Below are 56802 nucleotides of genomic sequence, written 5' to 3'. Positions count from 1 at the left end.
CCCGATCGGGGCGGGCTGCAAGGTCTGCGAGCGCTCCTCCTGTCCGCAACGCGCCTTCCCGCAGATCGGCCGGCCCCTGGCGGTCACCGAAACCACCTCGATCGACCTCCCTTACCCGCGCGCGACGGGCTAGCCGACTAGAGCTGAGCCCACACCGATTTCGTCTGCAGGTAGGCGTCGACGCCCGAGTGACCGAACTCGTGGCCCCAGCCGGACTGCTTGTACCCGCCGAACGGCACGTCGTGATCGAAGACCAACTGGCAGTTGAGTGTTACCGTCCCTGCCTGCAGTCGCTTCGCGAGGCGATGCGCGCGGGCGAGGTTCGTGGTCCAGACCGTGGCGGCCAGCCCGTAGGTCGAGTCGTTGGCCATTGCCACGGCCTCGTCGTCGTCATCGAACGGCAGGATCGTCACCACCGGGCCGAAGATCTCCTGCTGGTAGAGCCGCATGGCCGGATCGACGTTGGTGAGCACGGTCGGGTGGACGAAATATCCGCGCCGGTCGAGCCGATGGCCACCGGTGACCACCTCGACGCCGTCCCGCTTACCCTCGTCGATGAAGCCCATCACGCGCGTGAGCTGCTTCTGGCTGATGAGCGGGCCGATATTGCTGCCCTCCTCCTGCGGGCCGCCCAGCTTCAGCGAATTCGCGATCGTCGCGATACCTTCCACGACCTGGTCGTAGACACCGCGCTGGACGAAGATCCGCGAGCCGCACACGCAGCCCTGGCCGGAGTGCACGAAGATGCCCATCGCCGCCATCATGATCGCCATGTTCAGATCGGCGTCGTCGTAGATCAGCACCGGCGACTTCCCGCCGAGTTCCAGCATGACCTTCTTCAGATTCCCGGACGCGGCCTGCACGATGTGCTTACCGACCTCGGTCGAGCCGGTGAAGGCGATCTTCTCCACATCAGGATGCGCGGTCAGCGCGGCCCCTGCGGTGTGGCCGTATCCGAGCAGGAGGTTCACCACACCGTCGGGCACGCCGGCCTCGGCGATGATCTTCTCGAGGAGCACGGCCGACAGCGGCGTTTCCTCGGCCGGTTTGACGACACTGCTGCATCCCGCGGCCAGGGCGGGCGCGATCTTGCCGCACGCGTTGAAGACCGGCCCGTTCCACGGGAAGATCAGCCCCACAACGCCGTATGGCTCCTTGAGGGTGTAGGCGTGCATCTCGGCGAACGTGCCCGACACCCCGCCCTGCATCTGCACCTCGTGCGCGGTGCCGTTGAGTTTGGTGCACCACCCGGCGTAGTAGCGGAAGAATTCGGCGCAGCTGGGGACGATCATCTTGGCCTGTGCCAGCGGCATCCCGGTATTCAGCGAATCGAGCTGGGCCAGCTCGTCGGTGTGCTCGTCCATCAGATCGGCGATGCGCCACATGATCTTCGCTCGCTCGCGCGCGGCCATGCCGTGCCAGGCTCCCGCCTCGAAGGACGACCGTGCGCGCGCCACGGCGTCGTCGACGGCCTGCTCCCCGCAATCGGTGAATTCGGTGATCTGCTCCTCCGTCACCGGATCGATGACCGGAATGACCTCGCCCTTGCCGGGGCGCTTGCGAATCTCGTCCAATACCGACTGCAGTGCCATCGTGGATGCCTTCCTCAACTCTGGGTACCACCGAGAGTAACTCGGTTACCTCCTCATGAGAATGGCATTTCCAGATATTGCATAGATCATTCACAACGCCGCTGCGTTACCTGGGCGAACCCGTCAGGGTTCGACCCGGCCGGTCCGGGTCGCACCGGCCGAGGCCGCGACCACACAGGCGATCCCCGCCCACTGCGGCAGATTCATCGCCTGGCTCAGCACGGTCAGCCCGGCGACGGCCGCGACGGCGGGTTCGAGGCTCATGAGCACCCCGAACACCCGGGGCGGGATCCGGCGCAGCGCCTCCAGCTCGACGGAGTACGGCACCACCGAGGACAGCATCGCGACGCCGAATCCGGCCGCCAGCACCCCCGGATGCAACAGGGCCGTGCCCGCACCCGCAATGCCGACCGGGGCCATGAGCACCCCGCCGAAGGCCATGCCCAGCGCCAGTCCGCCACCACCGCTGGTCTTCTCGCCGAGGCGCGCACCCAACAGGATGTACAAGGCCCAGCCCACCGCCGCACCGAGCGCGAACAGCACCCCCGTCCACGGCACATGCCCCGCGGACCTGGTCAGCAGTAAAACGCCACCACCGGCCAGCACCGCCCAGACCGGGTCGACCCACCGCCGCGAACCGGCCAGCGCGACCGCCAGCGGGCCGAGGAATTCGATCGTCACCGCCATACCGAGCGGGATCCGGTCGATCGCCTCGTAGAAGGACAGATTCATCAGCGACAGAACCGCCCCGTAGCCGAGCACCACCGGCAACGCCCGGCGCTCGATCCGCAGGGAGGACCGCCACAGCACCAGCAGCACACCGCCGGAGAAGAACAGCCGCAGGCTCACCGCCCCGGCGGGCCCGGTCGCCGCGAACAGCTCGGTAGCCAGCGCCGCGCCGATCTGCACGCTGACGATCCCCGCCAGCACCAGCAGCGTCGGCGGCATCCCGCCGACCCCCTGCCAGACCGGCACCCGCGCGAAAACCCACGGCAGCGACACCCTGCGCGCCCGTCCGAAATCAATCGCAACCACGGAACTCCCACGCTCCTTCACACTCACTGCCGTTCGCCCCCGCCGAATCGAGATCCCGAAGCAGGATCCCACCGACCACCGACAAGTTTCCAGTTCGACGCGTTGGATACGGTCGGCAAGACCGACCGGGTACGTAAGAAGCTCCGGAAGGTGTACGACCGGACCGGGCAGCTGGCACAGGTCGGCAAGGTCGCGGAAATGCGCGAACGGATCCGGCCAATGGTTGACGCAACGAGGTAGAGGAGTCGAAACCGTGCGAATCGGTGTGACCGGACACATGAACCTCACCGCGGATACGGCACCGCTGGTGTACGCGGAGATCACCCGGCAGATCACCGCGGCGGGTCAGGCCGACGACGTGGTCGGAGTGAGTTGCATTGCCCGGGGAGCTGATTCGGTGTTCGCTCAGGCCGTGCTCGATGCAGGCGGCCGGTTGGAAGTTGTGCTGCCCTCGCGGAACTACCGGGAGCGGAAGGTGAAGCCAGATCACGCGCCGGTGTTCGATGAGTTGCTGAAGCGGGCGGACACCGTGCGGGTGATGGACTTCGACGAGGCCGGCGTGGAAGCGTACGAGGCCGCGAATGAGGCTGTGGTCGGGTCCTGTGATCGGTTGATCGCCGTGTGGGACGGGCAGGCTGGCGAGCGTAGTGGCACCGGCAGCGTGGTTGCGTTGGCGCGGGAGCGCGGTTTGCCGGTGGAGATTGTGTGGCCGGAGGGCGCTCAGCGCGCGTGATGTGACCGCTAGGACTTGGCCAGGTACTCCAGACGCTCGCCGTCCACCGCCGCGTGCATCATCGTCGCCAGGCCCGGATGCTTCTTCAGCCCCGGGTCCGCCTCGACGACCTCCCGGGCCAGTTCCTGGGCCGCGGTGATCACCTCGAGGTCGTCCAGCAGCGACAGCAGGCGCAGGCTGCGGGCCGTGCCGGACTGGGCCGAGCCCAGCACATCGCCCTCGCGGCGCTGGCGCAGATCGAGCACCGACAGCTCGAAGCCGTCGAGGGTGCCCGCGACGGCTTCCAGCCGGGCCATCGCGCCGCCCATCGGGGAGGTCTCGGTGATCAGCAGGCACAGACCGGGATGCTTACCGCGCCCGACCCGCCCACGCAGCTGGTGCAATTGGCTGACGCCGAAGCGATCGGCGTCCACGATCACCATGACCGTCGCATTGGGCACATCCACGCCGACCTCGACGACCGTCGTGCAGATCAGCACGTCGATCTCGCCGGCGTTGAACGCGCGCATCACCGCGTCCTTCTCGTCACTGGGCAGGCGGCCGTGCAGCAGCCCTACCCGAAGCTCGGACAGCGCACCGGCACTCAGCGTCTCGAAGACGTCCTTGGCCGCGTGGGTGGTCGGTCCCTCCTTCTCCTCCTCCGATTTACCCTTGCGCCCCTTGCCTTTTCCGTTCTCCTCTTCCTCGCCGATGCGCGAGCACACCACATACGCCTGCCGCCCCGCGGCGACCTCCTCGCGGATCCGCTCCCAGGCCCGGTCCACCCAGCTCGGATGCATCTTGGCGGGCACGACCCTGGTGGCGATCGGTGAGCGACCACGGGGCAGTTCGGTCAGCGTCGAGGTTTCCAGATCGCCGAGCGTGGTCATGGCGATGGTGCGTGGAATCGGGGTCGCGGTCATCACCAGCAGATGCGGGCTCGCGCCGCCCTTGGCCTTGGCGCGCAACGCGTCTCGTTGCTCGACGCCGAAGCGGTGCTGTTCGTCGACGATCACCATGCCCAGGTCGAAGAACTCGACCGAGTCCTGGATCAGCGCGTGCGTGCCGATCACGATCCCGGCCTCGCCGGTCATCGCGTCCAGCAGCGCCGCCTTCTTCGCGCCCGCCGACATCGACCCGGTCACCAGCACTATTTTCGTGGCGTTGTCCGCGGCGCCCAGTTCCCCGGCGGCGCCCAGGTCGCCGAGCATGCCGGACAGCGAGCGATAGTGCTGGGCGGCAAGCACTTCGGTCGGTGCCAGCAACGCGCACTGCTGGCCGGCGTCGACTACCTGGAGCATCGCGTGCAGCGCGGCAATGGTCTTGCCCGAGCCGACCTCACCCTGCAACAGCCGGTGCATCGGATGCGGGCGTGAGAGGTCCCCGGAGATTTCGGCGATCACCTGCTTCTGCCCGGCAGTCAGCTCGAACGGCAGGCGCTCGTCGAAATCCGCGGCGATACCGTCGGTTCGGGGCTTGCACGCCCGCGCGATACGCCCCGCGGCGTCGTGCCTGCGCTCGGCGAGCACCAGCTGCAACGCCAGCGCCTCGTCGAAACGCAGGCGCTCCCTGGCCTGTTCGATATCGGACTTGTGCTCGGGCAGATGGATCAGGCGCAGTGCGTCGGACGCCGCGAGCAGTCCGCGATCCTGGCGAAGATCCTGCGGCAGTGGGTCATCGATCGGATCGAGCTGGTCGAGCACCTGCCGCACGCAGGCCAGCACATCCCAGCTCTGCACCTTGGCCGTGGCCGGATAGACCGGGATGTACTCCCGCTCGAAGAACGAGACATCCACGCCCTCCGCGCCTTTGGCGCTGTTCGCCAGACCGCGCAGATCGCCGCTGCCACGCACCGCGGTGAGGTTCTCCACCGTCTCACCTGCCTCGGGCAGGATCAGGTATGAGGGATGCGACAGATTCCAGCGGTCCGGCCGCCACCAGTGCACGGTGCCCGACATCATCGCGCGCACACCTTGTTTCACCAGATAGCTCACCTTGTCGCCGTTGAAGAAGGTGATCTCCACGGGCTTGGCCGAGCCGGTGTCGAAGTCCACCTTCAGCAGGCGGCCGCGGCGGTTCTTCATGGGCCGCAGCTCGGTTTTGGTGACCGTGCCCACTAGGGTGAGGTGCGCGCCCTCCTCGGGGGCCTCCTCGGTCAGCGGCTGGCCCTGCGTGGCGTAACGCAACGGATAGTGCCGCAGCAGATCCTCGACCGTGTGCATATCGAACGCGTCGACCAGCTGCTCGGCGGCCTTGACACCGAGCACGTGGTCCAGGCGGTCACGCAACGTCGCCATGGTTATTCGACCCCGATCTGTACCAGGTCCACGGGCTGGCCGCCGCCGTAGACGACGACCTCGACCCCGGGAAACTCCGCGGTGATGTGCGCGGTCAGTTCCGGGCCGATCCCGTCGGGCGCGTCGGCGCCCAGCAGCAGGGTTACCAGCTCGCCGCCCAGGCCGAGCATGCGGTCCAGCAGAATGCGGGCGGCCGCGCGCGGATCCGGGTCGATGACCACGACGTCGTTGCCGACCAGCCCGAGACCGTCACCGCGCGCGCAGGTGCCGACGATGGTCAGCGCGCGCTCGCGAGCGACCCGCAGTGCGCCCCAGCGCATCCCGGCGGCCGACTCGGACATGGCGAACGCGTCGTCGACGGCGATCCGGCCGCCGTCGTGCACGGCCAGCGCGGCCAGCCCCTGCACCATCGACCCGCTGGGCAGCATCAGCACATCGCGCGAGGCATTCGCGCCGATCCCGCCGCGCGCGGCCACACCGACCGCGACCAGTTCGTGCGCACCCAGCGCGCCGTTCGGCAGCACCAGGACCTCACGATTCGGCATGCGCCGGATCGCCGCGAGCAGGGTCTCGGCGGTGACGTCGAAAGCCGAGCCGTCCAGCACCGTGGCGCCGGCGTCTTCGAACAGCCGCACCGCCCCCTCCCCGGCGGCCACCACGAGAATCCCACGATCAGCACCGCCCGACGCCGACTGCACACGCACCGTCAGCCCCTCGATGCGAATCTCACTCAGCGTGCCCGCCGCCAGCCCGGCCTCCACCGCCGCACCCGCATCAGCGCAGTGCACGTGCGCCGACCAGACGCCCGCGCCGTCCCCGACGACGACCACCGAATCACCCAGGCGTGCAAGACGATCGCGCAGGTCGCCGGCACGGGCCGTGTCGGTTTCGGACAGCAGATACATCACCTCGTACTGCGGCATCCGCGGTGCGTCGGCTTCTCTCGCGAGCACAACCGGGTCGGCCGGTGCGCGCCCGTGATCGCAGGCGGCACTGAACGATGCGGAAGTATGACCAGCGATTTCGGAGACGGAATCCTCGTCACGCCGGACGGAGACATCACCGTATGCCGACTCCCCCTCGGTGCGCCCGGTCCTCGACGCCCCCGCGGCCCGGTACTCCTCACGAGCCGGCGTCTGCCCCGTAATCACGGCAACCAGCGCGTCCAGCAGCACCAACAGTCCGCGCGCCCCCGCGTCCACCACCCCGGCCGCGCGCAGCACGCCCAACTGCGAGGGGGTATCGCCCAGCGCCTTCACCGCGCCGTCGGCAGCCGCACGCGCCACCTCGGCCAACTCCGATTCCGGACAGTCCGCCGCTCGGTGGGCCGCCGCGTCCAGCACCGTGAGCATCGTGCCCTCGACCGGATCGCTCAGCGCCTCCCGCACCAGAGTCGCGGCCCGGCGCAGCGCCTCACGCAGCGACAGCGCGGTCAGCGGTCCCGCCTGCGCGGCATCGGCGACCCCACGCAACACCTGCGACAAGATGATCCCGGAATTCCCCCGCGCCCCTGCCGTCGCCGCCCGAGCCATCGCCCCCGCGATCACGCCCGCCGACACGGCATCGCGACCGTCGACCGTATCCCGATCGCCCCGCGGCGCGTCCTGCCGATCATCGCGGCCGACGTCCGGTCGCTCCGCTGTCCCGTCGCCGCTCGTCGACCGATCGACCGTGATCCGCGCCGCGACGACGGCGGCCCGCATGGTGGCGAGCAGGTTGGTTCCGGTGTCGGCGTCGGCGATCGGGAATACGTTCAGCGCATTGATCTCGTCACAATGCCGCTCGAGCCCAGCCAGACAGAGCTCCCCCCACAGCACCAGCCCAGCTCCATCGAGCACCTCCCGGACCCCGGGCACCGTCACCATCCTTCCGCCGCGATGTCGCGATCATCACATCGACCTGGGCGGCAAACCACCGCCAGATCCCGCACGCCAGCCTAATCAACCGCACCGACAGCAACCGCACCGACCGATGCTGTCCGCCACCAGCGAACGTGCCCCCCGCAGGCGATTGGACATCGATCATCGGCGACAGCTACTCTTGCGGGGTTGCCTCTCGCGGCCGGTTGTTCGGCTGCGTTCGCCAGCGGTCTCGTTGGCAGGCATTGACTACAGGTTTCCGGACAGGCCGACCCGTAAGGGCGGTGGTCCCCACATGACATGAAGGAGCTCGCGACTATGGCTGCCGTCTGCGACGTCTGCGCCAAGGGCCCCGGCTTCGGTAAGTCGGTTTCGCACTCGCACCGGCGCACCAACCGTCGCTGGAACCCGAACATCCAGACCGTTCGTGCGCAGGTCGCGCCCGGCAACACCCGCCGGATGAACGTCTGCACCTCCTGCCTGAAGGCGGGCAAGGTCGTTCGCGGCTGAGCTGCGTACACCCCCACAGCACTACCGGCAATGCCTCGGATCACCCGATAACAGGGTGCTCCGGGGCATTGTCGTCGTTACGGTGGACACCACTTACTCGAAGGGTCGATTACGTGGTGCAGAGAATGATCGAGGATCCCTGGCTGGTGGTCCCGCATACGCCGGAATACACCCGTAGCCTGGCCGCCTGCCATATAGCCTGCTGGCGTGAGGCCTATCGCGGCCTGGTCCCCGACCACCTGCTGGCCGCCTTCGACCTCGACCACCGCGCCGACCAATGGGACCGCATCCGGGAGAAGAATCCGGGCATGCCGACGCTGGCCGTCGCCGGGACCGAGGTCATCGGCTTCGCGGCCACCGCCGATTCCCGAGACGATTCACCGCCTGCACCGCGCGAGTTGAACGCGATGTACGTACGCGCCGCCTGGTACGGCACGGGCGCGGCGCATGCGCTGATGCGCGCGGTCCTCGACCCCACCGTCGATACGTCACTGTGGGTATTCGAGGAGAACCCCCGCGCTCAGGCGTTCTACCGAAAATATGAGTTCGAACTCGACGGCACCCGCCGAGCCGAACGCTTCTCTCCGACCGTCGAGGTCCGCATGATCCGCCGCGCGGACGCTCCTCGCTGACCGGACGAACCGGCCGGGGCTCCCCGACAGCGGCGGATCGGTGGTGTTCCGAACCATCACCGCGAGCCCAGGCCCGCATCCGGACCTACTTGTTGCCGCCGATGCACTGCACGTTCGCGCTGATGCTCTCCAGCGCGCACAGCCCGAGGGCATTCACATTGGACGACAGCGACGCAGAACCCGTCTGCGGATCCCACAGCGCCAGCACCGGCTTGGCATGTTCCGGATTCACCTGCTGCGCCGGGGCCGCGGGCTCCAACGGAATGGTCTTGGCTTGCGCCGCGACCGGTGCGCCCAGGATGGCCGCTCCGGCAACAGCGGTCACAAGGGCACCGCGCACGGATCTGATCTGCATGCAACTAACTCCTGATTCGCTCGAACTCCAACCCGGTCACGGCAGGCGCCAATCGACCGGGGCGGCACCCAATGTACCCAGCAACTCGTTGGTTCGGGAGAACGGCTGCGATCCGAAGAAACCTCTCGAGGCCGACAGCGGTGAGGGATGGGCCGATTCGATGTACGGCGCACCGCCCAGCATCGGCTTCAGCGTGGACGCGTCGCGCCCCCACAGGATCGCCACGAGCGGCTGATCGCGGGCGACGAGCGCGCGAATCGCCTGCTCGGTCACCACTTCCCAGCCCTTGCCGCGATGCGAGGCGGGCTGGCCGGGAGCGACGGTCAGTACTCGGTTCAGCATCAGCACACCCTGATCCGACCACGGGGACAGATCACCGCAGGACGGCGTCGGATATCCCAGATCCTTGGAGTATTCCGAGAATATATTCGCCAGGCTGCGCGGCACCGGCGAAACATCGGGCGCCACCGAGAAACTCAGGCCCATCGCGTGTCCGGGTGTCGGATAGGGGTCCTGACCGACGATCAGCACCCGCACCTTGTCCAGCGGACGCTGGAACGCGCGCAGCACGTTATCGCCCTTCGGCAGATAACCGCGGCCCGCCGCGTTCTCCGCCCGCAGGAATTCGCCCATCGCGGCGATGTTGTCGGCGACCGGCGTCAGCGCCTCGGCCCAGCCCGTGTCGATGATGTCCGGCAGTGGTTTTGCGCCCATGGCGAAGAAACATAGCGGGTGCGGATCCGCCGCGACAGCGCACCCAGCCTGAGCTCACCCACCCCGCCGGCTCCGCAAGCTCCGCCGGCTCACCATCCCCGTTACGAAAACGATTCCCAGCCGACCGGTCCGGACCACGCCACGCCGTCAACCGTGACACCCGACCCGCCGGCGACTCGCCCGACTCGTGTCCACCCATCCGGAATGTCCTGTCCCGCATTGAATGTCGCGGCGAAGGCGTGATCCTCACCACCGGTGAGAACCCAGTGCAGCGGATCCACGCCGAGCTCCCGCGCGATGGCGTCCAGCGACGCGTCACGCACCGCGGCAGAGTCGAGATCGACAGCCACGGCCGAAGATTCGGCGATATGCCCGACATCCGCGAGCAGCCCGTCGGAGACATCGGTCATCGCGGTGATTCGAACCTCGGGCGGCAGATCCAGCACGGCCCGATAGGGCGGCCGCGGAACCCGATGCGCGGCAACCGCATCCGGGTACCTCCCCGGATCGAGTCCGGCGCTCAGCACGGCCAGCCCGGCCGCCGAACGGCCCAGCCGCCCGGCCACCGCCACGACATCCCCCGGCGCCGCGCCCGACAGCAGCACCGGCGGGCGCAGCGGATCTCCGAACGCTGTCACCGAGATGATCACCAGGGGCGCGCGCACCACATCCCCGCCCGCGATCGATGCGCCCGCGCGCTCGCCCTCGGCCCACATCCCCTCGGCGAGGCCGTCGACGAAGGCAACCGGGGTGTCGGCGGGACAGCCGAACGACACCACGAACGCGCTCGGCGCGGCGCCCATCGCGACGACGTCGGCGGCGTTCTGCGCGATCGCCTTGGCGCCGATATCGCGCGGGCTCGACCAGTCCAGCCGGAAGTGCCGATCCTGTACCAGCATGTCGGTGCTCACCACATACCGACCATCCGGGGCCGCGATCACCGCACCGTCGTCACCGGGGCCGAGCAGCACGCCCGGCGTCTGGGTGCGCCCGGCGTTCATCCGCGCGATCAGCCCGAACTCGCCCAGCTCACGCACCGATCGCGCGTCCTGCTCGGCGATGGCCGTACGTTTGCGGGTGGTGATGAGCGTCTCCTTTCACGAGCCACTACTACGGGCCGCCGTAGGAGCGGACGCACGCGACGCTACCCTTGGCGGGTGAGCGGAGCGAAGCGTAGCGAACCATCGGGCCAGCGCGCCGTGCGCACGACGGGGCGGAGCGCCGGCGAGGTGGAGCTGTGAGCAGCGATACGGACCGTCCGGACGGCCCGGCGTCGTCACAGCCGCAAACCTCCCCGGCGACGCCCTCGAGCGACGCCGCGACAATCGAGGCCGGAACTGTGATGACCGACGCCGATGTCACGACGCCCGATGCCGCATCGGCCGAGAGTGCCGCATCCGCGCCCAAGTCGGAGTCGGAACCGGGGTCCGCCGCGACGACCGGTACAGACTCCTCCGACCGCTACAGCCTCGAACCCGAGGAACCCAAGCGCCACCCCGCGCTCATCGCCACCGCCGTGGCCCTCCCGGTGGCCTTGATCGTCGCCGTGCTGATCATCGCGGTGGTGTCCCGCCAGAACCCCGTACGCGAGCCGCTGGCACTGGGTGGCGTCCCACAGCCCGCCGCCACCGGCGGGGCGTGCACCGCCCTGCTCCCGGCTCTGCCGGCGAAGCTCGGCGACTACACCCGCGCCGCCTTGGCTCAGCCGGCTCCCCCGGGAACCGCCGCCTGGCAACTCCCCGACGGCGGCGATCCGATCGTCCTGCGTTGCGGCCTGGACCGCCCCGCCGAATTCACCAAGTCCGCCGCTCTCCAGGTCATCAACGGCGTCAACTGGTTCGAGGTCCGCGACCCCGCGAGCGGAAACACCTCCGGCACCTGGTACATCGTTGACCGCAGCACCTATATCGCCGTCACGATGCCCGACAAAGCAGGCCCCACCCCGCTCCAGGACATCTCGAACACGACCGCCAAAGCTCTGCCCGCCCAGCCGATCAATCCGGGCCCGATCCCGAACTAGGGCCGTCGCAGCACGGCCCGAATTCGAGTCGACGCCGACCCGGCCGGGCTACCGCCACTCGGGTTCTTCGGCGCATGAGGGCCGATCAGCGCCGCTTTCCGAGCGTCCGATCACCTTGCGCCACATCCGCGTACGCGATGATCACCAAGCCGGGCAGGGCGAGTAGCACCCGCCTGGGGGACCGGCGAAATTCAGCGCAGGCCGGTGCCCCGGGCCAGGGCCGTCTCGACGAGAGTGCTGACCAAATCTGCGTTATCGATGCCGGTGGCCTCCCACATGCGCGGGTACATCGAGATGGAGGTCATGCCGGGCATCGTGTTGATCTCGTTGATCACCGGCCCCTGCTCGGTGACGAAGAAGTCGACGCGGGCCAGGCCCTGGCAGTCCAAGGCGCGGAACGCCGTCACCGCCATGTCGCGAACCTGCTGGGTCATGTCGTCGTTCAGCTTGGCGGGGATGTCGAATTCGCAGACGTCGTCGAGGTATTTGGTGTCGAAGTCGTAGAAATCCGGCACCTCCGACTGGCTCTCCTCCGGCATCCGGATCTCGGCCAGCGCACTGGCCTGCACCCGGCCGTCCGGGAATTCGAGCACGCCGCATTCGATCTCGTGCCCGACGATGGCGGCCTCCACGATCACCTTCGGATCGTGCCCGCGGGCAACGGCGATGGCCTCGTCCAGGCGATCCCAGCTGTCCACCTTGGTGATGCCGATGGACGATCCCCCACGCGCGGGCTTGACGAACAGCGGCAGCCCCAGGCGCGCCCGGTCGGCCTCGCGCACGGTCGCCACGCCGGGCCGCAGCACCACGTGGTCACCGACCGGAATCCCCTCGACGGCAAGGAGTTTCTTCATGAACTCCTTGTCCATGCCGGTGGCGCTGGCCAGCACCCCGGGCCCGACGTACGGCAGCCCGGCCATCTCGAGCAGGCCCTGCACGGTGCCGTCCTCACCGAATGCGCCGTGCAGCACCGGGAACACCACATCGACCGCGCCCGGGCCCGCCGTGCCGTCCAGCGGCAGCAGGCTGCCCTCGCGCGTCGGATCGGCCGCCAGCATCAGCTCGGTCCCGGATCCGTCCACCGAGGGCAGTGCGCGGTCGGCGATCGCCAAGGCGCGGGCGTCCGATCCGCTCAGCACCCAGGTCCCCTCGCGGGTGATTCCGATCGGCACGGCCTCATACCGTTCGGGATCGAGGTTGCGTAGCACGAAGCCCGCGGACACACACGACACCGCGTGCTCGTTGCTTCGACCACCGAAGACCACCGCGACCCGAATCCGGTTGCTCATGTCCCGAACCGTACCCGCTGATCGGGCGAATTATTCATTCCGGCTTCATCCGTCGACCGAGCAGTCGACCGACCGCCTCGGCCACCGACAACCCCTCGTGACACACCTGGTGCACCGAGGTGGTCAGCGGCATCTCCACATCGTGCCGTTCGGCCAGCGCGCGAATCGAGGTGCACGACTTGACACCCTCGGCGACCTGGCCGTGGGTGGCCTGCTGCGCCGACTCCATCGACCCGCCGGCGCCGAGCGCATATCCGAAGGACCGGTTGCGCGACAGCGGCGAGGTGCAGGTGGCGACCAGATCACCGACCCCGGCCAGCCCGGCCAGCGTCACCGGATTCGCGCCGAGCGCCACGCCCAGCCGAATGATCTCGGCCAGCCCCCGGGTGATGAGGCTGGCGATCGTATTGTCGCCCAGGCCCATTCCGGAGGCGATTCCGCAGGCCAGGGCGATCACGTTCTTGCACGCGCCGCCGATCTCGCAGCCGACGACGTCGGTGTTGGTGTAAGGCCGGAAATATCCGGTGGCGCACGCGTGCTGCACCGCCTCGGCGCGCGCGGCATCCGCGCAGGCGATGACCGTGGCGGCGGGCTGCTCGGCGGCGATCTCGTGCGCCAGGTTCGGCCCGGACAGCACCGCGACGCGCCCCGGATCCGCCCCGGTGACCTCGGCGATCACCTCGCTCATCCGCAGCAGCGTGCCGGTCTCGATCCCCTTGGCCACGCTCAGCAGGGTCGCGTCGGATTCGATCGCGCCGCGCCAGCTGGCCAGGTTCTCGCGCAGCGACTGGGACGGAACGGCGAGCACGACGATCTGAGCCCCGGACAGTGCGGCGGCGTGGTCGTCGGTGGCCCGGATGCCGTCCAGCCGTATATCGGTCAGATAGGCCGGATTACGGTGCTCGGTGGCCAGCGCCTTGGCCACCTCGGGTCGCCGGGCCCACATCGTCACCTCGGTGCCCGCATCGTTCAACACCTTCGCCAGTGCGGTACCCCACGATCCCGCACCCATCACTGCCGCCCTAGTCACACGTTCGATAGTGCCACCCCGCCTATACGCGCGCCGCGATACCCGACGGTATTCCGCTTACCTGGCATGACGTCCACCACTGCACCGGACATGGAACGATGGTCACATGCGTCCGGATGCCGTCCACGCCGTGATCGCGGTGAAGAGCCTCGAGCGTGCCAAGACACGACTCGCGCACGAGCTGCCGCCCCAGGCTCGGTCGCGGCTGGTCCTGGCGATGCTGTCGGATACCGTGACCGCCGCGCTGGCCGCCGGTGTCGGCTCGGTGACCGTGGTGACCCCCGATCCGGAGGTCTCCGCCCTGGTGCGCGTGCTCGGTGGCGCGGTCCACGCCGATCCGACACACCCGGACAGCGACGGATTCGACAGCCTCGACATCGCCCTCGCCGACGGGGTGGCCGGGGTTGTCGCGGCCACCGACAGTCTCAACCTGGCGCTCGCCGACGCCGCCGCGGCCGTGCGGCACAGGCACGGCGCGGTCGATCTGCTCGCGCTGCAGGCCGACCTGCCCGCCCTGCGCCCGGGCGAGTTGCGCGACATGCTGACCACCGCACCGGCGAGCGGCCGCGCCCTGGTCGCCGATCACACCGGTCAGGGCACCGCCGCGCTGCTCGTACGCGCCGACGCGGCCCCGCTGGCGCCGCTGTTCGGCCCGGATTCCGCGCGCCGCCACGTCGATTCGGGCGCGAAGGACCTGGCCGGCGAATGGCCCGGGCTGCGGCTGGATGTGGACACCGCCGAGGACCTGCGCGCCGCGGTGCTGCTGGGCGTCGGCTCGGCCACCGCAGCCCTGCTGGGTGACATCGGGTGGCCGCACCGAGTTCACGGAGATCTCACACGGAGGTGCGATACGGGCCATATGTGTGCCAGATAATTGCTCAAAACTGCGTCGATGGGGGAACCGGCGGCACCGACTCAGACATAAGGAATGATTGTGACCGTGCGCGAGCTCGAGACAACCCCAGCGATCCCCGTTTCCCTGTCATGCCCCGGCATCGGGGTGGTGCGCCGAGCGCAGCGGAGCGAACCATCGAACGCAGGGCTCCTGGAGGGTGTGCGGCTATGAGTGACACCGACACCGTCCACCAGCCCCCGCGACTACCGGCGCCGCCGCCCGCCGTGGACCCGCAGCCGGAGACCAGCACGCAGCCACAGTTGCCGGCCGATCGCTACCTCAACCGGGAGCTGAGTTGGCTGGACTTCAACGGCCGCGTGCTCGCCTTGGCCGAGGACCATTCCGAGCCGCTGCTCGAGCGTGCGAAATTCCTGGCCATCTTCGCCTCGAACCTGGACGAGTTCTATATGGTCCGGGTCGCCGGGCTCAAGCGCCGCGCCACGGCCGGGCTGTCGGTGCGCTCGGCCGACGGCCTGTCGCCGACCGAGCAGCTGGAGCTGATCGCGGCCAGCGCCCAGGAGCTGGCCTCCCGGCACGCGCGTGTATTCCTGGACGATATACAGCCCGCCCTGCGCGAGGAGGGCATCGCCATCATCGGCTGGGCGGATCTGGACGACGAGGAGCGCCAGCGCCTTTCGGGATATTTCCAGGACCAGGTGTTCCCGGTGCTGACCCCGCTGGCCGTGGATCCGGCGCACCCGTTCCCGTACATCAGCGGCCTGAGCCTGAATCTGGCTGTGACGGTGAAAGATTCCGATACCGGCGGCGAGCACTTCGCGCGCGTGAAGGTGCCGGACAACGTCGACCGGTTCGTCCGGGTGCGGCGCACCGGCACGCGATTGCTCGCGCGCGACGCCGACCCCTCGGTCCCGCCGGTGAACCTGGCGGCGTTCCTGCCGATGGAGGACCTCATCGCGGCGCACCTGGATCAGCTGTTCCCGGGAATGGATGTGGTGGAACACCATTCGTTCCGGATCACCCGAAATGCCGACTTCGAGGTGGACGAGGACCGCGACGAGGATCTGCTCCAGGCACTGGAACGCGAGCTGGCCCGGCGACGTTTCGGATCTCCTGTGCGCCTGGAGGTTTCCGACGACATGACCGAGCACATGCTCGATCTGCTGCTGCGCGAGCTGGACGTGGACCCGGGCGACGTCATCCAGGTGCCCGGCCTGCTGGACCTGTCCTGCCTGTGGCAGGTCTACGGCGTGGACCGGCCCGCGCTCAAGGACGCGCCCTACGTGCCCGCGACCCCCGCGGCCTTCGGTGAAAGGGAAACCCCCCGAAACGTTTTCGCCGCGCTGCGGGAGGGCGACGTGCTCGTGCACCATCCCTACGACTCGTTCTCCACCAGCGTGCAGCGTTTCATCGAGCAGGCGGCCGCCGATCCGCAGGTGCTGGCGATCAAGCAGACGCTCTACCGCACCTCCGGCGACTCCCCGATCGTCAACGCGCTCATCGACGCCGCCGAGGCCGGTAAGCAGGTGGTGGCCCTGGTGGAGATCAAGGCCCGGTTCGACGAGCAGGCCAACATCAAATGGGCGCGCGCGCTGGAACAGGCGGGCGTGCACGTGGTCTACGGCCTGGTCGGGCTCAAGACACACTGCAAGACCTGCCTGGTGGTGCGCCGCGAGGGCGCGACCATCCGCCGCTACTGCCATATCGGCACCGGCAACTACAACCCGAAGACCGCGCGCCTGTACGAGGACGTCGGATTGCTCACCGCGGCACCGGAAATCGGCGCCGATCTGACCGATCTGTTCAACTCGCTCACCGGATACTCGCGAAAGGCCTCCTACCGCAACCTGTTGGTCGCGCCCAGCAGTGTGCGCTCGGGCATCATCGAACGGATCCAGCGCGAGACCGAACTCGCCGAGCAGGGTCACGAGGCACGAATCCGGCTGAAGGCCAATGCGATCGTCGACGAGCAGGTGATCGACGCGCTGTACCGGGCCTCGCAGGCCGGGGTGCCGGTGCAGATCGTGGTCCGCGGCATCTGCGGACTGCGCCCGGGCGTCAGCGGGATGAGCGACAACATCGAGGTGCGCTCGATCCTCGGCCGTTTCCTCGAGCATTCGCGCGTCCTGCACTTCCAGGCCCAGGACGAGTACTGGATCGGCAGCGCCGATATGATGCACCGCAATCTGGACCGGCGCGTGGAGGTCATGGCGCAGGTCAAGGACCGCAGGCTGACCGAGCGGCTGGCCGGGATGTTCGATTCGGCCCTGGACCCGGCGACCCGGTGCTGGGTGCTGCAGGCGGACGGGACCTGGAAGGCCGGTCCGACCGCGACCGAGGTGGCCGATCAGGGCGAGCGGGTGCGCGACCATCAGCAGTACCTCATGCGACTGCGACGGCCCGATCAGCAGTGAATCGTTCCGCAGCACCGGATTCCGGCGGAGCGATCCCCGACCCCCGAGTGGCCGCCAATATCTTCGCCGCCGGTGCGGTCGTGTGGCGTCGCGGTCGTAGCGGCGCGCTCGAGGTGGCGGTGGTGCACCGTCCCAAGTACGACGACTGGTCCCTGCCCAAAGGCAAGCTCGATCCGGGCGAGACCGCGATGATCACCGCGGTGCGCGAGGTGGCCGAGGAGACGGGTCTGAACACCCGTCTGGGCCGCTATCTGGGCAGGGTCACCTATCCGGTCACCGGGCACCGCAAGATGAAGCGTGTGGACTATTGGTCCGCGACGATCAGCGACGGCGAATTCACCACCAATTCCGAGGTGGACGTGCTGCGCTGGTATCGCGTGGATCAGGTGATGAATGCGCTGTCCTATCCCATGGATCGCAGCATCGTGCGCCAATTCCTGCGGTTTCCCCCGGACACGGCCACCCTGCTGCTCGTCCGGCACGCCAAGGCGGGCCGCCGTGGCCACTTCTCCGGCCCGGACGACGAGCGTCCGCTGGACAAGTCCGGCCGGGTCCAGGCGCATGCGCTGGCGCCGAATCTGGCGACGTTCGGCATCTCGGAGATCTACTCCGCGCCGGTGCGGCGTTGCGTGCAGACGGTCGAACCGCTCGCCGAGCAGCTCGGGGTCGACATCGCGCTCGAACCGCTGATGTCCGAAACCGCTTATGCCGCAGCGCCGGACGACGCGCTGAAGCGGGTGCGAGAGCTGGTGTCACCGGAGGCCGTGCGCGTTATCTCCAGTCAGGGCAAGGTGATTCCGCCGCTGCTGGCCGAATGGGCCGAAACCGACGGTGTCACACTGCCTCCCGCGCGTAACCGCAAGGCCAGCGCCTGGGTGCTGTCGGTGTCCGACGGACAGCTGGTGGCCGCGGACCATCTCGACACCGCACTGCGCCCGCTGTAGAGCCGAACCAGCGAGGCCCGCCCCGGACCTCCGACGAAGCGGAGGCCACCGAACACGAATCGGCCCCGGCCACATGGCCGGGGCCGATATCGTCGAAGCGTCAGCGCCGAGCGGTCCGCTTGGCGGCGGTGCGCTTGGCGGCGGTCTTCTTCGCGGGCGCCTTCTTGGCCGTGGTCTTCTTGGCCGTGGCCTTGACCGCGGTCTTCTTGGCCGGCGCCTTCTTGGCGGCGGCGGTCACCTTCTTGGCGACCGTCTTCTTCGCCACCGTCTTCTTGGCGGGCGCCTTGGCCGCGACCTTCTTCGCCGTGGTCTTCTTGGCGGTCGTCTTCTTGGCGACCGTCTTCTTGGCCGCGGCCTTCTTGGCCGTCTTCTTGGCCGCGCCACCCGATACCGCCGGTGCAACACCGCGTTTCACGGCCGGACCGGCCGCCGCGATCTTCTGCTTGCCGGCGATGATGGCCTTGAACTGCGCACCGGGACGGAACGCAGGAACCGAAGTGGGCTTGACCTTGACGGTCTCGCCGGTACGAGGGTTACGCGCCACCCTCGCAGCGCGCTTGCGCTGTTCGAACACACCGAATCCGGTGATGGTGACGCTGTTGCCCTTGTTCACCGCGCGCACGATCGTGTCGACAATCTGCTCGACTGCCGCAGTGGCCGTGCGCCTGTCAGTACCCAACTTTTCGGTCAGAACGTCGATCAGTTCCGCCTTGTTCATTGAATCCTCCGCAGACTAATGGCCCGTCGTCGGACCGACTAGGTACCACGGTAAACCTTCAATGGGCAAGAGTCTATGTGCCACGCCAAAATTCATGTGGTGTGGCACACGCACAGCTACCGTGATTGGTAGCTCCCAGCTAACGCCCCGGTACGTTTAGGCCGGTGAAATGGCGTCCGGAATGGTCTTGGGTTTCCAACCTGGCCTTGCCTTTTCGTACAGGTCGATCGCCTCTTCCTGGCGGAGAGTGAGCCCGATGTCGTCCAATCCCTCGAGCAGCCGCCACCGGGTGTAGTCGTCAATTTCGAAGGGCAACACGACGGTTCCGAGGGTCACCGTGCGCGCTTCGAGGTCCACGATCAATTCCTGACCGGGATGTTCCTCGAGCAACTTCCAGAGCAATTCGACATCATGTTGTGACATCCGGGCGGCCACCAGACCACCCTTACCGGCGTTGCCGCGGAAGATGTCGCCGAAGCGCGAGGAGATCACGACCTTGAAGCCGTAATCCATGAGCGCCCAAACGGCGTGCTCGCGTGAGGATCCCGTCCCGAAATCCGGACCGGCTACCAGGACACTACCCCGGTTGTACGGCTCGGTGTTCAGAATGAAGGTCGGATCCGAGCGCCAGGCCGCGAACAGACCGTCCTCGAATCCCGTTCGGGTAACGCGCTTCAGGTATACCGCCGGGATGATCTGGTCGGTATCGACGTTGGACCGGCGCAATGGCACCCCGATCCCCTTGTGCACCTTGAAGGCTTCCATGAGTTCTCCTGAGTATGTGGGTATAGGTGTCAGTTCAGATCCGCAGGTGAGGACAGGGTTCCCCGGATCGCGGTGGCCGCGGCGACCAGCGGCGAAACCAGGTGCGTACGCCCGCCTTTGCCCTGCCTGCCCTCGAAATTCCGATTGGACGTCGAAGCACAGCGCTGACCGGGGGAAAGCTGATCCGGATTCATACCGAGACACATCGAACAACCCGCCTGACGCCATTCCGCGCCGGCCTCGGTGAAAATCTCGCCCAGCCCCTCGGATTCGGCCTGCGCGCGCACCCGCATCGACCCGGGCACGATCAGCATTCGAACCCCGTCGGCCACCTTGCGACCCTGCAGAACCCCCGCTACGGCCCGCAGATCCTCGATTCGGCCATTGGTGCACGAGCCGACGAAAACGGTGTCGACCGTGACCGCGCGAAGAGGAGTACCAGGCTCCAAATCCATATAGCGCAGTGCCCTCTCGGCGGTCTCGCGCTCGATCTCGTCGTTCATCGCGGCCGGATCCGGCACCGCGGCGCCCAGCGGCACACCCTGTCCCGGGTTGGTGCCCCAGGTCACGAACGGTGTCAGCGCGGAGGCGTCGATATGCACCTCGGTGTCGAAACTCGCGCCCGGATCGGTCTTCAGGGCCTCCCAGTTCGCTACGGCCTCATCCCACTGGGCGCCCTGCGGCGCATGTGGGCGGCCCTTCAGGAATTCGTAGGTGGTCTCGTCAGGGGCCACCATGCCCGCGCGGGCGCTGGCCTCGATGGACATATTGCACATCGTCATCCGCGCCTCCATCGACATGGCGCGCACGGCCTCACCGCGGTACTCGATCACATATCCCTGACCGCCGCCGGTGCCGATCTGCGCGATGACGGCGAGAATGACGTCCTTGCTGGTGACCCCGTCGGGCAACTGCCCGTCGATGTTCACCGCCATGGTCTTGAACGGGCGCAGCGACAGCGTCTGGGTGGCCAGCACATGCTCGACCTCGCTGGTGCCGATGCCCATCGCCAGCGCACCGAACGCGCCGTGCGTGGAGGTGTGCGAATCGCCGCAGACCACCGTGGTCCCCGGCTGGGTCAGGCCCAGCTGCGGGCCGATGACGTGCACGATGCCCTGCTCGATATCGCCCATCGGATACAGGCGAACCCCGAATTCCTCGCAGTTGCGCCGCAGCGTCTCGACCTGGGTGCGCGAGACCGGGTCGGCGATCGGCTTGTCCAGGTCGGCGGTGGGGACGTTGTGGTCCTCGGTCGCGATGGTGAGATCGGGGCGGCGCACGGGCCGCCCGGCCGCGCGCAGCCCATCGAACGCCTGCGGGCTGGTCACCTCGTGGACCAGGTGCAGGTCGATGTAGATGAGGTCGGGTTCGCGCGCCTCGCCCTCACCCTTGCCCTGGGTGACGACGTGCTGCTCCCAGACCTTCTCCGCCAGTGTGCGTGGCCGGTCGGCCATCATGACCACCTTTCGGTAGAGATTCGCGCCGAAAATGGGCTGACGACGCGAGCGTATTTGCATATCTCACTATTCGAGACGTTAATATCGTCCTATGAGACAGCATAGCGGTATCGGGGTGCTCGACAAAGCCATGGCCGTGCTCTACGCGGCCGCCGAGCAGCCCTGCGGGCTCAATGAGCTGTGCACCCGCACCGGCCTGCCCCGCGCCACCGCGCATCGCCTGGCGGTCGGCCTGGAGACCCACCGCATGCTGGCCCGCGACGCCAACGGCCTGTGGCGGCCGGGCCCGGCCCTGTCCGAGCTGGCCAGCTCGGCTCAGGACCCGATCCTGGAGGCCGCGGCGGCAGTCCTGCCGCGGCTGCGGGAGATCACCGGGGAGAGTGTGCAGCTGTACCGGCTGGACGGCCATTCCCGGGTCGCGGTGGCGGCGATGGAGCCCGCGGCGGGCCTGCGCGACACCGTTCCGGTGGGCGCGCGCCTGCCGCTCACCGCGGGTTCGGCGGCCAAGGTGTTGCTGGCCTGGGCAGATCCGGAGTTGCAGCGCACGGTCCTGACCGAGGCGGTATTCGGCGAGCGGGCGCTGGCCGAGGTGCGCAGGCGGGGCTGGGCACAGAGTGCGGCCGAGCGCGCGGCAGGCGTGGCCAGCGTCTCGGCCCCGGTGCGCGATTCGTCGGGCGCGGTAGTGGCCGCAGTGTCGGTGTCGGGCCCGATCGACCGCATGGGCCGGCGCCCTGGAGCCCGCTGGGCCGCCGACCTGGTAGCCGCCGCCGACGCCCTACACAAACGCCTCTGACCAGAGCCGACCGCCCAACCCACCCGAGCAAGGCAACCCATTCGAGCAACTCGGGATGCCAGCGCATCACCGATCTCAGCGCAGCCGTCGTACGCCGTAAACTACAGTCGGTCCATGGGAGTGAATCAACGATCGCAGATCGTGATGTCGGATACCGAGGTCACGGAGTTTCTCGAGCGCAGCCGCATCGCCAACCTCGCCACCCTCGGTCCCTCGGGCGTGCCGCACCTGACCGCCATGTGGTACGGCCTGGTCGACGGCCAGATCTGGTTCGAGACCAAGGCCAAGTCCCAGAAAGCCGTGAACATCCGCCGCGACCCCCGGGTGACGGTCCTGATCGAGGCGGGCGACAGCTACGACCAGCTGCGCGGCGTCTCGATCGAGGGCCACGCCGAGATCGCCGACGACCCCGAGGCCCTGTTCCGGGTGGGCGTGAGCGTCTGGGAGCGCTACACCGCCCCCTACACCGAGGACATGCGCCCCTACGTCGAGCAGATGCTCAACAAGCGCGTCCCGATCCGCATCGTCCCCGACCGCATCCGCAGCTGGGACCACCGCAAACTGGGCACGCCAGAAATGGCCCCGGGCGGCTCCACCTGGCCCCTGAAAAACTGAACCACCACAGTCCACCCCCACTCGAGCAACCAGCTGGAAGGGGGGTCCGGGGGGCGAAGCCCCTCCGGGCCGGGGCTTGGGGGCCGCGCCCCCAAAAAACACAACGAAACAGGCCTGGCTCATGCTCTCCATGAGCATGAGCCAGGCACCTGTGTAGTCCCGACGGGATTTGAACCCGCGCTACCGCCTTGAGAGGGCGGCGTCCTAGGCCGCTAGACGACGGGACCAGGACGAGTCGAGCGGGCTCGACGCCCGGCTCACTCTGCTGGGGTACCAGGACTCGAACCTAGAATGGCTGAACCAGAATCAGCTGTGTTGCCAATTACACCATACCCCAATGACCTGGGCTTTCGGCCTCCATCCCGTGGGCTGGGGGCTTGTTTCCGGGCCGGGGAGAAGAGTACCAAACCCCTCCCATAGTTCTCCAAATCGGCTGGTCAGAGGCTCACCCGCGCCGTTCGAGGGTGCGGGTGAGCCTGCTGCGGCCGATCATGTCCCGACCGTCACGCTCCGGCGGCCGCCCGCAGTCGCTGCATCGTGACCTCCCGGCCCAGCAACTCCAGCGACTCGTACAGCGGCGGGCTGATGTGCGAACCGGTCACCGCGACGCGCACCGGCGCGAACGCCTCACGCGGTTTCAGGCCCAGATCGTCCACAAGCGCCGTTTTCAGCGCCTGCTCGAGCGCGGGTGCCGACCAGTCCGAAACGCCCTCCAGCGCCGCGATGGCGGCCCGTACAACCGGTTCGGCATCAGGTCCGAGATTCTTTTGCGCGGCGTCCGGGTCGACGGCGAACTCCGATACCGGCACGAACAGGAACTTCAACAGATCCCAGGCATCGCCGAGAACCACGATCCGGGTCTGCACCAACTCCGCCGCTGCCACGAAAAGGGCATCGTCCACTTCCGCGCCGATGTGACCGTGGGCAGTGAGGTAGCTGCGAAGTCGATGAGCGAAATCCGCCGGCTCCAGCAAACGAATGTGCTCGGCGTTGATCGCGTCGGCCTTCTTCTGGTCGAACCGGGCCGGATTCGAATTTACTTTCGATATGTCGAAGGCCGCAACCATCTCCTCCATGGAGAAGACATCCCGGTCCTCGCCGATACTCCAGCCGAGCAAAGCCAGGTAATTCAGCAAACCTTCGGGAATGAATCCCCGGTCCCGGTGGATGAACAGATTCGACTCGGGATCGCGCTTGGACAACTTCTTGTTGCCGGCGCCCATCACGAACGGCAGATGACCGAACTGCGGGGTGAACTCGGACACCCCGATTCGCTGCAGCGCCTCGTGCAGGGCTATCTGCCGCGGGGTGGAGGAGAGAATATCCTCGCCGCGCAGTACGTGGGTGATCCGCATCAACCCGTCGTCGAGCGGGTTCACCAGCGTGTACAGCGGTTCACCGGTGGCCCGGGTGAGCGCGAAGTCGGGGACCGACCCGGCCCGGAAGTTCATTTCACCACGCACCAGATCGCGGAACGCGATGTCCTTGTCGGGCATCCGCAACCGGACGACCGCACCCCGGCCCTGCGCCTTGTACTCGGCGATCCGCTCGGGTGTCAGGTCGCGATCGAAGTTGTCGTAGCCCAGCTTCGGATCCCGTCCGGCGGCGCGGTGGCGGGCCTCGACTTCCTCTGGCGTGGAGAACGATTCGTACGCTTCGCCCGCCTCCAGCAACTTCCGGACGGTATCGAGATGCATCTCACGTCGCAGTGACTGCCGGTATGGCTCATAGGGTCCGCCGACCTCGGGACCCTCGTCCCAGGTGAGTCCGAGCCAGCGCAGCGCGTCCAGCAGCGCACGGTAGGATTCGTCGGAATCGCGTGCGGCGTCGGTGTCTTCGATGCGGAACACGAACTTACCGCCGTGGTGCCGGGTGAACGCCCAGTTGAACAGCGCGGTGCGGATGAGGCCGACGTGCGGCGTCCCGGTCGGCGACGGGCAGAAACGGACCCGTACGTCTGTCATATCTCCACTCTCGATCAGCGTTTGGCGGCAACGGGATTGGTGAGGGTGCCGATGCCCTCGACCGTCACGGAGACGGTTTGCCCATCTTGCATGGGTCCTACACCCTCGGGGGTGCCGGTGAGGATGACATCGCCGGGCAGCAGCGTCATCACCGTGGAGATCCATTCGATCAGCTTCGGAATATCGTGCAGCAGAAGTGATGTCCGGCTACGCTGGCGGACCTCGCCGTCGAGCTCGGTTTTGATCTCCAGATCCGTTGGGTCCAGTTCGGTTTCGATCCACGGACCGAGCGGGCAGAACGTGTCGTACCCCTTGCCGCGAGTCCACTGACCGTCGTGCTGCTGCTGGTCACGGGCGGTGACGTCGTTGGCGATGGTGTAGCCCAGGATCACCTCCCTCGCACGCGCGGCCGACACGTCCTTGCACGGGCGGCCGATCACGATCGCCAGCTCACCCTCGTAGTCGACCCGAGAGGAACTGGGCGGCATGACGATTGCGGCGTTCGGGCCCACGATCGAGGTATTGGGTTTGATGAAGATAACCGGATCCTTCGGCGCCTCGCCACCCATTTCCTGGGCGTGCGCGGCGTAGTTCTTGCCGATACACACCACCTTGCTGGCCAGGATCGGCGCGAGCAGTCGCACATCGGCCAGCGGCCAGGATCGGCCGGTGAAGGTGGGCGTGCCGAACGGATGTTCGGCGATCTCCCGGGCGACCGCCTCTGATTCCGGACCTTCGATACTCACGAACGCGACCCCATCGGGGCTGGCAACTCGACCTAGACGCATGACTTGCATCCTATCCACCAGGTGGTATAGGGCCGACCACCCGGTCTGCACCCGCGCGCGAGGGCAAAGGATTCGCCCGGTGCGAACTCGGCGTGTACGGTGAGCGCAGGTTCATAACATGAGATTTGAATCTCATAATGTGAGATTGAGGTGAGGATATGGCGACCGTGACCGAGCAGCGCACCTACCGACGGTGGGCCATGCTCGCCCTGGGAGTCTTCGCACAGGCCGCCAGCGCGGTGATGAGCAACGGTGCGCCGTTCCTTTTGCCCGCCCTGACCCGTCACGGAATGCCCTTGGCCACAGCCGGTCTGCTGGTCGCGATGCCCATGGTCGGCATGGTCTGCACCCTGATCCCCTGGGGATACGCGGTGGACCGGTTCGGCGAGCGCACGGTGCTGATAGTCGGCCCGCTGGTGATGTTCGCCGCCGGCGCGGCCGCCGCCACCACGACGAATTACATTGCGCTGGGGGCATTGCTCCTACTGGCCGGTATCGGCGCGGCGAGCACCAACGGCGCCAGCGGACGGGTGATCGCGGGCTGGTTCCCGCCCGATCAGCGCGGCCTGGCGATGGGCATCCGGCAGACCGCCCAGCCGATCGGCGTGGGCATCGCGGCCATGGCGATCCCGGCAATCGCTGCAACACACGGGTTTTCCACCGCCGTGCTGGTGCCCGCGCTGATGGCGGGCGCGGCCGCGATCGGCTGCGCGATCGGGATCGTCGATCCACCCCGTCCCGAACGTACTGATACACAGACCAATTCGGACAACCCATACCGAGGGGACATGACACTGTGGCGGATCCACGGGGTCTCGGTGCTGCTGGTCATCCCGCAGGCCACCGTGTGGACCTTCGCCCTGCTGTGGCTGAACCGCGACGTGCACCTGTCGCTGGGGCTGGCGGGCGCGCTGGTGACCGTGACCCAATTGCTGGGCGCCGCCGGACGTGTCGGCGCGGGCATCTGGTCCGACAGGGTCGGCAGTCGCCTGCGCCCGCTGCGCACCGTCGCAATCGCCGCGGTGTTCTCGATGGCCGCCCTGGCCCTCACCGCCTGGCTGCACTGGTGGTGGGCCGCCCTACCGGTGCTGGTCGTGGCCTCGGTGATCACCGTCACCGACAACGGCCTGTCCTTCACCGCCGTCGCCGAGATCGCGGGCCCCTTCTGGAGCGGCCGCGGCCTGGGCATCCAGAACACCGGCCAGTTCGTGGCCACCGCCGCCGTAGCCCCGGTGTTCGGCGCCCTGATCACCGCCGCCGGCTTCCCGGCCGCCTACCTCGCCGCCGCCGCGGTCGCGGTAGCCGCAGTCCCCTTGGTCCCCAAGGACCGTCGCCGGTAGACAGACGAAAAGGCCCGCACCCGGGAATGTTCCGGGTGCGGGCCTGCATCGTATTCAGGCCGGCGCGGCTCGGGTTCAGGCCGGCGCGGCTCGGGCGGAATCAGAAATCCATCAACTCAGCAGGGTCGAACTCGACCCGAAACACCTTGCCCGCCTGCACATCTGCGGTGAAAATCGTCCCTCCGAGACATCAGACCGAGGCGGCGATGCGGTCGCCGATCTCGACGGTGGACGACGCACCCGCGCGGGAGGCGAGGTCCTTGGCGACGGCCGATTCGATGCGGGCGGCCTCCTCGGGCTTGCCGACGTGGTTCAGCAGGAGGGCGACCGAGAGGATGGCGGCGGTGGGGTCGGCCTTGGACTGGCCCGCGATGTCGGGGGCGCTGCCGTGGACGGGCTCGAACATGCTCGGGTTGGCGCCCGAGGCGTCGATATTGCCCGAGGCGGCCAGGCCGATGCCGCCGGAGACCGCGGCGGCCAGGTCGGTGATGATGTCGCCGAACAGGTTGTCGGTGACGATCACGTCGAAGCGGCCCGGGTCGGTGACCATGTGGATGGTCGCGGCGTCGACGTGCTGGTAGGCGACCTCGATATCGGGGAACTCCGCGCCGACCTCGGTCACCGTGCGCTGCCACAGGGAACCGGCGAAGGACAGCACATTGGTCTTGTGCACCAGGGTCAGGTGCTTCCGGCGCTTCTGTGCGGCGGCGAAGGCGTAGCGGACCACGCGCTCGATGCCGAAGCGGGTATTGGTGCTGACCTCGGTGGCGACCTCGTGCGGGGTGTTCACCCGGATCGCGCCGCCGGTGCCGGTGTACGGCCCCTCGGTGCCCTCGCGCACCACCACGAAGTCGATCTCCGGATTACCCGACAGCGGGCTGCTCACGCCCGGGAACAGCCGCGACGGTCGCAGGTTGACATGATGGTCCAGTTCGAATCGGGTACGCAACAGCAGCCCGCGCTCGAGCACGCCCGGTGGCATCGACGGGTCCCCGATCGCGCCCAGCAGAATCGCGTCGTGCTGCTTCAGCTCGGGCAGCACCCCATCTGGCAGCACCTCGCCGGTCGCGTGATACCGCTTGGCCCCCAGATCGTACTGAGTCTTCTCGACTCCGGGCACGACCGCGTCGAGCACCTTCAGCGCCTCGGCGATGACCTCGGGACCGATACCGTCACCGGGGATGACTGCCAACTTCATAAGGGCAAGACTCCGTTCGCTCGTTCGCGCGGCCGACCCGGGCGCGGTTCTCACAGCGCCCAGCCCGGTCGATCCTCAGATTCACCCGCGCGGCCACAGGCCACGCGATCCCACCCGAACATCGGTCCGGACAGCAAGTAATCGTCACCCTATCCGGTACCCGGAATCACCCGTCCACCAGGGCAAGCAGGTCCCAATCCGTGAGAAATGCCACCCAGCACGGGCACAGTTGAAGCCAACAGCGCCATGCCTGCTCACGGTCGCGAGAGACGGTCACAGCATCCCGTCGTCGGCCTCGCCCGGACAGCACCGCGCCCCTCCCACACCAGTGAGAGGGGCGCGGAGGCGACGACTCGGCTCAGCTGAGGTCGACCACGACAACCTTCGATGCGCCCACGGCCTCGGTGATCGCGGCCTGCACGTCGGCGGGTACCTCGGTGTTCACACGGAGAACCACTGTGGCGCCGTCGGAAGCCACATCCTGGCTCAGCTGGGCGGCGTGGATGTCGATACCGGCATCGCCGAGCGTGCTGGCGATCCGGCCCAGCGCGCCGGGGCGGTCGTCGTAGTTCAGCACGGCCAGGTTCAGGCCCTCGGCGCGCATGTCGTAGTTGCGGCCGTTGATGTTGACGATCTTCTCGACCTGCTCGGGTTCGGTCAGCGCGCCGGATACGTTCAGGGTGCGGCCGTCGCCGAATACCGCGCGCAGGTCGACCATGGCGCGGTGCGAGGGGCTCTCCGACACGGCGTTCACGGTGGCCTCGATGCCGCGATCCTTGGCCAGCGAGGGCGCGTTGACAAAGGTGACCGAATCCTCGATCAGCGCCGAGAACACTCCGCGCAGCGCCGCGAGCTCCAGTACCGCGACGTCGTGTGCGGACAGCTCGCCGCGCGCCTGCACCTCGAGGCTGACAGGCAGCTCGCTGGCCAGCGCGCCCAGCAGCGCGCCCTGCTTGCGCACCAGTTCCAGCCACGGCGCGACGAACTCGTCCACCGCACCGCCGGTGACGTTCACCGCACCGGGCACGAATTCGCCTGCCAGCGCGAGCAATACGGACTTGGCCACATCGGTGCCCGCGCGGTCCTGCGCCTCGGTGGTGGACGCGCCGAGGTGCGGGGTCACCACGACCTGCGGCAGCTCGAACAGCGGGCTGTCGGTGCAGGGCTCGGTGGAGAACACGTCGATGCCGGCGCCGCGCACCTGGCCGGACTTGATGGCATCGGCCAGCGCGGCCTCGTCGATCAGCCCGCCGCGCGCGGCGTTGACGATGATGACGCCCTTCTTGGTCAGCGCCAGCTTCTCGGCGGACAGCAGGCCCTTGGTCTCGGGGGTCTTGGGCAGGTGCACCGAGATGAAGTCGGCGCGGGCGAGCACCTCGTCCAGGGTCAGCAGCTCGATGCCGAGCTGAGCGGCGCGCGCGGGCGAGACGTAGGGGTCGTACGCGACGATCTTGGTCTCGAAGGCGGCCAGGCGGGCGGCGAACAGCTGGCCGATGCGACCCAGGCCGATCACGCCGACGGTCTTGCCGAAGATCTCGACGCCGTTGAATTTGCTGCGCTGCCAGGTGTGCTCGCGCAGGGTGGCGTCGGCCGCGGGGATCTGGCGTGCGGCGGACAGCAGCAGGGTGACCGCGTGCTCGGCGGCGGTGTGGATATTGGAGGTGGGCGCGTTGACGACCATGACGCCGTGCGAAGTGGCCGCGGGCACGTCGACGTTGTCCAGGCCGACACCGGCGCGGGCGACGATCTTCAGGTTCTTGCCGGCCTCGAGCACCTCGGCGTCGACGGTGGTCGCCGAGCGCACCAGCAGCGCGTCGGCCTCGGGCACCGCGGCCAGTAGTTCGGGCCGGTTGGGACCGTCCACCCAGCGCACCTCGACACCGTCGCCGAGCGCATCGACGGTCGACTGGGCGAGCTTGTCGGCGATCAGAACAACAGGGCGGCCATGTTGGCTCACGGGAGGCACTCCTGGGGAAAGGGAACGGCAATTATCGCGGACCAGCTTAATCCGCCGGATTCCGGCTGGGGGTGCGGGTGGTGATAGGGACCTGTCACCTCAGTGAACTTCGATCGGCGCCAGCCTCGGTGCCCGACGCCTCGCCCCGAGATCGCCCATGCACGACAGCCCATCCCGCTGCCCCGGCCCGCTCGCGAGCCAAGGCAGCGGGCCGACCCCTCGCTCCGGTTCGGTGCTCGCCGGTGATCCGCGCGATACCGCCGCTACACCGCCTCCGCGCTGTCGTCGTCCGCACCGCGCATCGCGTAGACCCGCTCGAGGAAGTCCCGATGCGCGCGCAGCGTCGAATCGAGCAGCTCCCGCCAGGTGCGGCGGTCCACCCGGGCGTCGCTGTCCAGCGACGAGCGTGAGGCCGGACGCAGTCTATCGATGTGGTCGACGATGAACGTCAGCCTGCGGCGCGGGAATTGGACTCCGATGCGCGGATTCTCGGTGAGGAAGGTGTCCAGCGCGTACAGATAGTTGATCGCGCGGTTGTACTCCTCGTCGGTGAGGTGGTAATCCATCCGCTTGATCTCCACGATCCACAGCTCGCCGGCGTCGTGCAACAGGACGAAATCCGGTTCGCGCTTCTCGCTGCCGATGGCCGTGGTCACCAGCGTGGCGCCGAATTTCTGTGCGTACCACCGCTCGAAGGCCGCACGCACGCGCTTGAGCGATTCGTTCATACCCAGCGGAGTCCACTCGGGGGCAAGCAGCCAGGGCGCACGCTCGATCAGCTCCTGGAACGGCCGCTCGAGCGAGCGTTGGTCATCGATCAGCCCGCGCAGCTTGGCCACCACCGCGACCCGCTCGCCGGCGATCTGCCCGAGCGAGTAGATCTCGGCCACCCTGGCCCGTTCGAACAGCGCGACCACCACGTCCAGATGCGGATCGGCGTCCTCGGCGATCTGCTGCAGTGTCTCCAGCAGGCTGCGCTGCGGTCCCAGCGACAGTGCCAGGCGCATGGTGCTTTCCACATGTCCGGGATCGTCCAGGGCGGCCCGGTCCTTGTTCGCCACCAGGATTCGGGCGGCGGAGACCACGGACTCGCGAAACATCTTGTCACCCGGGGCGATCGCCTCGAGAACCTCGTAGATAGTGGACTTCTCGACGAACTCCTCCCACACCCGCCGCCGAATCGAGCGCTCCCCCCGCCTGCCGATCTCGGAGATCAGCTCGCGCCCCCACGCCGCGAGAGCCTCTCCGCGACCGGAGTTCCAGATGATGTCCTGGCGGTCCGAGCGCACCAGATCCTCGTCGTCGTCCAGCCAGTCGACATGGATCGCGCCGACCAGATAGGAGCGCAGCTTGAATTCGCCGGTGAATCCGTGCCCGATGCCGAAATCCCTGGTCTGCGCGACGATCTTGCCGCGCGCGTAGATCCGCACCCCGGCCATGGCCTCGTCGCGATAGGGCTGCTTGGAGTACGCGATCCAGCCGGTGACCGGCAGGTACTGCCGTCCGACGTGGACCGGACGGGTGGACACGTCGACACGGGTCTCCTCCATCACATCGATCGCCAGATCGCTGAGGATGAAGCTCTCCTGCTTGCCCTGCGCGGCGCTGTTGTGCACCTCGACGCGCCAGTCCGTGCGCTCGATCCCGAACCGCGCGGCCAGCTGCCTGCTCAGCTCCGGGCCCGAATTCACCCGTTTGCGAAAGAAATTCCGCAGAATCACCGTGGTGCCCCGGTGCGAGCTCAGGGTGCCGTCGAGTTCGCCGGCGGCCGGGAAGTAGTCGGATTCGGTGTCACACAACATATCGTCGAGATCCAGCACGATATGTGCGACGGGCCAACCGTTCTCGGTGCGGTCGGCGTCGGTGCTGCCCGCGCTGATCACCTCGATGGTGCCGCAGATGCCGAAGGCCGACAGCTTGCCTATTCCCTTGCGGCCCATGACCGGTCGGTGACGCTCGCGCGACAGATCCGAGCCGGTGCGCATGCGGCGGTCGGAGCCGACCATCAGGTAGTGCTGGTTGACCTCGTCGGCGGTCATGCCGTGGCCGTTGTCGGAGACCACGATCTCGTATTGGGGCTCGGAGGCGCCCCGGACCGATCCGGCCAGGGTGACGCCCCACGGCAGCGATACCGCCACCTCGGTGGCGTCCGCGTCGTAGGAATTGGCGATGAGTTCGGCCAGTACGGCCGAGACCCGGTCGTAGAGTCTGATGCCGAGCTTATCGATGGCCAGCCGGCTGATCCGCATCGTGTACTTGTGATCAGCCCGCACGTCGTCGTACAGAGGTTCGTACATGATCGGGCCTCCCACGCGCCCGTCGGCAGCCGCTGTTCAGCTACCTGTAAGCACCATCTTCAATGGCCTCATTGACCAGGGGTTTAACGGTAAACGTCCAGGTCGTCACAACAGCATTCCGGAATTGCGGCAGACCTCTCGAAATCATTACCGACTGGTCTGCTCGAAAACCGTTGGAGGACTGCGCGGCCGGTCGATACCATCGGCGAATGAGCCTGCGCGCGATCCCGGATTCGATGGACCCCACGGTGGTGGGAGCCATCGATGCCGAGCTCGACCGGATCTGCCGCGAGCAACGGGTCTCGATTCGCCTGGCCATCGAAAGCGGCAGCCGCGCATGGGGTTTCCCTTCCCCGGATTCCGACTACGACTGCCGGTTCGTCTACGTGGGTACGCCCGAGCGCTATCTCACCCCGTGGCCCACCCGCGATGTGATCGAGACCCCGCTGACCGATCTGCTCGATGTCAACGGCTGGGATCTGGCCAAGGCACTGCGGCTGCTGGTGAACGGAAACGCGGTGCTCATCGAATGGTTGATGTCACCGATCGTTTACCGGGGTGACGTCGAGTTCCTGGACGAGCTGCGGGCGCTGGCCGACGAGGTCGCCGATCGCGATCGGATCGCCCGGCACTATCTGCATCTGGGGAGTCGGCAGTGGGCGCTGTTCGGCGGGAACGGATCGTTGAAGAAGGTCTTCTACGCGTTGCGTCCGGCGATGGCGCTGCGCTGGCTGCGGGAGCATCCGCGGGCCGCTGTCGCGCCGATGCATCTGCCGACCCTGCTCGGCCAGTGCGAGCTGCCCGCGGATCTCGTCGCGGCCGTGCACGATCTCACCGAACTAAAGTCACGCACCCGCGAAATGGGCAGCGGCGGCGTCCCGGCGTCGATCGCGCGGTTCATCGAGGACGAATTCTCCCGCGCCGTAGACGCGTTCCCGAGCGCGGTCCGATCGGATCTCGGGGCGGCGAAGGCGGTGACGGCGGAGTTCTTCCGCAAGCAGGCGCTGGACTGACCCGACACAGGGAAAAGGCCCCGTACACTGCAGTACGGGGCCTATCAAGTCGCGAGACTCAGATCAGCCGCACGCCCTGGGCCTGCGGGCCCTTCTGGCCTTGACCGATCTCGAACTCAACGCGCTGTCCCTCATCGAGAGACCGGAAGCCCGATCCGCTCACAGCCGAGTAGTGCACGAACACGTCCGGCCCACCGTTTTCCTGAGCGATGAAACCGAAGCCCTTCTCGCTGTTGAACCACTTCACTACGCCTTGCGCCATTTCATACCTTCTGTAGACGAGCCAGGGTGGCAAACGTCCGCTCAACCCGGTCTCGATCCTCTACCATGCCATGCCCAACACCGACCGCGCCACCTTCATTGCACCCAGCGATGGTTTGCGGACGGTATGCGGAGTGATCGCATTACATCCGCTTCCGAAGGCCCGTAATCACACCGAGATATCATGTATACCTCACGTTAAAGACCTGGTCAGCCGACTTTCCAAGCCGCTCGATCATTATTCGTGCGAATAGAAACAGACTGGCCCCGGACCGTAATGTCCAGGACCGGCCCAGGTCGTTTCATCCGACCATCTACGCAGTTCAGCCCCCGAAAGAACCGGTCCACAGCGTGTTCGCCAGGCCATGGAACGCCGCACTCCCGGTGCCGAGCAGTCCGTGCAGGGCAGCGAAACCGGTGTCGATGATAACGGGGATCATTTGAATTGCCTTTCGTTGTTGCCGTCCGGTTGAACCGGATTCAACACGCGTATCGGGCACTCAGAAACGACCGTTAGCCATAATTGCGGAAAGGTGACTCTGCCGACATGGCAGCATCACTGTGTGCCGTACCACATTCGTCCCGTCCCACCTCGATCAGCTAGTCAGCACCCGAACATCCTTCGCCTCGGGTCCGGTCTTGGTGTGGCGGATTTCGAACACCACCCGCTGCCCCTCGGCCAGGGTCCGGAATCCGGCGCCCTCGAGCTCGGTGTAGTCGACGAATACGTCGGGTCCGCCATTGTCCTGGCTGATGAACCCGAAGCCCTTCTTCGTGTCGAACCACTTGACCGTGCCTTGTCCCATGCGCCCGCCCTTCTCACCGGTCAGCCAGGCAGACGATAGTTCCAGATGACTCACCGGTCCAGGTAAATCTCGAGAACTCACCCGTTCAGGTGGCGCAGCTGACCTGTCTTGGCGGCGTCGTAGGCGGCGCGGCCGGACAGGTGCTCCGGCACACCGACCTCCCACCAGGCGCCCGACTCGGTCCACGCTGCGGGTTCGGTGCGCACGACGACCACCGCCGGGCGCGATAGCTCGACAGCGGCGACTCTGGCCCGCGCGTAGGCGTCACGGAATTCGTCCAGCCCGGCGGCTGTGAACGCCGCGCAGCCCAGGGCCTGGGCGTGCGCGGCGAAATCCACCCGGGGCGGGTCGGTATGGGTGGTGCGGCAGTCGCGGTACAGGTTGTTGAAGGCGCTGCCGCCCTGTCCCTCTTGCAGCCGGGCGATGACCGCGTAGCCGTCGTTGTCGCAGACGACGGCGACCAGCGGGTGTCCGGCGAAGGCCGCCGAGAACAGCTCGGAGTTCAGCATGAGGTACGAGCCGTCGCCCAGCATGGTGGTCACCAGACCACCGTCGTGCGCCATCGCGGCGCCCCACGCGCCCGCGAGTTCGTAACCCATACAGGAGAATCCGTATTCGACGTCCATGCTCGGCGCGCCACCGGCGGCCCGCCAGCCGCCGACGAGTTCACCGGGCATACCGCCGGACGAGGTCATCACGTAGTCGCCCGGATCGCTGAGAGCGTTGACCGCACCGACGATCTGGGCGTAGGTCGGTGTACCCACCGTCGGTGTGCGCAGCTTGTCGATGTGCGCATCCCACTCACCGCGCACCACCGCCGCTCGGGCGGTCCATTCGGGCGCGGCCTTCCACACACCGAGTTCGGGCGCCAGATCCTCCAGTGCCGCATCGGCATCCGCGACCACGGCCACGGCGCCGTGTTTGACCGCGTCGAAGCGCGCGGCGTTGATCGAGACGATCCGCACGTCCGGCGCGAACACCGTCCACGACGCGGTCGTGAAGTCCTGCAGACGTGTTCCCACCGCCAGCACCACATCCGCCTCGGCGGCCAGGGTATTGGCCGAGGCCGAGCCGGTGATGCCCAGCGGGCCCGCATACAACGGATGGTCGTGCGGGACCAGGGTGCGCCCGGCGGTGGTCTCGGTGATCGGGATGCCGTGTCGCTGCGCCATTTCCACCGCGCGCGGCCCCGCGCCGGAATAGCGGACGCCACCGCCCAGGATCAACAGCGGCCGCCGCGCCGAGCGCAGCGCGTGCGCGGCCCGGGACAGCGCCGCCCGATCCGGACGCGGACGTGGGGGCTCGTGCACGACCGGTTCGAACAGCGCGTCCGGAAAGTCGTAGGTCTCGGCCTGGACGTCCTGCGGCAGCGCCACGACCACCGGGCCGCTGTCGGCGGGATCGGTGAGCACCCGCGCGACCTGCGGCAACGTCCCGATCAGCTGTTCGGGCCGGGTGATCCGGTCGAAATAGCGGCTCACCGGACGGAACGCGTCGTTGACCGTCACGGTCGGATCGCCGAAGTGCTCGACCTGTTGCAGCACCGGATCCGGTGCGCGACCGACGAAGGTGTCCCCCGGAAGCAGCAGCAGCGGCAGGCGATTGGCGTGAGCGACCCCGGCGGCGGTCATTAGGTTCAGTGCGCCCGGACCGATCGAGGAGGTGGCCACCCCGACCTGCCGCCGCTGAGCGGCCTTGGCCAGCCCCACGGCGGCCAGGGCCATCCCCTGTTCGGTGTGGCCGCGCCAGACGGGCAGTTCCGCGCTGCGCTCGGCCAGCGCCGTACCAAGGCCCAAGACGTTGCCGTGCCCGAAGATCGCGAAAACCGCGGGGAACAACGGCACTTCGCGCCCGTCCAGAGTCCGTGAGCGCTGGGCTGTCAGCCACGCGACCAACGCCTGCGCGGTGGTCAGTCTCATCGCACTCTCCCCCGATGGTCGGTCACCGGACACCGCGGATCCGTCGGCATCGTGTCCCACTCCTGGCGCACCCACCCGTGCGCGGGATCGTCACAGAAGGCCATGGACCGGTCGGGAGCGGGACCGGCCAGGACGTTCAGGTAGTACATCGGATAGCCGGGCGCGGCGACACAGGGACCGTGAAATCCGCGCGGCACCAGGAAGACATCCCCGTCGCGCACCGCGACGTTCTCGTCCAGCTCCCCGTCTGCGGTATAGGTGCGGTGCATCCCGAATCCCTCGCGCGAGGGCGTGATCTCGTCCCGCCCGGCGATGCGGAAGTAGTAGATCTCCTCGTTCACCACCTCGCAGTCGCTCGCCTCGTCGTGCTTGTGCGGCGGATAGGAGGACCAGTTGCCGGCCGGGGTGATCAGCTCGCAGGCGTTGAGTTTGTCGGCGTGCTCCCATATTCCGGGCACACCGAAGTTGGCGACCTGGCGGCTGGCCTGTCCGGCGCCGCGGATTTCGACCGGCACATCCTGCGCGGCTCCGTATTTCGGGGTCAACCGCCGCTCGCAGCGGGCCATCGGCAGCGCGATCTCGGCGTCCCGTTCGGCACTCAGCTCCACCTCGGCATCGCGCGGCACATAGGCGAAGTCGGTGATCCGGGTGAACACCGAATCGCGGCCGGACAATTCGAACCTCTCGCCGTCCACCCGCACGCTGCACGACCCGGACAGCGGCAGTACGAACGCCTCGTACTCCCCCGTCTGCACGATCCGCGGCCGGTTCGCGATCAGGCGCACGACCCGCAGACCGGTATAGGTCCATCCGGCTCGCTGCGCGGTCAGCAGGATGGGGTCCTCCCCGCTGCCCAGCGAGCCTGCGGGCAGATGCAGCGAACTCATCGTGCCTCCTTCAGAATTCGCGCCGCTGCGTCGACCGCGCCGGCGACATCGCCGTCCGGCGGATACAGCAGACTGCGGCCCACCACCAATCCACGCACGACGTCGTTACGCAGGGCCCCGCCCCACGCCGCCAGATCCGCGGCCGAGTCGCCGGACGGCGCGCCGCCCAGCAGCAGCACCGGCAGCGTCGTCGCGTCCAGCACCGAGACATCCTGCGGCGCAGGAATTTTCAACCAGGTGTACGCCGAAGTGACACCGAGCCCGGAAGCCACCGTGATCGCCCGCTGCAACGAGGCCGAATCCCGGTGCATCACCAGCGATCCGGAGTCGTCGCGGTGATACGGCAGCGGCTCGACCATCGCCATCAGGCCGTGCGCGGCCAGTTCGGAGACCGCGCGGGCGCACGCCTGCAAGGTCGGGATCGTCCGGGGATCCGAATCCACTAGCCGCAGCAGCATTTTTCCGCCGTCCAGGCCGAAATCCACCAGCGAGCGCGCGTCGTATCCGGTGAACCGGTCCTCGATCTCCCAGTCCGCGCCGGCCAGCCCGCCGCGGTTCATCGAGCCGATGACGACCTTGTCGTGCAGCGCGTCCAGCAGCAGCAATTCCTCCACCACGTCCGGGGATCCCAGCACGCCGTCCACCGCCGGGTTGTCCAGCGCGATCAGCAGACGCTCGAGCAACTCCCGCCGATCCGCCATCGCGGTGCGATCCGCGCCGACCCCCAGCGCGCCGCGGGCCGGGTGGTCCGCGGCCACCAGGAACAGGGTGTCGTCCGCGGACAGCAGCCGCGCGCGCCGGCGCCGCTGACCGTACGCGCGGGCGACCGCGCCCGGATCGGTGCCGCGCACCCGCAACAGGCCGCGCCAGCGCTCGTCGGTCAGGTGGGATCTCATCGGCACAGCAGCTCCTCGATCTCGCTCGACGTCGGCATGGCGTCGGCACAGGCCAGGCGCGAAGCGACCAGCGCCCCGGCGGCATTGGCGTAAGCGGCCAGGCGTGCGGGATCCCATCCCGACAACAGCCCGTGCACCAGTGCACCGCCGAAACCGTCCCCCGCGCCCAGCCCGCACACCACCTCGACCCGGCACGGCGGCACCGTCCATCGGCCGCCCGCACGATCGGCCACCAGCACTCCATCGGCGCCGCATTTGATCACGGCCAACCCCACGCCGCGGGCCAGCAGCCGGTCGGCGGCCTCGTCCGGATCATCGGCGCCCACGGCCACGCGCACCTCGGTTCGGTTGCCCACCACCACATTCACGTGGTCGATCATCCAGCCGATCTCACGCCGCGCGGTCTGTTCGTCGGGCCAGAACATCGGCCGATAGTCCAGGTCGAGCACGGTATGCCCGCGGCGGTCACGGTGTTCGAGCACTCGGCGCTGGGTACTGCGACCGGGTTCGGCGCTGACTCCAGTGCCGGTCACCCACAGCAGCGGTACCGATTCGACGACGTCCCACGGGATCTCGTCTTCGGTGAGGGTCAGGTCCGGTGCGATCGGGGCGCGATAGAACAGCAGCGGCGGATCGGCGGGCGGGTTCAGCTCGCAGAACACCACGGGCGTCAGCAGATCCGGCGCGGTGAACACGTAACGCGGGGACACATCGAACTGCGTCAACGCCGTTCGCACATAGTCACCGAACCCGTCCGGACCGACCTTGGTCAGCACGGCAGTACTCCGCCCCAACCGCGCCGCCGCGACAGCGACGTTGGTCGCGGTGCCGCCCAACGATTTCGCGAATGTGCCCACCTGCGCTAGTGGCACGCCGCTTTGCTGCGGGTACAGATCAACACCGACACGCCCAATAGTGAGAGCCTCCAGCTCACGATTCATCCTGTGCCCCTGATGTAGTCCGTTCCGCTCCGCCCGTGCTCACGTGGTATCCATGAGGCGTACGCGCGGGCCTGCATGTTGACGCTCTCCCGCTGCTTTCGGCATCGGCCCGGTCAGGCGCACTCATCCGGAATGCGCAGGCGCCCTGCTGGCCACGCAGCATTCCCACCCCGGCCGTCAATTCGCCCGCTCCGTCACTCGGTCCAATTCGTGTTGCAGCACATCCAGTTCCGCACCACCGGCCATCTGCCGGGTCAGCTCCGGAATGTCGATCTCGGACTTCTCGTACGATCCGAGCGTCGCACCGCGTTTGAGCAGCAGGAACCGATCGCCGACCGGGTAGGCGTGGTGCGGGTTGTGGGTGATGAGCACCACGCCGAGGCCCCGGTCGCGGGCCTGGGCCACGTACCGCAGCACCACCCCGGCCTGTTTCACACCCAGCGCCGCGGTCGGTTCGTCCAGGATCAGCACCTTCGCGCCGTAGTGCACCGCCCGCGCGATCGCCACGCACTGACGCTGTCCGCCGGACAGCGTGCCCACCGGCTGCTCCAGGTTACGCAACTCGATTCCCATGTCGGCCAAGGCCTTACGGGTGATCTCCCGGCTCGTGCCGCGATCCAGCAGACGCAGCGGCCCGAATCCCACGGTGGGTTCGGAGCCGAGCACGAAGTTGCGCCAGACGCTCATCAGCGGCACCACCGCCAGATCTTGATACACCGTGGCGATCCCGCGGTCCAACGACTCACGCGGAGAGGCGAACCGGACCGTCTCGTCCTCGACCCGCAGCTCACCCTTGTCGTACTGATGCACACCGGCCAGAATCTTGATCAGCGTCGATTTCCCGGCGCCGTTGTCACCCAGCACACAGGTGACCTCGCCGGCGTTCACCACCATCGACACGTCTTCCAGCGCGACCACGCCGCCGTAACTCTTGCCGATGCCGATGGTTTCGATGAGACTCACCGTCGAATCCTCTCCGCGCGCTTGGAGAATTGGTTGTTCACCAGCACCGCCGCCAGCAGCAGCACGCCGAGGAACAGCATGAACCAGTCGTCGTCCCACCGCGCGAAGACGATGCCCTGGCGGGCCATGCCGAAGATCAGCGCGCCGATCGACGCACCGATCACCGACCCGAATCCACCGGTCAGCAGGCATCCGCCGACCACCGCCGCGATGATGAACTGCAACTCCAGCCCCACGCCCTGATTGGCTTGGACGCTGCCGAACCGCAGGATGTTGCAGGATCCGACCACCCAGCCGGTGAATCCGGTACCCATGAACAGCAGGATCTTGGTCCGCACCGCGGGCACGCCGACCGCCCGCGCATTGTCCAGCGCACCGCCCACCGCGAAGGTCCAGTTGCCGAATCTCGTGCGCACCAGAATGATCGACCCGATCACGGTCAGCACGATCCACCACACCACCGAGCCCTGGATGCGGGTGCTGCCCAGGTTGATCGTCGAGGCGAAAACCGCACCGGCCGAGGCGTATCCGGACGCACCACGAATACCGGAGACCTCCACGGTGTCGGTGACCAGCCGCGTGACGCCCAGGTTCAGGCCTTGCAGCGCGAGGAAAGTACCGAGCGTGACGATGAAACTCGGTAGCCCCGTGCGCATCACGACCCAGCCGTTGAACGCGCCGACGGCCAGCGCGAAGACGAGCGACGCCAGCAACGCCCACCACACATTCCAGCCCGCGTGCACCGCCAGCAGTGCGGTGACCAGGGCGGTGGACGCTGTCATCACACCGGCGGACAGGTCGAACTCGCCGCCGATCATCAACAGCGACACCGCGACCGCCATGATGCCCATCGTCGAGGCGTCGTCCAGCCAGTTCGCGACGCCCAGCGGGCTCAGGAACTTGTCGGTGATGACCGAGAAGAACACGAAGACCAGCAGCGCACCGAGCAGCGCGCCGATCTCGGGCCGCACGACCGCGCGCTGCCACAGCGTTGGACCGGCCGCGGAGCCGGATTCGTCCGGCCCGGAAGGTGTTTCGGACTGCGAGGGCGTTGCGGCGATACTCAACTCATTACCTCTCAGCGCGTACCCTGCGACACCAGGGTCGCGATGGTGCCGATGTTGTCCTTGTCCACGAAGGCCGGACCGGTCTGCACGGGAGCGCCGCCGCCGACAGTGTTGCGGTTGGCGACGTAGACCTGCAGCATCACGATCGGCAGATATCCCTGCAGGTACTGCTGCTGGTCCACGGCGAACAGCAGTTTGCCCGCCTTGATCGCGTTCACCACGTCACTGTTCAGATCGAAGGTCGCGACCACCGCCGATGAGCCCGATTCCGAGATCGCGTCGACCGCCCGCGCGGCGACCTGTGAATTCAGCGTCAGCACGGCGTCGATCGACTTGTCGGCCTCGAGCGCGCCTTTGATCCGGGACTGGGCGTCGGTCGGATTGTTGATATCGACCTGCAGAGTCGTCGCGTTGCCGCCGAAGCCGGCCGTCGCACCCTGGCAGCGCTGGTTGTCGCCGATATTGCCCGCCTCGTGAATCACGCAGAGCAGCTTGTGCTTTCCAGCCGCGGCAAGGCGCTTACCAGCGCCCTCACCGGCCGACTCCTCGCTCTGCCCCACATGGCCGATCGCGCCGACGCTGACACTCTGCTCCTCGCCGGAGTTGATCGTCACCACGGGAATGCCCGCGGCCACGGCCTTCTGGATCGACGGCCTGAGCGCGTCCGGATTGGCCATCGAGACCACGAGGCCGCCCACGCCCTGGGCCACGGCATTGTCGATGAGCTTGGACTGCTGGGTCGGATCACCGGAGGACTGATAGTCGACCTTGACGCCGAGCTGTTTACCCGCCGCGTCCGCGCCGTTCTTGACGACGTTCCAGAACGCGTCGCCCGCACTGCCGTGGGTGACCACCGCGACGGACTTCAACGTCCCTGTCGCACCGGGCGCCTGGGTCGTGGGCGAGGAGTTCTCCGCCGCCGGTCCGCTACAGGCGGCCAGAACCGCGGCCGCGGCGAACCACGGCAGTACGCGCCGCCAGCGCGATCCGGTGGTGCGAGCCGCCACAGACTTCGTTGTCATTACTTCTCCTACTACTTCGGGAATGAGCGGGCATGCGTAATCACGCTCGCTGCCGACGCTGTCATTGATGGCGATGCCTGCGGGAGCCCCGTGATTCCCGCGGAAACCATTGCGGCGCCGATGTGTTCGAGTCGGCGCAGACTGCGTTCGGCATCGCGGCTGGGACCTGCCGCGGTATCGCTGGGCGCCAGCGCGGTGTCCTGTTCCAGGACGTACCAGCCGCGATATCCCGCCTCGTGCACATACCGCACCAGCGCCTCGATGTCGATGTCCCCGTCGCCGAGCGGTACGAACAGCCCTTCGCGCACCGCGACGCTGTACTCCATCGCGCCACTGCGAATCCGGTCCGCCAAATCCGCGCGCACGTCCTTGAGATGGATATGCCCGATGCGTTCGGGATACCGCCGCGCCAGCCCCACCGGATCGGTGCCGCCGATCAGCAGGTGTCCCGTGTCCAGGCACAGATCCAGATCCGAGTCCGCGAGCAGGCGCTCGACCTCGGCTTCGGTCTCCACCAGCGTGCCGACATGCGGGTGCAATACGGTCCGCAGACCGGCCTCGGCAGCGATATCGCGGACCGCGGCGGCGGTCTCGACGAGGGTGCGCCACTGCCGCTCGTCCAGCACGGGACGGCTGTCGTAGCCTTCGGCGCCGGTAGCGGCCGCGAGTACCAGGACCTCGGCCCCGGCGGCGGCGAACTTCTCGGCGTTCGCACGAGCCGTGGCGCACGCGTCCTGTGGCCGCTCGTGCAGCACCAGCGCCAGGAACCCGCCGATCGCGGTAATCCCGTACGGGCTCAGCAACTCCCGCAGCCGCTCGGGCTCGCTCGGCAGATATCCGGGCGGACCGAATTCGGTGGCCGCCAGGCCGAGTGCGGACATCTGCTGCAGGACGGTCGGCGCGCCGAGCACATGCCCCCAGCCGGGCACCTCGCAGACTCCCCAGGAAATAGGCGCCGCGGCGATCCGCAGCGGATGCGTCGGTTCGGTCATCGGACTACTCCGGCCTGTAGTACGGGCGCCCCGCCATTGGAGCGCTCTAACAATGTAACCTGCGCCACGTCGCTGTCAAGTGCCGAATGTATCGCATATTCGCCGTCTTCACCTCGGTATACATGCGTTTTCCGGACAGTCGCGGCCCAGCGTCCGTGCTCATACAGAGCATTAGAGCGCTCTATTGATTAGCGCGCTCCCACGCGGTACCTTCGGCTCATGCCGCGACCGACGATGGAAGACGTTGCCGCCCGCGCCGGCGTCTCCCGCGCCCTGGTCTCGCTCGTGATGCGTGATTCGCCGAAGGTCAGCGACCATCGCCGCCGCGCGGTCCTGGCCGCGGCCAAGGAACTCGGCTACCGGCCGCACGCGATGGCCCGCTCGCTGGCCAGCCGCACCTCCAACATCGTCGGTGTGATGGTCTCCGACCTGCACAACGCCTTCTTCGCCGACGTGGTCGAGGCCATGGACACCGCGGCTCAGCAGTCCGGGCTGGAGCTGATCCTCAACACCGGCCACCGCAGCGCCGCCCGCGAGCGCACCGCCCTGAGCAGCCTGCTGGCGTTCCGGCCGGGCGGCATCATCCTGCTGTCACCGGTGCTGGCGGCCGCGGCGATCCGGGACGCGGCCGCGCAGTGCCCGGTCGTGCTGGTCTCGCGCGCCTCGAGCGTGGCGGCGGTCGACACCGTCAACGACGACGGCGAGACCGGAACCGCGCTGGCCGTGGATCATCTGGTGGCACTGGGTCATCGGCGCATCGTGCATTTCGACGGCGGCGCGGCGCCCACCGCCGCGGCCCGGCGGCGCGGTTACATCAGTGCGATGCGGCGAAACGGCCTCGAGCCCATGGTCATCGCCAGCGAGCACACCGACGAGGCGGGCCTCGCGGCGGTGCGCAGCCTGCTGACGGTCTTCTCCCCCGCCCATTTTCCGACCGCGCTGGTGTGCGGCAACGACTTCAACGCGGTCGGCGCGATGTCGGCCCTGCACGAGGCGGGGCTGCGTGTGCCACAGGATGTTTCGGTCGTCGGCTACGACAACTCCTCACTCGCGGCGCTGCGGCAGGTGGCGCTGACCACCGTCGACCAGCCGCGGGCCGAGATCGGCAGGCTGGTCGTCGAGGCGCTCACCGAGCGCCTGCGCGGCGAGCGCGCCGAGCCGGTCCGGCGGCGGGTGCCACCTTCGCTCGTGATCCGGTCGACCACCGCGCCTCCCACCGATTGACCTCTACGACAAAGGAGTTCGCATGACAGTCAGGCTTGGTCTGGCCGGCACCGGACGCATCGGCGCCGCACACGCCGAGACGCTGCGCACGCTGCCCGGTGTGGACGCGGTCGTCGTCACCGACGTCGACACCGAACGCGCGCGCGGCACCGCCACCAAGCTCGGTGTGGAGTACGCCCCCGATGTCGACGCGCTGCTGGGCGCCGATCTGTCCGGCGTCGTGATCACCACGCCCACCGACTCCCATCCCGAACTCATCACCCGCGCGGTCGATCTCGGCATTCCGGTGTTCTGCGAGAAGCCGGTGGCCGCGGATATCGACGGCACGCTCGCAGTGATCCGGCACGTCGAGAACTCCGCTGTCCCAGTGCAGATCGGCTTCCAGCGCCGCTTCGACGCCGGATATCGCGCGGCGCGCGCGGCGGTCGCCTCGGGCGAGCTGGGCTGGCTGCACACCCTGCGCGCCACCACCCTGGATCCGGCTCCCCCACCGGCGGAATATATTCCGCGCTCGGGCGGGCTGTTCCGGGACTGCGGCGTGCACGATTTCGACATCATCCGCTGGGTCTCCGGCCGCGAGGTCGCGGAGGTGTTCGTACGCGGCGCGAACCGGGGTGAGCAGTTCTTCCGCGACGCCGGAGACGTCGACACCGCGGCGGTCCTGCTGACCCTGGACGACGGCACATTGGCGACGGTCTCGCTCGGCCGATACAACGGCGCGGGCTACGACGTGCGCCTCGAGGTGCTGGGCTCACGCGCCAACGCCATTGTGGGCCTGGACGATCGCGCCCCGCTGCGCTCGGTCGAGCCGGATTACCCGCCCTCGCCGTTCCCGGCGTATCCCGGTTTCATGGACCGCTTCCGCCGCGCCTACACCGAGGAACTCGCGGTGTTCACCGCCGTGGCCGCCGGCGCGACCGAAAACCCCTGTGGCCCCGCCGATGCGCTGGAGGCCTTCTACATCGCCGAGGCGTGCGAGCTGTCGCTGCGGCAGAACCGCCCGGTGACGGTCAGCGAGGTGCGCCGATGACGACTCACCGCACCATCATCATGTACTCCCCGTAGAACAGCGCGAGCCCGAAGGCCGCGGCGATTCCGCTCAGCACCCAGAAGCGGACGACCACCGCGGTCTCGGCCCACTTGCTGAGCTCGAAATGATGGTGGAAGGGCGCCATCTTGAACAGCCGGTTGCGCGTGGTGCGAAAGACCACGATCTGCAACGCCACCGAGCCGATCTCGGCGACATACAGCGCCCCCACCACGACCGACAACAATTCGGTCCGGGTCGTGATCGACAGCCCGGCCAGCATGCCGCCCAGCCCCACCGCGCCGGTGTCGCCCATGGTGATCCGGGCGGGCGAGGAATTCCACCACAGAAAACCCATACAGGCCGCACCGCCCGACGCGCACACCACCGCCAGATCGAGCGGATCGCGCACGTCGTAACAGCCCAGCCCCGGACGCACCGCACAGGAATTCGCGTATTGCCAGACGGTGACGACCACGTACGCGGCCAGCGCGAAGGTCATCGACCCCGCCGCGAGCCCGTCCAGGCCGTCGGTGACCTTCACCGCGTTCGACCACGCGAGCACGACGACGCAGACCGCGGTGAGAAAGGCGACCACACCGAACGACACGGTATTGATATCGCGGACATAGGACACGTGACGGCTGGCCGGGGTCAGCCCGTTGTTGTCGGGGAAGCGCAGCGCCAGCACCCCGAATACCACCGCCGCGGCGATCTGCCCGAGCGCTTTGCCGATCCGGGTCAGCGCCGAGGAGCGCCGCCCGCGCTGTTCGAGCAGATCGTCGAGGAATCCGACGAATCCCAATGCCGTCGCAAGTCCCAGGACGAGCAGGCCCGACGCGGTGATTCCGGACGGTCGGTCGGACGCCCCGATCAGATGCGCGCCGAGATATCCGGCCCACAGCGCGATCAGGATCGCGATACCGCCCATACTCGGCGTGGCGGGTTTGGGCGGGCGGCCCGTCGGATTCTCACGGATTCGCTGACGGATGTCGGCGCGGGCGAACCAGCTGATCAGCAAGGGCGTCACCGTGATCGAGACGACGAGCGCGATCATCGCCGCGAAGAGGACCTGCTTCATGCGCTCCCGTACCACCGACCTGCAGCCGCCGACCGCTTGCGACGGATTGCACCGATGGTAACCAACCCCGGCTAGAGGCGTGCCCGCGTGCCCCCGCCGGATGAGCGGGCGCGGAAGCTCGCGATGACCGAAACCACCAGTACCGTAATCAGTTCCAGCACGTTCCAGGCGACCGGTGACGCGGGCGGCTCGGGTTCGGCGATGGGTTCGGACTGCGGGATGATTCGCGCTGGTACGGGCGGAATCCGAGGCGCCGGCGGCCGGGCGGGCGCGCGGGCCGGGATCGGGGATCTCGGCCCGGGCGGCGCGAACAGGGGGATTCGAAGTGGGAGTTCCGGTGCGGGCGGCGGGATCCCGGGCAGTAACAACAGGCAGGTCAGCACCGCGCTGCCGGTCAGGGCGCTGCCCACGGCGACGCTGCCGAGCGAGGATCCGCTCGAACCGACGCCGACCGTGCCCGGGCCGACCAATCCGCTGCCGGTCAGCAGACCGAGCACAATCCCAGCGGAACCAGCGACGGCGCTTCCGGCGCACGCGGTTGCGACACTTCCGGTTTGGAGTCCGAGCATGTGACCGAGCGTCGTGCCCGAGTCGGCGGATGCGGGACCGACGGCCTTCGGCGCAGGCCGGGGTACGGCGGTGGCGACCGGCGCAGCGGCCGGCAGCACGGAGATCTGCGACAACTCCGGGGCGGACGCGGCGGGTCCCAGGCTCAGCGCGCTGCTGGACGCGGGTGCGGCCGACCCGGATCCGCCATTGGTCATGGAGGCGCTACCAGAGGAGATCGAACTCGGCGGCGGCACAATGGGATCTGCTACCGCCCGGTCGCAGCCCAGAGTGAGCGGCGGGACCAGAGCGGCGATCACGGCCAGCCCCCTGGCCGCGGCCGTCAGCCCCCGCCGTGCGACTGCCGGATCCCTGCCGACATCCGTGGACCTCTGTCGCAGCCCCTGTTTCGTACCGGTCGGACTCGACGTCACCGCGGCCCAGGTCCGAATCGTCGATTCCTGCACCGCGGCTGTCGTGCTCGCGGCCCTCGATCCTTCCGCCGCTGCACGCATTCGCACCGCCACAATCCCGGACGCCATTGTGCGCAAACCTCATTCGTCGCTGGTGACGGACTCAACTGATCTGCTGATAGCTCGACAGCGCGTAGTCGAAGGCATCGGTCGGCACGACGATCGAACCGCGGAACGGCCGATCCAGGTTGTAGATCTGCAACAGCGCCGACCCGATCACGACGCCCAGCAGTGCGGTCATCAGCATGCTGCGCCAGCTCACCCGAACCCCCGACAGCACAGGGTTCAGCAGAATGAGCACGGTGCCGAACAACAATGCGACATACAGGAATGTCGGCACGGTGTGCCCCAGATCCAGCGCACGGTCCTGACGCGCCTGCTCCACCCTGTCCAAGCTCGCCAGGGCGCGCGAACGCTGGTCGGTGACAGCCGGATCGGTGGAGTGCACGGCAGTCACCGCATCGCGCAGGGTATTCAGGGTGCTCTGCGCGGCCTGGCTCATGTGCCCCTGATGGTTCATCATCGGCCATTCCTGGCTGACGACCTGATTCGTGTAGTCGCGCACCAAACCCTCGATGCGCTGATGCTCGGGCCCCGGCATCGAATGCGCGGCCCAGTAGGTGTCGACCAGACCCTTGGCCTCGGCGACGGTGTGGTTGTGCGCGTTCTGGAACTGCTGCCAGCAGACCACCACCACGAAGGCGACCACGGCGGTGAAGAACGTCTTGATCAGATCCAGAACCAGCGTGCCCGAGGACTCGTCACTGGTGTGACGCCAGGTATTCGGACGCAGATGATCGCCCACGAAGAGCACGACCACAGCGATAAGGGCTGCCGTGACGGCGACAATCAGCTCCTGCGTCATGGGTGGGATTCGTCACAGCGGCGGCAGTGGATGGCTTGCGGGGCGATTGCTCACCCCGATTTCGTCGCTCGCCACCCGCGGCCGATCAGTCCGTTATGGGCGGTATGCCTCGTTCCAGATAGCCGATGCGGCCCTCGCGCAGCGCCGCGTACGCCTGCTGCAGGCGGATAGCCAACCGTGGCGTCACATAGTCCTCCACCGTGCCGATGGGGACCCATTCCCACCGGTCCAGCTCGCTGTCCTGCAGCACGACGGCACTCTCGTCGCCCAGTTCACCGCAGTCGAAGACGAACAGCAGCCGGTCGGTCCCGTCGTGCGGAGACCAGTCGCAGACCAGCAGACGCTCCGGTGGGCGCTGAATGCCCAGCTCCTCGGCGATCTCACGCCGGCACGCGGCGGCCGGCGCCTCGCTCTGGTCGACGAACCCCCCGGGGATATCCCACCCGTCACCGTAGGTCTTGTGCACCAGGAATACCGATTCCCCGCGCATGAACAGCGCACCTGCGGCGAGCCACGGTCGGGCGAAAACCTCTGGAGTGTAATCAGTTTCCTCGAAAGAGGCATGCATCTCGCCCACCGACCTCACCGGCCCCGGCACCCAGGGACCTGTCTTTTCCGTACCGAATCATTCGCCGACCACGATCTCATATACCCACCGCACATCGCGCGAGATGGCCTTCATCACCCTCCGATCACCGCGCAAAACTACCGCGCGGCCAGGCAACTCTGATATCGATGTGCCATGGCGAACGATGCACCCGAGCCCGAGTACCGATTCACGTGCTACACGGTAGCGGGCCTGGGCACCATCACGCCGATCCTGGCCGCCGAGGCGACGCTGTGCGGACTATACGTATTGCACTTCACCGGTGGGGAGGCGTATGTGGGTCAGTCGCTCAATGTGGCCGCCCGATTCACCGCGCACGCCCGGATGTGGAACGACATCGAGACCATCGACTTCGCCCCCTGGCCCGCCGATGACCTGGACCGCGCCGAGGACCGCCTGATCGAGCTGCTGGAGCAGACCAGGGAGCTGCGCAACAAACAGTGGGTCCTCCTACCCGGCGACGAGGACGACGCGGTCTCGATCGAACACGCCCGCGAGATCGTACTGCCCTGGGATCGCGGCGACCGCACCACCGTCGACACCGGCACCATCGCGGAGGACCGCCTGCGCTATTGGGAGTTACACCGCCACAACGACTATCCCGCCCTGCGCGCCGCAATCGCCCTGTACATCAACGAAACCATCCCCGACCCGGTGAATACCCAACGCTACCTGTGGAATATCTCCGCGCTGCCCACCCGCTCCAAGTACGGCCGGCGCCTGATGACCCTGCGCTGCGGCGCCCTGGAGACCCTGTTCGTCTCGGAGAACAAACTCGACGACGGCACCTGGTACACCACGATCCGCATGAACGTCGATATCCCCCAGGGCATGACGGATGCCGACCTGTCCATCGACCACGACCTGTTCCACGCCCTGCCCGGCACCTATCGCAACCAGCGGGTCTGGTCATGGGTCTTCGGCCTCTACGATTTGATCGAGGAGGACATCAACGTCGACTCGGTCACCGGCGGCCACGACTTCTTCGATCTGGCCTACGGACTCAACATCCGCATGATGCGCCGGGGAGTGTCGCGGTACGCCAAGACGCACAATCAGGACCTGGCGAATGATGTTCTGGCCGAAGCGTACAAGCAGCAGATGGACTTCGGCGGGGAGCCGGAGGAGGAGTGAGCTCAGGCGGGCACAGCGCCGAACCCGATCTCGTTCCCGTCCGGGTCCAGGTACGTGGTCTTGCGCACCCCGTTCTCGTAGGTCTCCTGCGCGACCGGCTCGAGCCCGCGTTCCTTGATCTGCGCCACCCGATCGTCCAGATCGTCCACGATCAGCGTGTTGATCGAATGCCCGGCGTGCTCGGGCTTCTGCACGATGTACAGCAGCCGGTTCTCGGCGAGCTCCCAGACGGCCTCGGTCTCGTGCGGCCGCGACGACGGCGTCGCCCCGAGCAACCGCTCGTACCAACCCACCGCCACGCCGAAATCACTGACCGGAATCCCGGCGAACAGGTACAGTGCCATGCCGCAATGCTAACGGCCCGCTGCCTTTATCGGGCCGGGAATCCACACGTCACAGCCAGTCGCTGCGGTGGAAGACGACCAGCAGTCCGGCGCAGATGACCAACATCACCACAATCACCACCGGATACCCCCACACGAACCGCAATTCGGGCATGTGAGTGAAGTTCATCCCGTAGATCCCCGCGATCATCGTCGGCACGGCCGCCACCGCCGCCCACGCCGAGATCTTGCGCATATCCGTATTCTGCTGCACGCCAACCTGTGCCAAGGCCACGGCGATCAACGCGCTGAGCGATTCGTTAAACTCGTTGACCTGCTCGACAACCGCCGTGTGATGGTCGGCGACATCTCGCATGTACCGCCGAACTTCCTTGGGCAACCCCAAATTCGACGAGGCCAGCCCCTGCAACGGAACCGCGAGCGGAATCACCGCCCTGCGCATCTCGACGACCTCACGCTTGAGCTGATAGATCGGCTCGATGGCAAGCCGCGTCCCCGGAGTGAAGACCTCCTCCTCCATGGCATCCACATCCGCCTCGAGCGCCCCCGCGGTCTCGACATAGCAGTCGACCACATAGTCGACGATGGCATGCAGCACCGCCGCGGAGCCCAGCCGAAGCTGATCCGGATTCCCCTCCAACTGGCGCCGCACCCCCGACAACCCCGAATGCTCACCATGCCGCACCGACACCACGAACTGATCTGCGGTGAACACCATGATCTCCCCGGTCTGCACGATCTCGCTGACCTTGTGCATATCGTGCTCGAGATGCGTCACGGTCCGCATCACCGTCACGAGCACATCGTCATACTGCTCCAGTTTGGGCCGCTGCTGCGCACGCACCGCATCCTCGACCGCCAATGGATGCAACCCGAACGTCCCCGCGACCTCCTCCATCACCTTCTCACTGGGCTCCCGCAGCCCGACCCACACAAACCCCTCTCCCCTGCTCTGTACCTCCGCCAACGCGGCAGAATGAGTGAACTCCCCAGGCAATCGCTTGCCATCCACATAGACGGCGCAGTCGACGATCGCGCTGTCGACGGGAGCTTTGGTAAGCGATTGGCTGGATGCTGGTTTACGGAATGAGGGAACAGAAGGCACGCAGCGATACTACGAGCTGCCCAGCATGAGCGAACGCCCAGCGACTGCGGCACCGGGCGGCGCATAGGTGTTCGTTCCCTGCCCGGGACGATGAGCCATAGCGGAAACCAGAGCTGATGCTGGTCTTTCAAGCGGGTCCTGTCCGCGAGAATTCAGGAAAGAACAGTGTCGGCGAGTTTGCCGAAATCTCGGAGAGTATCGCGGTGGACTCGAGTTATAGGCGCCTCGCCACCCAACGCCGTGCGCCACGGTGTCACACCTGGTGCAGAGTGCTGGGATGGTCGTGCAGGAACTTCGGCACCACCATTCGCCAGGCATCGATGACCAGCTCACACATTCGCCGCTCATCGATAGCATCCATCGAACAGTCGACCCAGTTGTAGCGCTGATCCGAAAGCCGCGGCATCCGGAATATCTCCGGCTCGCCGGCGATCAGCGCCTCCCGCTCCTGTTTCGGAAACGCGAACCCCATGACAGTCTCGTCCCGGGAAAAGGCGACATACACGATCCGCCCCACCCGAAACTTGATGCGGTCGTGCACGATCACCTCGTACGAGCGCGGCAGCGCGACCGTCACCCCGCGCACGTCATCGACAGTAATCATCCTTCGATGATCCCAGCGATTTCCCGCCGCGGACTCGTCCGAAAGTTCTCTTCGTCGTACAGCACCCACTGCGCAACACTGATCTCGTACATCCTCGACGCACCATCCGGCATCGCATTCAACCCCCGGGCCGCAGCGGGCCAGCGCGCAATGAACTCGCGAACCTGGCCATCGATGCCATTGCCCGGCAACACCTTCGCCCGCCCCGTGAACGATACCGCCCGCGCGGTCAGCCCCATCTCGTCCGGCGGGTTGTCGATAATGGCCCCCGCGACCGCCGGATTCCGCAGAATATTCTCCGAATGCAGCCGATCCGTCCGGGAGACGAAGCGCAGGCGATCGGGCCGGAACGCCGGTACGTACCAAACGGTGCACACCGTCGGCGTGCCGTCCGGGCAAACGGTCGAGAGCTGCGTCAACTTGGCCGCCAGGACGTACTGCTCCAGGAGTTCACGTTCATCCACGGGCATATCTTCGCGCGCGGGACTACCTGGATCGGCGCAGGCCGTCGACAAACACGGCGACGATGCGCCGGTTGTGCTCGGGCCCTCGCCCCGGGATGGGCTGGGAGAGCTGGGTAATGGCGTGCATGAGGTCCTCGGCGCCGAGATCGTCGCGAACCGTGCCGTCGGCCACCGCGGCATCCAGCAGCGCCGCGAGGGCGGGACCGAGCCGTTGCAGAAAGTAGCCCGGCAGCCCCGCGAAGGCCGGGTCACCCGAATGCAGCGCCGAGGCGAGTCCCCGCTTGGTCCCGAGTAGCTCGGTGAACCGGCGGATCCACTCGGCGAGCGCCTGGGCCGGTTCGTGCGCGGCACTCAGCGCCGGACCGGCCTCGGCGACGGCGTCGATCCCGCTTTCCACGACCGCCTTGACCAGATCAGCACGCTGCGGGAAGTTCCGGTACAGCGTGCCGACTCCCACCCCGGCCAGATCGGTGATCTCCTTCGCCGGTGCGTCCACGCCGGAGGTGGCGAAGACGGTTCCCGCGGCCTCGATCAACGCGTCGATATTGCGGCGCGCGTCGGCACGGCGGCGGCGCGGGGCAGGCTTCTCACCGCCCGCAGAATCGGGCGAGGCGTCTGCTCGTGGCCTATCCGGATGCACCGCATCACCCCTCTTGCATAAACGGAAAACTTTTCCGTATAGTAACGGAAACCCTTTCCGCTTACCTCAGCCTACGACATCTCGGCAGAAGGACAATCCATGAAGTACCGCACGCTCGGCCGAACCGGCATCCAGGTGAGCCCCTACGCCCTGGGCGCCCTGATGTTCGCCACCACCATGGGCAACACCCCCGAGGACTCGGCCCGCATCATCCACAAGGCGCTGGACGCCGGCATCAACATGATCGACACCGCCGATGCCTACGGCGACTCCGAGGAGGTCGTAGGCAAGGCCCTGGAGGGCCGACGAGACGAGGTCGTGCTCGCCACCAAGTTCGGCCGCCCAACCGGCGGACTCAACCACCAAGGCGCCTCCCGCCGCTGGATCATCACCGCAGTAGAAAACTCGCTGCGCCGCCTACGAACCGACTACATCGACCTATACCAACTCCACGTCCCCGATCCCCACACCGACATCGAGGAAACCCTCTCCGCCCTGACAGACCTGATCCGCACCGGCAAGGTCCGCGCAATCGGCGCCTCCCACACCCCAGCCTCGGACATCGTCGAGGCCCAGTGGATCGCCAAGCAACGCAGCCTGACCCCTTTCCACACCGAACAGCCGGTCTACTCCATCCTCAACCGCGGCATAGAACGCGAGATCCTCCCCACCACACAACGTTTCGGCATGGCCACCCTGGTCTGGGGCCCACTCGGCCAAGGCCTGCTCACCGGCCGCGTCCGCAAAAACCAGGACAACAGCCTCCGCCGAGCCGGCATGGTCAAGCACCTGAACGACGACCGCCGGATCGAGGTGGTCGAAAAACTCATCCCCTTGGCCGCCGAAGCGGGCCTGCCCATGCCTCACCTAGCGATGGCATTCACCATCGCCCACCCCGGCGTCACCAGCGCCCTGCTCGGCGCCCGCACCATGGACCACCTCGACGGCCTGTTGAACGGCGTCGACGTCGCCCTCACCGACGACATCCTCGACCGCATCGACGAGATCGTCCCGCCGGGCACCGACATCGGCGTCCTCGACCAGGACTTCCCACCCGCGGCCCTGGTGACCCCAGCTCTGCGCCGACGCGCGCCGGCCAACCGCGCCGCGGAGTGAGGCGAAGATCGCAGCCGGTTGCGCCATACTCTCTGTCGAACTCACCCCCTTCTCCCAGGTGTGCGTCAGCTGATTACCACTGAGAGACAGCATCATTGGCAAGCAGAAGTGGCACTCTCGAGAGTTCGGAGTCGATGCGAAATGAATCAGCAAACAGCCGGTATCGCCAGCATCGCAGCGGTAAGCCTCGCGGCCATCGGGCTGCTCGCACCGGCTGCCGCCGCCAGTCCCGCGCCGGGGAACCTCGCACCCGGCGTCCAGTGCGGCCCCGGGCCCGAATGCCACAACAACACCAACCAGACCTATCGCATCGACTGGATCGGAACCTGCACCTACAGCCAGGCAATCGTCGGACCGATCACGGTTCCGGAGCACACCTGGATAGCACCACACGAACAGATCGCCCTATCCGTCGGCATAAACGACGCGTACTGCCCACCAGAGATCTCGAGCCAGCCGTCGAACTTCGGTGCGGAGGACGACGGTGGAATCTCCTCAGCACAATTCCAGCGTGCGGTAGTAGACAGCTCTCACCCCCCGGCTCCAGGCCTGCCGACAACCGGCTCAGCTGGCTGATCCTCGGCAAAACGCCACCGCGCCCCGAGCCGGTAGTGCCGATCAGAACGGCGCAGGTTGCAGGGCCGCGCGTCGCGCGCCAATCGCCTGATGCTCGCGATACCTGCGAATCAGGTCGGGGTCGTTACCCGGGTGATCGTCACTGGTCATGTGGCGTTCCCACCAGGTTTGTTCGTAAAGCAGGTCCAGTGCCTCATCCATGGTCAGCGGATCTGTATACGACTGTGGCGGCGTCGCGATCAACACCGGCGTGGATTCCGTGCGTTGCGCCACCGCAAAATCGTTGCAGGGAGCGGTGATCCGCTGCAGGCCGCTGTGATGCCGCCAGTGTCGCACACCGCCGGGTAGCGCGGTGCACGTCCAGTACCGGTGCGACTTCACATCGTGATGCGCCTTGCACAAGGGTTGTAGATTCGCTGGGATCGTCCACCCACCGCGCACCGGAACCTGATGGTCGAACGCCACCACATGATCGAGCTCGCACCGGCGTGACGGCACAGTGCACTGCGGGAACGCACACATCGGGTGCTGCGCGCGCACCAGCGCCGCCACGTCCGCACGCGGCTTGTACACGAGTGCACCCGGCGGCGGGTCGGAATATCTGCCGTGACCGGTCGAATCGTACTGTTCCAGCGGGACACGGCCATGCTCGATCGCGTCGGTCCACGCATCAATGACATCGGCAGTGCCAGTCGGAGGTTCCGCAGGCTTCGGTCGCGAACATGCAACCCGCACCCGGCCACGGCTGTGGTTCCGCCCACGCCCCAGCAGATGCCGCTCAATCGGCACCGGTGGGCGTGGGAAGTTGGGCACACACCCATCCTGAGCCTCACCCGCAGGTACTGGTTCCCCTGGGTCGGATTCGAGTTGCCCCGAGGCGACGTCGGATTCAACACGATCGACGTTCCCCTCAGCAGGAGCTACGACCTCGACCGCCTCCGCTACAGCAACGAGAGCTGACTCCCGCGGATCGGAAATCAGCTGCCTGGAAGCGACATCGGCCTCGAGACAGTAAACCTCCCCCGCAGCAGGAGCAAGCGCCTCGACCCCATCCGTTGCGGGGGCAGGAGCTGACTCCTGCGGGTCGAAATTGAGCTGTGCTGAAGCGGTGCCAGCTCCGAGACCGTGGACGTCCTCGACAACGGGAGCAGCAGGCTCGGCTTCGGCGGCAAGGATCGCCTCTTCAGTATCTGGTACGAGTTGCGTTGAGGCAACGACGGTTTCGAGGCGGCCCACCGCACCAGGCCTTGCATCTTCGACACCACCGGTACGTACTACGTCTACGACGGCAGCAAGATGCTCGTCCACGATCACTCGGCGGAGGTTGGCAGCGGTGCCACTGACAGCACCCTGGGTATCCGGTTCTATCGGATCTTCGGCCGTCGACACAGCCCCGGTCGCACCAACCGTATCGGCCTGCACAGCAATGATTTCCGAACCACCGCCACGCTTCACCGTCTCACGAGTCTCAGTGATGATCGCCTGCCACGTCGCATCCTCAGCAAGAACCCGAGCAAGCTCAGGATCAATCGGCGTGCCATCGCCCAGAGTCCCCGGGTTCTCAGCCAAACCAAGCAGCGTCTCCGCATCCACCATGACCTGTACCAACGGAGTCCGGCGCACCCCAGCAACAATCCCCCGCTTCGGGCATGTGTCCTGGCCACAACGACACACAAGCGCAGCCTCACCATGCAACAACGCCATAAACCCATCCGCTCGCAGCTCCCCTCGCGACCGCGGATCCCCCGCACACACAGTCCCAGTAATCTCCGCCAACAACACCGAAACCTGCTCCCCCTCCACATCACTCACACAGGCCGAAACCCACGACACCCCCAGCGCCATCTGCCGAACGTACGCACACCGATCCGCCTTCGCCCGCCTGGCCCGAGCCTCCCCCGCCTCCTGTGGCGCAGCCCGCAACCACAACCGCCACACCTGGTTACGCAACGCCGCCGTCGTAAACCGCCCCGCCGCCCGAGCAACAGCCTCATCAATCAACGCCAACGTCCCCGCACAAGCATCGTCCCCGAACACCCCACAAACCATCTTCACATTCGCATAATCAACCTCCCCCGCCC

54 protein-coding genes and 2 tRNA genes (1 of these 56 only partly in view) are annotated in these 56802 nt (G+C 67.3%); 17 read left to right on the top strand and 39 right to left on the bottom strand.

What is annotated here, in order from left to right; translation table 11 throughout:
- Positions 1–133, top strand: partial view of a short-chain fatty acyl-CoA regulator family protein gene (locus tag JZ791_RS13920; RefSeq protein ID WP_216894828.1) — the 3' portion only. The gene continues 1289 nt to the left of window position 1, outside the view; the window shows 133 of its 1422 coding nt (coding positions 1290–1422); its start codon lies off the left edge, out of view; it ends in the stop codon at positions 131–133.
- A 4-nt stretch (positions 134–137) separates the two neighbouring features.
- Here the strand turns inward: JZ791_RS13920 and JZ791_RS13915 are convergent, their stop codons facing one another.
- Both JZ791_RS13915 and JZ791_RS13910 read right to left on the bottom strand, forming a co-directional pair.
- Positions 138–1592, bottom strand: a complete 1455-nt coding sequence (locus JZ791_RS13915) for an aldehyde dehydrogenase family protein (RefSeq protein WP_216894826.1) — start codon at positions 1590–1592, stop codon at positions 138–140.
- Between the two features lie 123 nt (positions 1593–1715).
- Complete coding sequence (locus JZ791_RS13910) at positions 1716–2627, bottom strand: EamA family transporter (RefSeq protein ID WP_308162917.1); 912 nt, start codon at positions 2625–2627, stop codon at positions 1716–1718.
- Between the two features lie 277 nt (positions 2628–2904).
- Here JZ791_RS13910 and JZ791_RS13905 point away from each other — a divergent pair, with 277 nt between their 5' ends.
- Positions 2905–3360: a hypothetical protein gene (locus JZ791_RS13905; protein WP_254205681.1), complete on the top strand. Its 456-nt coding sequence runs from the start codon at positions 2905–2907 to the stop codon at positions 3358–3360.
- Between the two features lie 8 nt (positions 3361–3368).
- Here JZ791_RS13905 and recG read toward each other — a convergent pair whose 3' ends face one another.
- Positions 3369–5636 carry an ATP-dependent DNA helicase RecG gene (gene recG, locus JZ791_RS13900; RefSeq protein WP_216894822.1) on the bottom strand — a complete coding sequence of 756 codons (2268 nt, stop codon included), beginning with the start codon at positions 5634–5636 and terminating at the stop codon, positions 3369–3371.
- A 2-nt stretch (positions 5637–5638) separates the two neighbouring features.
- Complete coding sequence (locus JZ791_RS13895; protein WP_216894820.1) at positions 5639–7501, bottom strand: DAK2 domain-containing protein; 1863 nt, start codon at positions 7499–7501, stop codon at positions 5639–5641.
- 312 nt (positions 7502–7813) lie between these two features.
- On the opposite strand from JZ791_RS13895, the gene rpmB reads away from it, so the two are divergent.
- On the top strand, positions 7814–8005 hold the full coding sequence (rpmB, locus tag JZ791_RS13890) for a 50S ribosomal protein L28 (RefSeq protein ID WP_011210730.1): 192 nt from the start codon (positions 7814–7816) through the stop codon (positions 8003–8005).
- 125 nt (positions 8006–8130) lie between these two features.
- Positions 8131–8637, top strand: a complete 507-nt coding sequence (locus JZ791_RS13885) for a GNAT family N-acetyltransferase (protein ID WP_216894818.1) — start codon at positions 8131–8133, stop codon at positions 8635–8637.
- Between the two features lie 85 nt (positions 8638–8722).
- Here the strand turns inward: JZ791_RS13885 and JZ791_RS13880 are convergent, their stop codons facing one another.
- The 3 genes from JZ791_RS13880 to JZ791_RS13870 all read right to left on the bottom strand — a co-directional run bounded on the left by JZ791_RS13880 (position 8723) and on the right by JZ791_RS13870 (position 10767).
- Entirely contained in the window at positions 8723–8992 is a 270-nt protein-coding gene (locus JZ791_RS13880; RefSeq protein ID WP_216894816.1) for a hypothetical protein, read from the bottom strand.
- Positions 8993–9028: 36 nt separating this feature from the next.
- Complete coding sequence (locus tag JZ791_RS13875; RefSeq protein ID WP_216894814.1) at positions 9029–9706, bottom strand: uracil-DNA glycosylase; 678 nt, start codon at positions 9704–9706, stop codon at positions 9029–9031.
- A 101-nt stretch (positions 9707–9807) separates the two neighbouring features.
- The gene (locus JZ791_RS13870; protein WP_216894873.1) at positions 9808–10767 is read right to left on the bottom strand and encodes a thiamine-phosphate kinase; all 960 of its coding nucleotides are present in this window, start codon (positions 10765–10767) and stop codon (positions 9808–9810) included.
- Positions 10768–10943: 176 nt separating this feature from the next.
- Between JZ791_RS13870 and JZ791_RS13865 the strand changes: the two genes are divergently transcribed.
- Complete coding sequence (locus JZ791_RS13865; protein WP_308162916.1) at positions 10944–11726, top strand: DUF3515 domain-containing protein; 783 nt, start codon at positions 10944–10946, stop codon at positions 11724–11726.
- A 191-nt stretch (positions 11727–11917) separates the two neighbouring features.
- Here JZ791_RS13865 and JZ791_RS13860 read toward each other — a convergent pair whose 3' ends face one another.
- Positions 11918–13015 carry a D-alanine--D-alanine ligase family protein gene (locus JZ791_RS13860; RefSeq protein WP_216894811.1) on the bottom strand — a complete coding sequence of 366 codons (1098 nt, stop codon included), beginning with the start codon at positions 13013–13015 and terminating at the stop codon, positions 11918–11920.
- A 34-nt stretch (positions 13016–13049) separates the two neighbouring features.
- Positions 13050–14045, bottom strand: coding sequence for an NAD(P)H-dependent glycerol-3-phosphate dehydrogenase (locus JZ791_RS13855; protein WP_216894809.1), 996 nt, complete (start codon positions 14043–14045; stop codon positions 13050–13052).
- A 106-nt stretch (positions 14046–14151) separates the two neighbouring features.
- On the opposite strand from JZ791_RS13855, the gene cofC reads away from it, so the two are divergent.
- From cofC to JZ791_RS13840, 3 genes are all read left to right on the top strand, one after another.
- Positions 14152–14919 (top strand): 2-phospho-L-lactate guanylyltransferase, encoded by a 768-nt coding sequence (gene cofC / locus JZ791_RS13850; RefSeq protein WP_216894807.1) that lies wholly within the window; start codon positions 14152–14154, stop codon positions 14917–14919.
- 188 nt (positions 14920–15107) lie between these two features.
- Entirely contained in the window at positions 15108–17312 is a 2205-nt protein-coding gene (locus tag JZ791_RS13845) for an RNA degradosome polyphosphate kinase (protein WP_216894805.1), read from the top strand.
- Complete coding sequence (locus JZ791_RS13840; protein ID WP_308162915.1) at positions 17309–18256, top strand: NUDIX hydrolase; 948 nt, start codon at positions 17309–17311, stop codon at positions 18254–18256. The genes JZ791_RS13845 and JZ791_RS13840 overlap by 4 nt, the downstream gene beginning before the upstream one ends.
- A gap of 100 nt (positions 18257–18356) precedes the next feature.
- Here the strand turns inward: JZ791_RS13840 and JZ791_RS13835 are convergent, their stop codons facing one another.
- From JZ791_RS13835 to leuC, 3 genes are all read right to left on the bottom strand, one after another.
- The gene (locus JZ791_RS13835) at positions 18357–18974 is read right to left on the bottom strand and encodes an HU family DNA-binding protein (protein ID WP_216894803.1); all 618 of its coding nucleotides are present in this window, start codon (positions 18972–18974) and stop codon (positions 18357–18359) included.
- Between the two features lie 156 nt (positions 18975–19130).
- Positions 19131–19739 (bottom strand): 3-isopropylmalate dehydratase small subunit, encoded by a 609-nt coding sequence (gene leuD, locus JZ791_RS13830; protein ID WP_216894801.1) that lies wholly within the window; start codon positions 19737–19739, stop codon positions 19131–19133.
- A gap of 29 nt (positions 19740–19768) precedes the next feature.
- The gene (gene leuC / locus JZ791_RS13825; protein WP_216894799.1) at positions 19769–21193 is read right to left on the bottom strand and encodes a 3-isopropylmalate dehydratase large subunit; all 1425 of its coding nucleotides are present in this window, start codon (positions 21191–21193) and stop codon (positions 19769–19771) included.
- Positions 21194–21287: 94 nt separating this feature from the next.
- Between leuC and JZ791_RS13820 the strand changes: the two genes are divergently transcribed.
- Together JZ791_RS13820 and JZ791_RS13815 are read left to right on the top strand one after the other, a co-directional pair.
- Positions 21288–21989, top strand: a complete 702-nt coding sequence (locus tag JZ791_RS13820) for an IclR family transcriptional regulator (RefSeq protein WP_216894797.1) — start codon at positions 21288–21290, stop codon at positions 21987–21989.
- 114 nt (positions 21990–22103) lie between these two features.
- Positions 22104–22604, top strand: coding sequence for a pyridoxamine 5'-phosphate oxidase family protein (locus JZ791_RS13815; RefSeq protein WP_216894795.1), 501 nt, complete (start codon positions 22104–22106; stop codon positions 22602–22604).
- A 154-nt stretch (positions 22605–22758) separates the two neighbouring features.
- Here the strand turns inward: JZ791_RS13815 and JZ791_RS13810 are convergent.
- The 4 genes from JZ791_RS13810 to JZ791_RS13795 form a co-directional block, all read right to left on the bottom strand.
- Positions 22759–22831 (bottom strand) — tRNA-Glu (locus JZ791_RS13810).
- Positions 22832–22869: 38 nt separating this feature from the next.
- Positions 22870–22941: transfer RNA gene (locus JZ791_RS13805), tRNA-Gln, on the bottom strand.
- A gap of 166 nt (positions 22942–23107) precedes the next feature.
- Positions 23108–24568: a glutamate--tRNA ligase gene (gene gltX / locus JZ791_RS13800; RefSeq protein WP_216894793.1), complete on the bottom strand. Its 1461-nt coding sequence runs from the start codon at positions 24566–24568 to the stop codon at positions 23108–23110.
- A gap of 14 nt (positions 24569–24582) precedes the next feature.
- The gene (locus tag JZ791_RS13795; protein WP_216894791.1) at positions 24583–25356 is read right to left on the bottom strand and encodes a fumarylacetoacetate hydrolase family protein; all 774 of its coding nucleotides are present in this window, start codon (positions 25354–25356) and stop codon (positions 24583–24585) included.
- Between the two features lie 158 nt (positions 25357–25514).
- Between JZ791_RS13795 and JZ791_RS13790 the strand changes: the two genes are divergently transcribed.
- Positions 25515–26696: an MFS transporter gene (locus tag JZ791_RS13790; protein ID WP_216894789.1), complete on the top strand. Its 1182-nt coding sequence runs from the start codon at positions 25515–25517 to the stop codon at positions 26694–26696.
- Positions 26697–26886: 190 nt separating this feature from the next.
- On the opposite strand, the gene JZ791_RS13785 is transcribed toward JZ791_RS13790, so the two are convergent.
- The 3 genes from JZ791_RS13785 to JZ791_RS13775 all read right to left on the bottom strand — a co-directional run bounded on the left by JZ791_RS13785 (position 26887) and on the right by JZ791_RS13775 (position 32148).
- Entirely contained in the window at positions 26887–27894 is a 1008-nt protein-coding gene (locus JZ791_RS13785; RefSeq protein ID WP_216894787.1) for a 3-isopropylmalate dehydrogenase, read from the bottom strand.
- Positions 27895–28252: 358 nt separating this feature from the next.
- A complete protein-coding gene (serA, locus tag JZ791_RS13780; protein WP_216894785.1) occupies positions 28253–29851 on the bottom strand; it encodes a phosphoglycerate dehydrogenase in 1599 nt (532 codons plus the stop codon).
- 263 nt (positions 29852–30114) lie between these two features.
- Positions 30115–32148 carry an ATP-binding protein gene (locus JZ791_RS13775; protein ID WP_216894783.1) on the bottom strand — a complete coding sequence of 678 codons (2034 nt, stop codon included), beginning with the start codon at positions 32146–32148 and terminating at the stop codon, positions 30115–30117.
- A gap of 209 nt (positions 32149–32357) precedes the next feature.
- On the opposite strand from JZ791_RS13775, the gene JZ791_RS13770 reads away from it, so the two are divergent.
- Positions 32358–33161, top strand: a complete 804-nt coding sequence (locus tag JZ791_RS13770; protein ID WP_216894781.1) for a nucleotidyltransferase domain-containing protein — start codon at positions 32358–32360, stop codon at positions 33159–33161.
- A gap of 58 nt (positions 33162–33219) precedes the next feature.
- Here the strand turns inward: JZ791_RS13770 and JZ791_RS13765 are convergent, their stop codons facing one another.
- The 10 genes from JZ791_RS13765 to JZ791_RS13720 all read right to left on the bottom strand — a co-directional run bounded on the left by JZ791_RS13765 (position 33220) and on the right by JZ791_RS13720 (position 42915).
- Positions 33220–33423, bottom strand: coding sequence for a cold-shock protein (locus JZ791_RS13765; RefSeq protein ID WP_216894779.1), 204 nt, complete (start codon positions 33421–33423; stop codon positions 33220–33222).
- Positions 33424–34018: 595 nt separating this feature from the next.
- Positions 34019–34228, bottom strand: coding sequence for a cold-shock protein (locus JZ791_RS13760; protein ID WP_216894867.1), 210 nt, complete (start codon positions 34226–34228; stop codon positions 34019–34021).
- Between the two features lie 77 nt (positions 34229–34305).
- Positions 34306–36147 carry a 3D-(3,5/4)-trihydroxycyclohexane-1,2-dione acylhydrolase (decyclizing) gene (gene iolD, locus JZ791_RS13755; protein WP_216894778.1) on the bottom strand — a complete coding sequence of 614 codons (1842 nt, stop codon included), beginning with the start codon at positions 36145–36147 and terminating at the stop codon, positions 34306–34308.
- Complete coding sequence (iolB, locus tag JZ791_RS13750) at positions 36144–37034, bottom strand: 5-deoxy-glucuronate isomerase (RefSeq protein ID WP_216894776.1); 891 nt, start codon at positions 37032–37034, stop codon at positions 36144–36146. The genes iolD and iolB overlap by 4 nt, the downstream gene beginning before the upstream one ends.
- Positions 37031–37930, bottom strand: a complete 900-nt coding sequence (locus JZ791_RS13745; RefSeq protein WP_216894865.1) for a Cgl0159 family (beta/alpha)8-fold protein — start codon at positions 37928–37930, stop codon at positions 37031–37033. Before JZ791_RS13745 ends, iolB begins: the two co-directional genes overlap by 4 nt.
- The gene (gene iolC / locus JZ791_RS13740) at positions 37927–38871 is read right to left on the bottom strand and encodes a 5-dehydro-2-deoxygluconokinase (RefSeq protein ID WP_216894774.1); all 945 of its coding nucleotides are present in this window, start codon (positions 38869–38871) and stop codon (positions 37927–37929) included. The genes JZ791_RS13745 and iolC overlap by 4 nt, the downstream gene beginning before the upstream one ends.
- Before the next feature lie 177 nt (positions 38872–39048).
- Positions 39049–39834 carry an ATP-binding cassette domain-containing protein gene (locus JZ791_RS13735; RefSeq protein ID WP_308162914.1) on the bottom strand — a complete coding sequence of 262 codons (786 nt, stop codon included), beginning with the start codon at positions 39832–39834 and terminating at the stop codon, positions 39049–39051.
- Positions 39831–40901 carry an ABC transporter permease gene (locus tag JZ791_RS13730; protein ID WP_254205680.1) on the bottom strand — a complete coding sequence of 357 codons (1071 nt, stop codon included), beginning with the start codon at positions 40899–40901 and terminating at the stop codon, positions 39831–39833. The genes JZ791_RS13735 and JZ791_RS13730 overlap by 4 nt, the downstream gene beginning before the upstream one ends.
- An 11-nt stretch (positions 40902–40912) precedes the next feature.
- Positions 40913–41923: a sugar ABC transporter substrate-binding protein gene (locus tag JZ791_RS13725; RefSeq protein ID WP_216894772.1), complete on the bottom strand. Its 1011-nt coding sequence runs from the start codon at positions 41921–41923 to the stop codon at positions 40913–40915.
- A gap of 11 nt (positions 41924–41934) precedes the next feature.
- Positions 41935–42915 carry a TIM barrel protein gene (locus JZ791_RS13720; protein WP_216894770.1) on the bottom strand — a complete coding sequence of 327 codons (981 nt, stop codon included), beginning with the start codon at positions 42913–42915 and terminating at the stop codon, positions 41935–41937.
- A 219-nt stretch (positions 42916–43134) separates the two neighbouring features.
- On the opposite strand from JZ791_RS13720, the gene JZ791_RS13715 reads away from it, so the two are divergent.
- Together JZ791_RS13715 and JZ791_RS13710 are read left to right on the top strand one after the other, a co-directional pair.
- A complete protein-coding gene (locus JZ791_RS13715) occupies positions 43135–44139 on the top strand; it encodes a LacI family DNA-binding transcriptional regulator (RefSeq protein WP_216894768.1) in 1005 nt (334 codons plus the stop codon).
- 22 nt (positions 44140–44161) lie between these two features.
- On the top strand, positions 44162–45169 hold the full coding sequence (locus tag JZ791_RS13710; RefSeq protein WP_216894766.1) for a Gfo/Idh/MocA family protein: 1008 nt from the start codon (positions 44162–44164) through the stop codon (positions 45167–45169).
- Between the two features lie 4 nt (positions 45170–45173).
- Here JZ791_RS13710 and mraY read toward each other — a convergent pair whose 3' ends face one another.
- The 4 genes from mraY to JZ791_RS13690 form a co-directional block, all read right to left on the bottom strand.
- A complete protein-coding gene (mraY, locus tag JZ791_RS13705; RefSeq protein ID WP_216894764.1) occupies positions 45174–46247 on the bottom strand; it encodes a phospho-N-acetylmuramoyl-pentapeptide-transferase in 1074 nt (357 codons plus the stop codon).
- Between the two features lie 71 nt (positions 46248–46318).
- Positions 46319–47260: a hypothetical protein gene (locus JZ791_RS13700; RefSeq protein WP_216894762.1), complete on the bottom strand. Its 942-nt coding sequence runs from the start codon at positions 47258–47260 to the stop codon at positions 46319–46321.
- A gap of 109 nt (positions 47261–47369) precedes the next feature.
- On the bottom strand, positions 47370–48131 hold the full coding sequence (locus JZ791_RS13695) for a bestrophin-like domain (RefSeq protein WP_216894760.1): 762 nt from the start codon (positions 48129–48131) through the stop codon (positions 47370–47372).
- An 85-nt stretch (positions 48132–48216) separates the two neighbouring features.
- Positions 48217–48699, bottom strand: coding sequence for an NUDIX domain-containing protein (locus JZ791_RS13690; protein ID WP_256461875.1), 483 nt, complete (start codon positions 48697–48699; stop codon positions 48217–48219).
- A 174-nt stretch (positions 48700–48873) separates the two neighbouring features.
- On the opposite strand from JZ791_RS13690, the gene JZ791_RS13685 reads away from it, so the two are divergent.
- Positions 48874–49872 carry a GIY-YIG nuclease family protein gene (locus tag JZ791_RS13685; RefSeq protein ID WP_216894756.1) on the top strand — a complete coding sequence of 333 codons (999 nt, stop codon included), beginning with the start codon at positions 48874–48876 and terminating at the stop codon, positions 49870–49872.
- A 2-nt stretch (positions 49873–49874) separates the two neighbouring features.
- On the opposite strand, the gene JZ791_RS13680 is transcribed toward JZ791_RS13685, so the two are convergent.
- From JZ791_RS13680 to JZ791_RS13660, 5 genes are all read right to left on the bottom strand, one after another.
- Positions 49875–50216 carry a VOC family protein gene (locus tag JZ791_RS13680; RefSeq protein WP_254205679.1) on the bottom strand — a complete coding sequence of 114 codons (342 nt, stop codon included), beginning with the start codon at positions 50214–50216 and terminating at the stop codon, positions 49875–49877.
- 49 nt (positions 50217–50265) lie between these two features.
- Complete coding sequence (locus JZ791_RS13675; protein ID WP_216894754.1) at positions 50266–51321, bottom strand: magnesium and cobalt transport protein CorA; 1056 nt, start codon at positions 51319–51321, stop codon at positions 50266–50268.
- Between the two features lie 253 nt (positions 51322–51574).
- A complete protein-coding gene (locus JZ791_RS13670) occupies positions 51575–51925 on the bottom strand; it encodes an MmcQ/YjbR family DNA-binding protein (protein WP_216894753.1) in 351 nt (116 codons plus the stop codon).
- Positions 51922–52389 (bottom strand): pyridoxamine 5'-phosphate oxidase family protein, encoded by a 468-nt coding sequence (locus tag JZ791_RS13665; protein WP_216894751.1) that lies wholly within the window; start codon positions 52387–52389, stop codon positions 51922–51924. The genes JZ791_RS13670 and JZ791_RS13665 overlap by 4 nt, the downstream gene beginning before the upstream one ends.
- A gap of 22 nt (positions 52390–52411) precedes the next feature.
- Positions 52412–53029, bottom strand: a complete 618-nt coding sequence (locus tag JZ791_RS13660; RefSeq protein WP_216894749.1) for a TetR/AcrR family transcriptional regulator — start codon at positions 53027–53029, stop codon at positions 52412–52414.
- Positions 53030–53128: 99 nt separating this feature from the next.
- Here JZ791_RS13660 and JZ791_RS13655 point away from each other — a divergent pair, with 99 nt between their 5' ends.
- The gene (locus tag JZ791_RS13655) at positions 53129–54145 is read left to right on the top strand and encodes an aldo/keto reductase (protein WP_216894747.1); all 1017 of its coding nucleotides are present in this window, start codon (positions 53129–53131) and stop codon (positions 54143–54145) included.
- A 141-nt stretch (positions 54146–54286) separates the two neighbouring features.
- Positions 54287–54721, top strand: coding sequence for a hypothetical protein (locus JZ791_RS13650; RefSeq protein ID WP_216894745.1), 435 nt, complete (start codon positions 54287–54289; stop codon positions 54719–54721).
- A 42-nt stretch (positions 54722–54763) separates the two neighbouring features.
- Here the strand turns inward: JZ791_RS13650 and JZ791_RS13645 are convergent, their stop codons facing one another.
- A complete protein-coding gene (locus JZ791_RS13645; RefSeq protein WP_368858327.1) occupies positions 54764–56317 on the bottom strand; it encodes an HNH endonuclease in 1554 nt (517 codons plus the stop codon).
- Between the last annotated feature and the right edge of the window lie 485 nt (positions 56318–56802).

It is taken from the genome of Nocardia alni (assembly GCF_019038435.1).
Taxonomy (GTDB): domain Bacteria; phylum Actinomycetota; class Actinomycetes; order Mycobacteriales; family Mycobacteriaceae; genus Nocardia; species Nocardia alni.
The sequence above is the reverse complement of the archived record's forward strand: the minus strand, read 5'-3'. Positions and strand labels throughout refer to the sequence as shown.

Excerpts from the sequence above, each read along its gene's own strand:
- JZ791_RS13915 (WP_216894826.1), bottom strand. The coding sequence starts at position 1,592 with ATGGCACTGCAGTCGGTATTGGACGAGATTCGCAAGCGCCCCGGCAAG.
- JZ791_RS13905 (WP_254205681.1), top strand. The coding sequence starts at position 2,905 with ATGAACCTCACCGCGGATACGGCACCGCTGGTGTACGCGGAGATCACC.
- recG (WP_216894822.1), bottom strand. The coding sequence starts at position 5,636 with ATGGCGACGTTGCGTGACCGCCTGGACCACGTGCTCGGTGTCAAGGCC.
- JZ791_RS13895 (WP_216894820.1), bottom strand. The coding sequence starts at position 7,501 with ATGGTGACGGTGCCCGGGGTCCGGGAGGTGCTCGATGGAGCTGGGCTG.
- rpmB (WP_011210730.1), top strand. The coding sequence starts at position 7,814 with ATGGCTGCCGTCTGCGACGTCTGCGCCAAGGGCCCCGGCTTCGGTAAG.
- JZ791_RS13885 (WP_216894818.1), top strand. The coding sequence starts at position 8,131 with ATGATCGAGGATCCCTGGCTGGTGGTCCCGCATACGCCGGAATACACC.
- JZ791_RS13880 (WP_216894816.1), bottom strand. The coding sequence starts at position 8,992 with ATGCAGATCAGATCCGTGCGCGGTGCCCTTGTGACCGCTGTTGCCGGA.
- JZ791_RS13875 (WP_216894814.1), bottom strand. The coding sequence starts at position 9,706 with ATGGGCGCAAAACCACTGCCGGACATCATCGACACGGGCTGGGCCGAG.
- JZ791_RS13860 (WP_216894811.1), bottom strand. The coding sequence starts at position 13,015 with ATGAGCAACCGGATTCGGGTCGCGGTGGTCTTCGGTGGTCGAAGCAAC.
- cofC (WP_216894807.1), top strand. The coding sequence starts at position 14,152 with ATGCGTCCGGATGCCGTCCACGCCGTGATCGCGGTGAAGAGCCTCGAG.
- JZ791_RS13845 (WP_216894805.1), top strand. The coding sequence starts at position 15,108 with ATGAGTGACACCGACACCGTCCACCAGCCCCCGCGACTACCGGCGCCG.
- JZ791_RS13835 (WP_216894803.1), bottom strand. The coding sequence starts at position 18,974 with ATGAACAAGGCGGAACTGATCGACGTTCTGACCGAAAAGTTGGGTACT.
- leuD (WP_216894801.1), bottom strand. The coding sequence starts at position 19,739 with ATGGAAGCCTTCAAGGTGCACAAGGGGATCGGGGTGCCATTGCGCCGG.
- leuC (WP_216894799.1), bottom strand. The coding sequence starts at position 21,193 with ATGGCCGACCGGCCACGCACACTGGCGGAGAAGGTCTGGGAGCAGCAC.
- JZ791_RS13820 (WP_216894797.1), top strand. The coding sequence starts at position 21,288 with ATGAGACAGCATAGCGGTATCGGGGTGCTCGACAAAGCCATGGCCGTG.
- JZ791_RS13815 (WP_216894795.1), top strand. The coding sequence starts at position 22,104 with ATGGGAGTGAATCAACGATCGCAGATCGTGATGTCGGATACCGAGGTC.
- gltX (WP_216894793.1), bottom strand. The coding sequence starts at position 24,568 with ATGACAGACGTACGGGTCCGTTTCTGCCCGTCGCCGACCGGGACGCCG.
- JZ791_RS13795 (WP_216894791.1), bottom strand. The coding sequence starts at position 25,356 with ATGCGTCTAGGTCGAGTTGCCAGCCCCGATGGGGTCGCGTTCGTGAGT.
- JZ791_RS13790 (WP_216894789.1), top strand. The coding sequence starts at position 25,515 with ATGGCGACCGTGACCGAGCAGCGCACCTACCGACGGTGGGCCATGCTC.
- JZ791_RS13785 (WP_216894787.1), bottom strand. The coding sequence starts at position 27,894 with ATGAAGTTGGCAGTCATCCCCGGTGACGGTATCGGTCCCGAGGTCATC.
- JZ791_RS13775 (WP_216894783.1), bottom strand. The coding sequence starts at position 32,148 with ATGTACGAACCTCTGTACGACGACGTGCGGGCTGATCACAAGTACACG.
- JZ791_RS13770 (WP_216894781.1), top strand. The coding sequence starts at position 32,358 with ATGAGCCTGCGCGCGATCCCGGATTCGATGGACCCCACGGTGGTGGGA.
- JZ791_RS13765 (WP_216894779.1), bottom strand. The coding sequence starts at position 33,423 with ATGGCGCAAGGCGTAGTGAAGTGGTTCAACAGCGAGAAGGGCTTCGGT.
- JZ791_RS13760 (WP_216894867.1), bottom strand. The coding sequence starts at position 34,228 with ATGGGACAAGGCACGGTCAAGTGGTTCGACACGAAGAAGGGCTTCGGG.
- iolD (WP_216894778.1), bottom strand. The coding sequence starts at position 36,147 with ATGAGACTGACCACCGCGCAGGCGTTGGTCGCGTGGCTGACAGCCCAG.
- iolB (WP_216894776.1), bottom strand. The coding sequence starts at position 37,034 with ATGAGTTCGCTGCATCTGCCCGCAGGCTCGCTGGGCAGCGGGGAGGAC.
- JZ791_RS13745 (WP_216894865.1), bottom strand. The coding sequence starts at position 37,930 with ATGAGATCCCACCTGACCGACGAGCGCTGGCGCGGCCTGTTGCGGGTG.
- iolC (WP_216894774.1), bottom strand. The coding sequence starts at position 38,871 with ATGAATCGTGAGCTGGAGGCTCTCACTATTGGGCGTGTCGGTGTTGAT.
- JZ791_RS13725 (WP_216894772.1), bottom strand. The coding sequence starts at position 41,923 with ATGACAACGAAGTCTGTGGCGGCTCGCACCACCGGATCGCGCTGGCGG.
- JZ791_RS13720 (WP_216894770.1), bottom strand. The coding sequence starts at position 42,915 with ATGACCGAACCGACGCATCCGCTGCGGATCGCCGCGGCGCCTATTTCC.
- JZ791_RS13715 (WP_216894768.1), top strand. The coding sequence starts at position 43,135 with ATGCCGCGACCGACGATGGAAGACGTTGCCGCCCGCGCCGGCGTCTCC.
- JZ791_RS13710 (WP_216894766.1), top strand. The coding sequence starts at position 44,162 with ATGACAGTCAGGCTTGGTCTGGCCGGCACCGGACGCATCGGCGCCGCA.
- mraY (WP_216894764.1), bottom strand. The coding sequence starts at position 46,247 with ATGAAGCAGGTCCTCTTCGCGGCGATGATCGCGCTCGTCGTCTCGATC.
- JZ791_RS13695 (WP_216894760.1), bottom strand. The coding sequence starts at position 48,131 with ATGACGCAGGAGCTGATTGTCGCCGTCACGGCAGCCCTTATCGCTGTG.
- JZ791_RS13690 (WP_256461875.1), bottom strand. The coding sequence starts at position 48,699 with ATGCATGCCTCTTTCGAGGAAACTGATTACACTCCAGAGGTTTTCGCC.
- JZ791_RS13685 (WP_216894756.1), top strand. The coding sequence starts at position 48,874 with ATGGCGAACGATGCACCCGAGCCCGAGTACCGATTCACGTGCTACACG.
- JZ791_RS13680 (WP_254205679.1), bottom strand. The coding sequence starts at position 50,216 with ATGGCACTGTACCTGTTCGCCGGGATTCCGGTCAGTGATTTCGGCGTG.
- JZ791_RS13670 (WP_216894753.1), bottom strand. The coding sequence starts at position 51,925 with ATGATTACTGTCGATGACGTGCGCGGGGTGACGGTCGCGCTGCCGCGC.
- JZ791_RS13655 (WP_216894747.1), top strand. The coding sequence starts at position 53,129 with ATGAAGTACCGCACGCTCGGCCGAACCGGCATCCAGGTGAGCCCCTAC.
- JZ791_RS13650 (WP_216894745.1), top strand. The coding sequence starts at position 54,287 with ATGAATCAGCAAACAGCCGGTATCGCCAGCATCGCAGCGGTAAGCCTC.
- JZ791_RS13645 (WP_368858327.1), bottom strand. The coding sequence starts at position 56,317 with ATGGTGGATGCGGAGACGCTGCTTGGTTTGGCTGAGAACCCGGGGACT.